This window comes from Corynebacterium sp. HMSC14B06, from assembly GCF_001807075.1.
Lineage (GTDB): Bacteria > Actinomycetota > Actinomycetes > Mycobacteriales > Mycobacteriaceae > Corynebacterium > Corynebacterium jeikeium_D.
This window is the reverse complement of sequence record NZ_KV787396.1, coordinates 1-50,912: the sequence shown is the minus strand read 5'-3', so window position 1 is coordinate 50,912 and position 50,912 is coordinate 1. Positions and strand designations below refer to the sequence as shown.

General features: G+C 58.2%; 42 protein-coding genes, 2 tRNA genes and 1 pseudogene. 32 read left to right on the top strand and 13 right to left on the bottom strand.

Going from position 1 to position 50,912, the window contains the following annotated elements; all coding sequences use genetic code 11:
* Positions 1–423: pseudogene (locus tag HMPREF3130_RS11540) on the bottom strand (hydrolase); the annotation flags it as partial.
* Between the two features lie 139 nt (positions 424–562).
* Here HMPREF3130_RS11540 and HMPREF3130_RS08835 point away from each other — a divergent pair.
* Entirely contained in the window at positions 563–1,636 is a 1,074-nt protein-coding gene (locus HMPREF3130_RS08835; protein ID WP_048733327.1) for a YlbL family protein, read from the top strand.
* Between the two features lie 38 nt (positions 1,637–1,674).
* On the opposite strand, the gene HMPREF3130_RS08830 is transcribed toward HMPREF3130_RS08835, so the two are convergent.
* From HMPREF3130_RS08830 to HMPREF3130_RS08820, 3 genes are all read right to left on the bottom strand, one after another.
* Complete coding sequence (locus HMPREF3130_RS08830; protein ID WP_048733326.1) at positions 1,675–3,102, bottom strand: alanine/glycine:cation symporter family protein; 1,428 nt, start codon at positions 3,100–3,102, stop codon at positions 1,675–1,677.
* Positions 3,103–3,171: 69 nt separating this feature from the next.
* Complete coding sequence (locus HMPREF3130_RS08825) at positions 3,172–3,597, bottom strand: fluoride efflux transporter FluC (protein WP_049172850.1); 426 nt, start codon at positions 3,595–3,597, stop codon at positions 3,172–3,174.
* Positions 3,594–4,013, bottom strand: a complete 420-nt coding sequence (locus tag HMPREF3130_RS08820) for a fluoride efflux transporter FluC (RefSeq protein WP_224784093.1) — start codon at positions 4,011–4,013, stop codon at positions 3,594–3,596. The genes HMPREF3130_RS08825 and HMPREF3130_RS08820 overlap by 4 nt, the downstream gene beginning before the upstream one ends.
* Positions 4,014–4,295: 282 nt before the next feature.
* Here HMPREF3130_RS08820 and pgm point away from each other — a divergent pair, with 282 nt between their 5' ends.
* From pgm to HMPREF3130_RS08790, 6 genes are all read left to right on the top strand, one after another.
* A complete protein-coding gene (gene pgm / locus HMPREF3130_RS08815) occupies positions 4,296–5,951 on the top strand; it encodes a phosphoglucomutase (alpha-D-glucose-1,6-bisphosphate-dependent) (RefSeq protein ID WP_048733320.1) in 1,656 nt (551 codons plus the stop codon).
* A gap of 54 nt (positions 5,952–6,005) precedes the next feature.
* Positions 6,006–6,446: a MauE/DoxX family redox-associated membrane protein gene (locus tag HMPREF3130_RS08810; protein WP_048733317.1), complete on the top strand. Its 441-nt coding sequence runs from the start codon at positions 6,006–6,008 to the stop codon at positions 6,444–6,446.
* Between the two features lie 144 nt (positions 6,447–6,590).
* The gene (locus HMPREF3130_RS08805) at positions 6,591–7,322 is read left to right on the top strand and encodes a DsbA family protein (RefSeq protein WP_070429782.1); all 732 of its coding nucleotides are present in this window, start codon (positions 6,591–6,593) and stop codon (positions 7,320–7,322) included.
* Between the two features lie 175 nt (positions 7,323–7,497).
* Positions 7,498–7,573: transfer RNA gene (locus tag HMPREF3130_RS08800), tRNA-Ala, on the top strand.
* Positions 7,574–7,707: 134 nt separating this feature from the next.
* Positions 7,708–8,142: a pyridoxamine 5'-phosphate oxidase family protein gene (locus tag HMPREF3130_RS08795; protein WP_070429781.1), complete on the top strand. Its 435-nt coding sequence runs from the start codon at positions 7,708–7,710 to the stop codon at positions 8,140–8,142.
* 179 nt (positions 8,143–8,321) lie between these two features.
* Positions 8,322–8,918 carry a TetR/AcrR family transcriptional regulator gene (locus tag HMPREF3130_RS08790; RefSeq protein ID WP_052317807.1) on the top strand — a complete coding sequence of 199 codons (597 nt, stop codon included), beginning with the start codon at positions 8,322–8,324 and terminating at the stop codon, positions 8,916–8,918.
* A 65-nt stretch (positions 8,919–8,983) separates the two neighbouring features.
* On the opposite strand, the gene nadE is transcribed toward HMPREF3130_RS08790, so the two are convergent.
* Positions 8,984–9,835 carry an ammonia-dependent NAD(+) synthetase gene (nadE, locus tag HMPREF3130_RS08785; protein WP_070429780.1) on the bottom strand — a complete coding sequence of 284 codons (852 nt, stop codon included), beginning with the start codon at positions 9,833–9,835 and terminating at the stop codon, positions 8,984–8,986.
* Positions 9,836–9,873: 38 nt separating this feature from the next.
* On the opposite strand from nadE, the gene HMPREF3130_RS08780 reads away from it, so the two are divergent.
* The 11 genes from HMPREF3130_RS08780 to HMPREF3130_RS08730 all read left to right on the top strand — a co-directional run bounded on the left by HMPREF3130_RS08780 (position 9,874) and on the right by HMPREF3130_RS08730 (position 23,755).
* Positions 9,874–11,355 (top strand): sugar porter family MFS transporter, encoded by a 1,482-nt coding sequence (locus HMPREF3130_RS08780; RefSeq protein ID WP_141737801.1) that lies wholly within the window; start codon positions 9,874–9,876, stop codon positions 11,353–11,355.
* A 251-nt stretch (positions 11,356–11,606) separates the two neighbouring features.
* Positions 11,607–11,729 carry a type B 50S ribosomal protein L36 gene (gene ykgO, locus HMPREF3130_RS08775; RefSeq protein WP_005511141.1) on the top strand — a complete coding sequence of 41 codons (123 nt, stop codon included), beginning with the start codon at positions 11,607–11,609 and terminating at the stop codon, positions 11,727–11,729.
* Between the two features lie 752 nt (positions 11,730–12,481).
* Entirely contained in the window at positions 12,482–12,706 is a 225-nt protein-coding gene (nrdH, locus tag HMPREF3130_RS08770) for a glutaredoxin-like protein NrdH (RefSeq protein WP_005511161.1), read from the top strand.
* Between the two features lie 85 nt (positions 12,707–12,791).
* Positions 12,792–13,214: a class Ib ribonucleoside-diphosphate reductase assembly flavoprotein NrdI gene (gene nrdI / locus HMPREF3130_RS08765; RefSeq protein ID WP_049181994.1), complete on the top strand. Its 423-nt coding sequence runs from the start codon at positions 12,792–12,794 to the stop codon at positions 13,212–13,214.
* 174 nt (positions 13,215–13,388) lie between these two features.
* Entirely contained in the window at positions 13,389–15,533 is a 2,145-nt protein-coding gene (nrdE, locus tag HMPREF3130_RS08760) for a class 1b ribonucleoside-diphosphate reductase subunit alpha (RefSeq protein WP_187405495.1), read from the top strand.
* Positions 15,534–15,768: 235 nt separating this feature from the next.
* The gene (gene deoD / locus HMPREF3130_RS08755) at positions 15,769–16,494 is read left to right on the top strand and encodes a purine-nucleoside phosphorylase (RefSeq protein WP_070429777.1); all 726 of its coding nucleotides are present in this window, start codon (positions 15,769–15,771) and stop codon (positions 16,492–16,494) included.
* Positions 16,495–16,544: 50 nt separating this feature from the next.
* A complete protein-coding gene (locus HMPREF3130_RS08750) occupies positions 16,545–17,990 on the top strand; it encodes an MFS transporter (protein ID WP_083276371.1) in 1,446 nt (481 codons plus the stop codon).
* A 338-nt stretch (positions 17,991–18,328) separates the two neighbouring features.
* Positions 18,329–19,345 (top strand): class 1b ribonucleoside-diphosphate reductase subunit beta, encoded by a 1,017-nt coding sequence (gene nrdF / locus HMPREF3130_RS08745; protein ID WP_016422253.1) that lies wholly within the window; start codon positions 18,329–18,331, stop codon positions 19,343–19,345.
* 329 nt (positions 19,346–19,674) lie between these two features.
* A complete protein-coding gene (gene ctaD / locus HMPREF3130_RS08740) occupies positions 19,675–21,375 on the top strand; it encodes an aa3-type cytochrome oxidase subunit I (RefSeq protein WP_048732989.1) in 1,701 nt (566 codons plus the stop codon).
* A gap of 284 nt (positions 21,376–21,659) precedes the next feature.
* The gene (gene serB / locus HMPREF3130_RS08735; protein ID WP_049193346.1) at positions 21,660–22,952 is read left to right on the top strand and encodes a phosphoserine phosphatase SerB; all 1,293 of its coding nucleotides are present in this window, start codon (positions 21,660–21,662) and stop codon (positions 22,950–22,952) included.
* Positions 22,952–23,755: a peptidyl-tRNA hydrolase gene (locus HMPREF3130_RS08730; protein WP_049193344.1), complete on the top strand. Its 804-nt coding sequence runs from the start codon at positions 22,952–22,954 to the stop codon at positions 23,753–23,755. Before serB ends, HMPREF3130_RS08730 begins: the two co-directional genes overlap by 1 nt.
* Here the strand turns inward: HMPREF3130_RS08730 and HMPREF3130_RS08725 are convergent.
* From HMPREF3130_RS08725 to HMPREF3130_RS08715, 3 genes are all read right to left on the bottom strand, one after another.
* Positions 23,746–25,329, bottom strand: a complete 1,584-nt coding sequence (locus HMPREF3130_RS08725; RefSeq protein WP_070429776.1) for an AMP-binding protein — start codon at positions 25,327–25,329, stop codon at positions 23,746–23,748. The genes HMPREF3130_RS08730 and HMPREF3130_RS08725 overlap by 10 nt on opposite strands.
* A 184-nt stretch (positions 25,330–25,513) precedes the next feature.
* On the bottom strand, positions 25,514–27,493 hold the full coding sequence (locus tag HMPREF3130_RS08720) for an ATP-dependent DNA helicase (RefSeq protein WP_193390811.1): 1,980 nt from the start codon (positions 27,491–27,493) through the stop codon (positions 25,514–25,516).
* Positions 27,494–27,630: 137 nt separating this feature from the next.
* The gene (locus HMPREF3130_RS08715) at positions 27,631–28,941 is read right to left on the bottom strand and encodes a nicotinate phosphoribosyltransferase (protein WP_016422259.1); all 1,311 of its coding nucleotides are present in this window, start codon (positions 28,939–28,941) and stop codon (positions 27,631–27,633) included.
* Between the two features lie 81 nt (positions 28,942–29,022).
* On the opposite strand from HMPREF3130_RS08715, the gene clpS reads away from it, so the two are divergent.
* The 8 genes from clpS (at position 29,023) to HMPREF3130_RS08675 (ending at position 35,136) form a co-directional block, all read left to right on the top strand.
* Positions 29,023–29,316, top strand: coding sequence for an ATP-dependent Clp protease adapter ClpS (gene clpS, locus HMPREF3130_RS08710; protein ID WP_005511165.1), 294 nt, complete (start codon positions 29,023–29,025; stop codon positions 29,314–29,316).
* Between the two features lie 30 nt (positions 29,317–29,346).
* Positions 29,347–29,898 (top strand): DUF2017 domain-containing protein, encoded by a 552-nt coding sequence (locus HMPREF3130_RS08705; protein ID WP_049193339.1) that lies wholly within the window; start codon positions 29,347–29,349, stop codon positions 29,896–29,898.
* An 84-nt stretch (positions 29,899–29,982) separates the two neighbouring features.
* The gene (locus tag HMPREF3130_RS08700; protein ID WP_049193336.1) at positions 29,983–31,086 is read left to right on the top strand and encodes a P1 family peptidase; all 1,104 of its coding nucleotides are present in this window, start codon (positions 29,983–29,985) and stop codon (positions 31,084–31,086) included.
* Between the two features lie 16 nt (positions 31,087–31,102).
* A complete protein-coding gene (locus tag HMPREF3130_RS08695; RefSeq protein WP_016422263.1) occupies positions 31,103–31,777 on the top strand; it encodes a rhomboid family intramembrane serine protease in 675 nt (224 codons plus the stop codon).
* 144 nt (positions 31,778–31,921) lie between these two features.
* Positions 31,922–32,752 (top strand): glutamate racemase, encoded by an 831-nt coding sequence (gene murI, locus HMPREF3130_RS08690; RefSeq protein ID WP_042389205.1) that lies wholly within the window; start codon positions 31,922–31,924, stop codon positions 32,750–32,752.
* A gap of 73 nt (positions 32,753–32,825) precedes the next feature.
* Positions 32,826–33,608: an MBL fold metallo-hydrolase gene (locus HMPREF3130_RS08685; RefSeq protein ID WP_049193335.1), complete on the top strand. Its 783-nt coding sequence runs from the start codon at positions 32,826–32,828 to the stop codon at positions 33,606–33,608.
* A gap of 68 nt (positions 33,609–33,676) precedes the next feature.
* Positions 33,677–34,438 carry a ribonuclease PH gene (gene rph, locus HMPREF3130_RS08680; RefSeq protein WP_049193334.1) on the top strand — a complete coding sequence of 254 codons (762 nt, stop codon included), beginning with the start codon at positions 33,677–33,679 and terminating at the stop codon, positions 34,436–34,438.
* The gene (locus tag HMPREF3130_RS08675; RefSeq protein ID WP_016422267.1) at positions 34,435–35,136 is read left to right on the top strand and encodes a non-canonical purine NTP pyrophosphatase; all 702 of its coding nucleotides are present in this window, start codon (positions 34,435–34,437) and stop codon (positions 35,134–35,136) included. The genes rph and HMPREF3130_RS08675 overlap by 4 nt, the downstream gene beginning before the upstream one ends.
* A 22-nt stretch (positions 35,137–35,158) precedes the next feature.
* Here the strand turns inward: HMPREF3130_RS08675 and HMPREF3130_RS08670 are convergent, their stop codons facing one another.
* On the bottom strand, positions 35,159–35,512 hold the full coding sequence (locus HMPREF3130_RS08670) for a DUF3817 domain-containing protein (protein ID WP_005511118.1): 354 nt from the start codon (positions 35,510–35,512) through the stop codon (positions 35,159–35,161).
* Positions 35,513–35,545: 33 nt separating this feature from the next.
* Positions 35,546–35,941, bottom strand: coding sequence for a hypothetical protein (locus HMPREF3130_RS08665; RefSeq protein ID WP_016422268.1), 396 nt, complete (start codon positions 35,939–35,941; stop codon positions 35,546–35,548).
* A 222-nt stretch (positions 35,942–36,163) separates the two neighbouring features.
* On the opposite strand from HMPREF3130_RS08665, the gene HMPREF3130_RS08660 reads away from it, so the two are divergent.
* The 5 genes from HMPREF3130_RS08660 to HMPREF3130_RS08640 all read left to right on the top strand — a co-directional run bounded on the left by HMPREF3130_RS08660 (position 36,164) and on the right by HMPREF3130_RS08640 (position 47,092).
* A tRNA-Leu gene (locus HMPREF3130_RS08660) sits at positions 36,164–36,245 on the top strand.
* A gap of 162 nt (positions 36,246–36,407) precedes the next feature.
* A complete protein-coding gene (locus HMPREF3130_RS08655) occupies positions 36,408–36,821 on the top strand; it encodes a hypothetical protein (RefSeq protein ID WP_224783804.1) in 414 nt (137 codons plus the stop codon).
* A gap of 182 nt (positions 36,822–37,003) precedes the next feature.
* Positions 37,004–37,201, top strand: coding sequence for a hypothetical protein (locus tag HMPREF3130_RS08650; protein WP_016422270.1), 198 nt, complete (start codon positions 37,004–37,006; stop codon positions 37,199–37,201).
* 352 nt (positions 37,202–37,553) lie between these two features.
* A complete protein-coding gene (locus HMPREF3130_RS08645) occupies positions 37,554–46,691 on the top strand; it encodes a type I polyketide synthase (RefSeq protein ID WP_246815137.1) in 9,138 nt (3,045 codons plus the stop codon).
* Complete coding sequence (locus HMPREF3130_RS08640) at positions 46,688–47,092, top strand: holo-ACP synthase AcpS (protein WP_070429775.1); 405 nt, start codon at positions 46,688–46,690, stop codon at positions 47,090–47,092. Before HMPREF3130_RS08645 ends, HMPREF3130_RS08640 begins: the two co-directional genes overlap by 4 nt.
* Positions 47,093–47,104: 12 nt before the next feature.
* On the opposite strand, the gene HMPREF3130_RS08635 is transcribed toward HMPREF3130_RS08640, so the two are convergent.
* The 3 genes from HMPREF3130_RS08635 to bcp form a co-directional block, all read right to left on the bottom strand.
* Positions 47,105–48,853, bottom strand: coding sequence for a neocarzinostatin apoprotein domain-containing protein (locus HMPREF3130_RS08635; RefSeq protein WP_070429774.1), 1,749 nt, complete (start codon positions 48,851–48,853; stop codon positions 47,105–47,107).
* 160 nt (positions 48,854–49,013) lie between these two features.
* Complete coding sequence (locus HMPREF3130_RS08630; protein WP_070429773.1) at positions 49,014–49,673, bottom strand: TetR/AcrR family transcriptional regulator; 660 nt, start codon at positions 49,671–49,673, stop codon at positions 49,014–49,016.
* Between the two features lie 75 nt (positions 49,674–49,748).
* The gene (bcp, locus tag HMPREF3130_RS08625; RefSeq protein ID WP_070429772.1) at positions 49,749–50,276 is read right to left on the bottom strand and encodes a thioredoxin-dependent thiol peroxidase; all 528 of its coding nucleotides are present in this window, start codon (positions 50,274–50,276) and stop codon (positions 49,749–49,751) included.
* Between the two features lie 150 nt (positions 50,277–50,426).
* Between bcp and HMPREF3130_RS08620 the strand changes: the two genes are divergently transcribed.
* The gene (locus HMPREF3130_RS08620; protein ID WP_005511166.1) at positions 50,427–50,708 is read left to right on the top strand and encodes a DUF3618 domain-containing protein; all 282 of its coding nucleotides are present in this window, start codon (positions 50,427–50,429) and stop codon (positions 50,706–50,708) included.
* Positions 50,709–50,912: the final 204 nt, after the last annotated feature.

Below are 50,912 nucleotides of genomic sequence, written 5' to 3'. Positions count from 1 at the left end.
GACGTCATCTAGCCACAGTTCGGCCAGGCGCAGGGAATCAGTCAGCGCCTCGCGGGCCGAGTCCTTCACCGGAGCCGGGTTACCAAGACGGGTCCGCGCAACGCGCTCGGCCGCGTCGTAGTTGACAGGGCCAGAGTTAGACTCCTGGAATCGCTGCCCCATGCCGGAGAACATCTCGCCGAACTGGTTGAGAATATCGCCCAAGTTCGGCTGGTCCCCCTTGCCGGAGGCGCCGCTGCCGGGCTGCCCGGGGCCGCCGAAACCGAAGCCACCGGCGCCGCCCATGCCACCGAAGGGAAACCCGAAGAAACCGAAAGGACCGCCCTGGCCGCCCTGACCGCCCTGACCGGAGTCATTGTTGCCAGCGTCGTCGCGATCGTCATCATTGTCGTTCGGACCAAAGCCAAATCCGTTAGAACTCATGCTCCCACCGTACCGGGCAATGACCCGCGTGAGTACTTAAAAGCACCACTTTATTGGCAACTTCGCGCCCAGCGAACAGACACGGACAAGATTCATCAGGTGTCCAGTAGGCAGATAGCGAGAATGTAGGGTGTTATTTGTGAATCGTCGTACCCAAACTCTTGTTGCGGGCGCTGTGCCCATCGCCGCGTTGGCAACTGTGCTCTCGCTGCCAACGCTGACAGTGCCCTATGCCGCGCAGGGGCCTGGCCCGGTCTTCGATGTTCTCAGCGATGTCGAGGGCAAGAGCATTATCTCGGTCAGTGGCAGTGCTGCGGACTCCGAACTCTCTAAGGGCACGCTGGATATGACAACCGTCGCAGTCAGACATAACCTGACATTGCCGCAGGTCATTGGCCTGTGGTTCGATCGTGACAACGATATCGTCCCCATTGAGGCGGTCTTCCCTCCGGGCCAGAGTCAGGACGAGGTGGAAGAGGAGAACAAGGCTGCATTCACCGAGTCAGAGGCCAACGCCACCTCCGCTGCGCTGGCACATCTCGGGTTGCCGATGGAAGTCACCGTCGCCTACACAGTGCCGGATAGTCCCGTCGATGGGCGACTGCATGAAGACGATGTGATTCTCGCCGTGGATGGGGTGGCCGTAAGCAAGCCTGAGCAAGTCAAGGCGATTATTGCCGGACGCAACCCGGGCGATACTGTCACGTTGAGGGTCAAGTCTGCGACCGTCGACAAGCAGAAGACTGCTAAGGGCGAGGACTCTGACCCCGAGAAAGCCGTCGATATTTCTGTGACACTGGCGGAAAATCCGCATCAGAAGAATGCCGCGCTGCTCGGCGTTGGGATGGGGGCGCAATCCGCGGACGACACCAAGGTTGAGTACCAGCTCAGCGGCATTGGAGGTCCGTCTGCGGGTCTCATGATGACGCTCGGAGTGATTGACAAGCTGAGTCCAGGCGATTTGACCGAGGGGCAGCACCTCGCTGGCACCGGCACTATTGACGCTGCCGGCAACGTGGGCGAAATCGGTGGCATTACACACAAAATCTCGGCCGCCCGAGATGAGGGCGCCGAGATGTTCTTCGTGCCGGAAGGCAATTGCGCAGAGGCTGTGACTGCCGACCGAGGCGATATGAAGTTGGTAAAGGTCTCTGTGCTTGACGACGCGCTTGCGGCAATCGAAAAGCCGGAGACCGCGCAGACCTGCTCGTAGTTTTTGTCGTAGTCCCTACGAGCAGCTGCTAGTTTCAGCTAGTTCTTGCTGAAGGCCTCGAAGTTTTGCTGAGACTGCCATTTATCAATCTCTGCCGCCGTTGCGCGCAACTGCGGGTCAAATTTGAGGTAGGCCTTTGTCTCGCGCGCAATGAGCCCGGACAGGACAATCAGACCGATGAGGTTCGGTAGCGCCATCAGGCCGTTGAGAGCCGAGGCGACGGACCAGACGGTTTCCAGATGAGTAACAGCGCCGACGAAGACTACGCAGGTGAAGACCGCACGGTAGAGACCGGTGCCGCGGCGACCGACCAGGGACTCGAATGCGCGCTCACCGTAGTAGGACCAGCCCAGCATGGTGGAGAATGCGAAGAAGACAACCGACAGCGTGACGATTGTGCCTCCCCAGTGGCCAGGTAGACCGCGGGAGAATGCCTCAGCAGTCAGAGCGCCAGTGTCGACGTTGCCATCCTGCCAAACACCGGTGCTGATGATAACCAGGCCGGTGAAGGACACGACGATGATGGTGTCAATGAAGGTCTGAGTCATGGAGACCAGACCCTGACGAACCGGGTGAGTGGTCGATGCGGCGGCAGCGGCGATAGCACCGGAACCCAGGCCCGACTCGTTGGAGAACAGGCCGCGGGCAACACCCATCTGCAGGGCGAGAATGAGCGTGGAGCCTGCGAACCCACCAACGGCCGCGGTGCCGGTGAAAGCATCGGTGAAGATGAGCTTGAAGGTCTCGGGCAGCGCCGAGACATTGGCGACGAGCACCCACACGGCCGCACCGATGTAGAGCACAATCATCATCGGCACAAAGCCGGCGGTGATGCGGCCAATCGACTTAATGCCACCCATCAGCGCCGCACCTACCAGGATGAACATGATCATGCCGGAGAGCGTCGGATCGATGTCGAAGCTGTTTTCCAGGTTCGAGGCCACGGCATTGCCCTGGGTCAGGTTGCCGATACCAAACGCTGCCAGCGCAGCAAAGACGGCGAAGAGAATACCGAGCGTCTTACCAAAACCATTCGGGATGGCCTTGCGCAGGTAGTACTGCGGGCCACCGGACTGTTCGCCAGCTGCATCGACCTGACGGTACTTCACACCCAGGAATGCCTCGGAGTACTTCGATGCCATACCAAGCAGGCCGGTCACCCACATCCAGAACAGCGCACCGGGTCCACCCAGGCCGATCGCGGTAGCGACACCGACAATGTTGCCGACACCGACTGTTGCCGCGAGAGCCGTCGCAAGCGCCTGGTAGTTGGTGATATCTCCCTCGGCGTCTTCGTCGTTACGGTCGATGAGTCCGAGGCGCAGTGCCGGGCCGAGTTTGACCAGGTGAATTGCACCCAGGCGAATGGTCAAAATGATTCCGGTGCCGATCAGCGCGGGGATCAGGAGATACGGACTCCAAATAAAACTATCCGCCGCTGAGGCAAAATCGCTGAAGCTTTCCATGCTGTGGAACTTTACTGGTAGAAAGCCTAAATTCGATCATTAATTTCTCAGAAAATGATTATTGTGCTACTAATTCGCCACAAGTGGGGGTAAACACATTCCGACGAAAGCAAAAACTATTCCGCCAATCAGTGTGAGAGCAAGGTACCCACATGCCCTCCAAAAGTGTTGGTTCTTAAGGCGTACGATCTCTCCGGCGAGTGTGGACCACGTCGACAGGCCGCCGGCGAAGCCAATCATTACCGTCGCATAGGCCAGAGCAGGCGTCATGCCATTGCTTATCGACGTTCCCCGCGACCACACCACAGCAGCGACACCGGCGACGAAGCAGGCAATCATATTCGCGGTCCACGTTCCGGGTAGTTTGGAATCAGCCCACTTCACCGCAAGTTCGGCCAGCGCATAGCGCAGCGCTCCACCTACTGCCGCGCCAACTGCGATAGCGAGGATGGCAGAGAGTGCCGAGGAAAAAGAGCCGAGGAGATCGCCGGTCATTCCGCGACCTCCCGTGCGCACTTGGTGCCCAACCAGTAGGCGAGAGGGCAGCACAGCAGATGAATAAGTCCGACGCTCACAATCAGTACGACTGACGTGTCCGCTTGCACCAACAAGAGAATGACAAATGCGGAGAAAGTGGTGAAACCGCCACAAAAGCCAGTACCGCAGAAAGCGGAAAGCCGAGGATTAGCAAACGCGATACTGCTGACCAGGCCGAAGAGAAAGCAGCCCAACAAGTTGATGGCAGTGGTCGAAACTGCGCTAGTTCCCGAGCTCACAATCGCATCGATTGCCGCGCCGAGCAGAAAGCGACTTACCGCGCCAATAGCGGCACCGCCGGCGACAACCAGGGCCATGAGAACCTGCGCCCGTCCTGCTGATGGCAGTTTCGCAACGACAGATTCCTCATTCACGGTGAAAACGCTAGCACAGTGGCGAAAGGGGAGGTAGGCGCCGACAATTCGGAATCTTTCACCAGGAGGTGTTCCCGTCGGCACGCGACAATCTACCTACTGCACCCTATTGCAGGGGCGAGTTTGCCTTACCGAGTGGTTCTTGCCATGCGCGCTGACCCTAAAACGGGGACACTGGGGAAGAGGAAGCGCATTTAAGTCCGGTTTCCCCATTCCGGCCGGCTCGTCGGCGGTGAAATCGGTGGTTGCGCAGTTCGCCGATTCAGCAGGAGGATACCCACAATGGCTCATGAGCGCGCCGGGCAATTGGCCCAGCCATCCGACCTTATCGATGTCGCGGAACTGGTCACTGCTTACTACACAAAGCACCCGGACCCGAATAACCCCGACCAGAAGGTCGTCTTCGGTACTTCCGGTCACCGCGGTTCCTCCCTCGACGGCGCTTTCAACGAAGACCACATTCACGCCACTACTCAGGCAATCGTGGATTACCGCAAGGGCCAGGGCATTGAAGGTCCGCTCTACGTCGGTCGCGATACCCACGGCCTGTCCGAGCCGGCAATGATTTCCGCCCTCGAGGTGCTCACGGCCAACGGCATCACCGTGATGGTTGACGCTCAGGATCGCTACACGCCGACTCCGGCAGTCAGCCACGCGATTCTGACGTACAACCGCGACGTGGAGGGAGGTCCGACGGGGAGTAGCGCCGCGCGTGCCGACGGCATCGTGATTACCCCTTCCCACAATCCGCCACGGGATGGTGGTTTTAAGTACAACCCGCCGACCGGTGGTCCGGCGGACGCGGATGCGACGGACTGGATTGCAGCTCGTGCTAATGAATACTTGGCTAAGGGCCTGGATGGGGTTAAGCGCCAGCTGGTGGATAAGGCCGGAGACCTCGTCGTAAAGCACGACTACCTCAACGCATACGTGTCGGACCTGCCGAATGTTGTCAACCTCGACGCCATCCGTGATGCCGGCGTGCGTATCGGCGCCGACCCAATGGGTGGTGCGTCGGTGGATTACTGGGGCGCAATTGGCGATGCGCATAACCTAAACCTGACCGTGGTCAATCCGCTGGTTGATGCGACCTGGCGTTTTATGACGCTGGATACAGACGGCAAGATTCGTATGGACTGCTCCTCGCCGAATGCGATGGCGTCCCTGATTGGTAACCGCGATAAGTTCGACATCTCCACCGGCAATGACGCGGACTCCGATCGCCACGGAATTGTGACACCGGACGCGGGTTTGATGAACCCGAACCACTACCTGGCCGTTGCCATTGACTACCTCTTCGCGCACCGTCCGGGCTGGTCGCAGGAGACCGCGGTCGGTAAGACGCTGGTGTCTTCGTCGATGATTGACCGCGTCGTTGCCAATTTGGGCCGCAAGCTCGTGGAAGTTCCAGTCGGCTTCAAGTGGTTCGTCCCGGGTCTGCTCGGCGGCACCATCGGCTTCGGCGGTGAAGAATCCGCTGGTGCATCGTTCCTGCGTCACGACGGCACTGTGTGGTCTACCGATAAGGACGGCATCATCCTGGACCTCCTGGCCAGCGAGATCAAGGCTGTGACCGAGAAGACTCCATCGCAGCTCTACGCAGAACTCGCCGATAAGTACGGTGCCCCGGCTTACGCCCGCACCGATGCGGACGCAACCCGTGAGCAGAAGGCAATCCTGAAGAAGCTCTCGCCGGAGCAGGTCAAGGCCGACACCCTGGCAGGGGAGACCATTACAGCCAAACTGACTGAAGCACCGGGCAACGGCGCTGCGATTGGTGGCCTCAAGGTGGTTACGGAGAACGCTTGGTTCGCGGCGCGTCCGTCGGGCACTGAAGATAAGTACAAGATCTACGCGGAGTCCTTCAAAGGCGCGGATCACCTGGCACAGGTTCAGGCTGAGGCGCAGGACGTGGTCTCGGCAGTCCTGAACGGGTAATCGGTAACCATTGGGCTAGCTGTAAACAGTTAGCCTGTACTAACATTTCTGTGTATGAAGAATTTCGTAGGCGTGGTGGCACGATTCGGCCTGGCTGCAGTTTGGTTGTACTCGGGTCTTATCAAACTGCTGAACCCGCTGGAATCGCGTCAGGCAGTTCAAGCTTATGAGCTGCTGCCGAGCGATTTGGTGCCGATGGTAGCGGTTGCGCTGCCCGCTTTCGAAGTCATCCTTGGACTCCTGCTGGTATTGGGGCTTTTCCTGCGCCCGGTAGCGGTGTTGTCTGGCGCGCTCTTGCTGGTGTTTATCGGCGGCATTATCTCGGCGTGGGCGCGCGGCCTGCAGATTGACTGCGGTTGCTTTGGTGGCGGTGGCTACGACGAGAACGCTGACGCGGTTTCATATCTAAAGTCAATCGCCCGAGACATCGGTTTTCTGGCCTTGGCTGTATTTGTGTACGTGTGGCCGTGGAAGAAGTTTGCCATTTACGCCTAGTCCGCTGGCTAGAGGGGAAGCCTAGGGGATAGGCCAGGGGAATGGGGCAAGGTGATGGGGCCTAGCGATGCGGCCTAACAACCATTTCCGTTTTCTCAGGCGCAATTGTGTCATTGGCAAGAAAACACCGCTATCGTAAGCGGTGTGAGTCAGAAGATTAAGAATCCAAATGAAAAGGGCAGTGGCTTCGTCGTCGGCCTGATTGCTCTTCTTGCTGTCGTTGCAGTTGTTATTGGTGGCGTTATCTACATCGGCCGGTCGCAGCCGATTGAGGGACTGCCAGATGAGGACGTCGACTTCTCCGTCGCACTCGACGGCGATGTCATCCGACTGAGCAAGGACGGCGCCGAAGGGGCTAAAACAGCCACGATTTTTGAGGACTACTCGTGCCACTACTGTGCTCAGATGAGCGAAGAGGGCCACGATGATGAGCTCAAGGCGCTAAACGACGGCAAGCTTGTCGCTGAATACCGCACGCTGAACTTCCTGGATGGTCAGGAGAAGGAGCAGCGTGACGGTCACTCCACTCGCGTCTTCGCGGTTGCCCGCAAGATTGCTGAGACCGGTGATGCTCGCGCATATTGGAACTTCCGCACGATGATGATGGCTGACCAGCAGAACTCTGTCACGTGGAGCGATGATGAGTTGGCTGACCGTCTGGAGCAGCTCGGTGTTGCTGACGAAATTGTCAGCGAAGTCCGTTCCGGCATCGACACCACCGAGGCTAAGGCAAGCGCAAATGCCAACTTCGATGACCTTGAGAAGCGCTTGGGCAAGGTTTCCTCACCGCACGTCTTTGTCGACGGCAAGGATATTCTGGAGAACATTTCCGGTGATGGCGGACTGGGGCAGTGGGTCAAGGTAGCCCTGCGCTAGGATCCGTGCACGCTCACACGATTCATCTTCAGTTCATGTTCGGCAGATCCACTCTGGGGCACTCGGCGAATACGTAAAAGAGTGTTCTACATGCGGATTTGGTGATACATGACAGTGCCATGTAGCCTTTGAGGAGTCCACAGCGGAGGGGGAAAGCCACTTCGATGTTGATTCTGGGGCTATGGCGCAGCTGGTAGCGCACCACACTGGCAGTGTGGGGGTCACGGGTTCGAGTCCCGTTAGCTCCACCAGTATGAAATCCCTCGGTCGAAATGACCGGGGTTTTCTTGTATCTACCCCTGGGTAGTGTGCTCGCCGTTTACCTCAATGATTGGTAATCCGTATGGCTGTAGCAACTTTGTCTGAACGGTGGAATACTGGGGGTATGGCACACAACGACTCCGTTATTCAGAAACTGTCCACCGAAGAATCCCTTGAGCTGCTGGCTACGCAGACTTTTGGGCGACTGGTTGTTCGTCGTAAAGACGATATGGACCTTTTCCCGCTGAACTACGTCGTTCATGAGGGAAGCATTTACTTCCGCACTGCCGAGGGGTCGAAGCTCTTTACTGTTTCTCTGAACCACGATGTTCTTTTTGAGGCCGACTTTGTTGACAAGGATGCTCAGAAGGCATGGTCGGTCATCGTTAAGGGGGACGCAGAGGTTCTCACCTCCCGCGCGGATATTAACGCTGCAGATGAGCTGCCGCTGAAGCCCTGGCTGCCGACGTTGAAGTACAACTACGTGCGTATTACCCCGAACGATGTTTCGGGTCGCCATTTCCACCTCGGGGAGGAGCCGAATCGCTACGAAGCGTAGCGGCGGCATACGGCGCTTTTGCTTGACGACGGTGGGGGCTCCGTCGTGAAGCAGAGATAGCAGCGTGCAAAGGCAGCTTTTAGTGACTGAGCACCGCCGTTAGCTGTTTTTTAAAAAATTGTTGGGTTAAATTACCCAAAAGCGCCCTAAGTGAGATTCAACGCGTTACAGTCGCAAATGTGACGTGCACCATAGAATCGACCGATGGGGTGCCAGCGCAGCCCGATGTGCGCAGGCAGTCCCCACGTATGCAGAAGATCGTAGATGAAGCGCGCGCGATGCTGCGCGAATCGGGCTGGAGTGCTATCAGCATGCGCCGCCTAGCGGCGCGGCTCGATGTGAAGGCGCCATCGCTGTACAAGCACATCAGCGGCAAAGAAGAGCTCCTTCAGCTGCTGCTGACCGAGAGCCTCGAGAATCTGGGCAAGCGTATTCACGCTGCCATTGATGAGGAATGCACTTCGGCGTCTCTGCTGCAGGCGTACCGCCAGGCAGTTCTCGACGATCCGCATGGTTACCGGCTGATGAGTCGCACTAATTTCGTGAATGTCGTCTCGCCTTCGTCGTTGGATGCCTGGATTCGTGATGCATTCATTAAGGTTGCCGGCGATGAGCCTAAGGGATTGGCCATGTGGGCGTTCGCCCACGGTTTGGTGACCGCCGAGCTTGTCCAGGATGGTTCACCTGCGCTGGAACCCAGCGCCGAAGCCGGTGTGGCAGACAGCTTGGCCGCAGTTGGGGCTATTTGGGACGCTGGAGCGGAGGCCTTCTCTTAAGGGGTTTCTCTTAAGGGGTTTGCTGCTCTGTCCGGGACGCTGAATCGGTGGCCCGGGGCAGCAGCCTAGCGCCACCAGGAATCGGCCGGTCCGGGCGGGACGGCTCGCTTGTGCCGGGAAATGGAGTAGAGGTGCTCGATTCGCGCGGCATCCTCATCTGAGACAGACTTGCCTTCGAGGTAGTCGTCGATGGCGGTATAGGTCACCCCGAGCGCAACTTCGTCGGGAAGCGCAGGTCGATCTTCTTCCAGGTCGGCCGTCGGCACCTTCTCCCACGTACTGGCTGGTGCGCCGAGGTGGCGGAGTAAGGCCGCGCCCTGGCGCTTGCTCAGCCCCTGCAGCGGGACGAGGTCGCAGGCGCCGTCGCCGTGCTTGGTGTAGAAGCCGGTGACCGCCTCCGCGGCGTGATCTGCGCCGATGACCAAAGCGCCGTCAACACCCGCCACTGCGTACTGGGCAATCATTCGCATGCGGGCCTTAATATTTCCCTTGTTGAAATCGCTGATAGCGCTGCCGGCCAGGGCATCGGTGACCTGGGGGGTTATCGCGGCAGTGGCCGGTGCGATATCGATAGTTAGCCTTTGGTCAGGCTGAATGAATTGCAGTGCCACCTGTGCGTCGTCCTCATCGGCCTGCACGCCGTGGGGGAGGCGAATGGCAATGAAGGTGGCGTCCTCGCCGCCGTCGCGAAGCTTTTCGACGGCCAACTGCGCTAGACGTCCGGCTAGCGTGGAATCTTGACCGCCGGAAATTCCGAGCACGAATCCCTTGGCGTGCGCGGCGCGGAAATAATCGCAGAGAAAATCGACTCGGCGGCTGATTTCCTCGGCGGCATTGATGGTGGGCTGGACGTGGAGGTCGTTAATAATCTCCGACTGGAGGGGGTGTGGGAAATCCTGTGTGCCTACTGGTGTCATGAGCCTCACTCTACCGCTAGTTCAGGACGGGAAAAGGGATGATTTTCCTGCCAGAAGAGTGCCAAAACTCTCATCTTTATCGAGTAAGTGCTGTTCGGATAGGGGGTCTTTGGCCGGACGGTGGCAAGATTTCCAGCGTGAGTACAACCGAACAGAATAAGACTGGACCGAACCGGGAAACCACCACAACTCGGTCGATAGCCGTGGCTATCATCGCCGCTCTGGGCGGCCTCCTCTTTGGTTACGACACCGGTGTCATCTCGGGCGCGCTGCTGTATATCCAGCGCTCTTTTGAGCTGACTCCAGGACAGGAGTCCACTGTCACCGCCATGCTCTTGGTCGGTGCGGCTATCGGTGCGTTCCTGGGCGGTCGCGTAGCGGACTCCCTGGGGCGCCGTGGCACCATCCTGCTCGGAGCGGTCGGCTTCATCATCGGCAGTATCTGGTGTGCTTTCGCTACTAGTGCGTTTTCGCTGGGTGCTGCGCGTACTTTGCTCGGCGTCTGTATCGGTGGTGTTTCCATCGTCGTACCGATGTACATCTCCGAAATGGCACCACCGCATGTGCGTGGACGCCTGGTCAGCCTGAACTCGCTGATGATCGTGATTGGTCAGCTGGTGGCGTTCCTCACCAACTCCGCCCTAGCCTCCTCCGGTAACTGGCGACTCATGCTTGGACTCGGCGCTGTCCCCGGCATCGTGCTGCTCATCGGCATGCTGGTTCTGCCGGACACTCCGGCCTACCTCGTCCGTCGAGGACAGGAGGGCAAGGCGCTGGCCGTGCTGCGTCAGATGCAGGGAGATGAGGCGACCCTGGCTGAGGTTGCCGTTGATGAGGCGTCGTCAAGCGCCGATCAGCGTGCAGCCGAGCGCCTTGCCGTGAAAACCCCGTGGGTGCGACGCACCGTCATTATTGCGATGCTCATTGGTGTGACGCAACAGGTCACGGGCGCGAACGCGATTATGTATTTCGCGCCGACGATGATGAACAAGGTTGGCTTGTCGACGGAAAGCTCTGTCTATACCTCCATCATCATCGGTATCGCCTCGGTGATTTCGTGTGCAATTGGTATGAGCATCATTGACCGCGTTGGTCGTCGGCGAATGCTGATTATCGGTTTGGTGGGCTGTGCAAGCTCGCTGCTCGTGCTGGCGCCCGTCTATGGTTTGTCGAGTAACTCTTCGACGGGTGCCATGATGTCGCTTCTGCTGATGACCGTATTTATCGTGTTTCAGCAGGCGGCTGTGTCGGTGGCGACCTGGCTCCTGATTTCCGAGATCATCCCGACAGAGGCTCGTGGCCTGGGTATGGGGCTGGCAGGGCTCGCGCTATGGGTTGCGAATTGGTTTGTGGCGCAGGCTTTTCTTCCGATGGTGGATGCTGTCGGTGGTGCGTGGTCGTTCTTCTTCTTTGCCATTACGGGCGCAATTGCGCTGGTATTCACCATCAAGGCGGTGCCGGAGACCTCAGGTAAGACGCTTGCCGAGGTCCGCGAGCACATGATTGCCGCTGCCAAGTAGAGAAGTGGAAGCAGTTGCAACGTGGGGAGTCGCGATCTTGGGGTTGCCCGTCAAAGAACATGTTTCCCCCGGATTTTTGGAGTTATTCCGCTTATTAGGTAGTATGGCAACTCGTGTCGTAACGCATCCTCTTTGATATTTCTTCGGATTATCAGGAAGGGTGCGTTGCCAGGCAGTCACTGGGGTGATTGTCCGGGGAGAGTGCAGTGTGCACATTCCCGTTTCGGAGCCGAGTAGAAAGGAGCGCCCGAATGAAGGTCCGCAAGTCCCTTCGGTCGCTGAAGAACAAGCCGGGCGCTCAGGTCGTGCGCCGTCGTGGCAAGGTCTACGTGATCAACAAGAAGGAGCCGCGCTTCAAGGCCCGTCAGGGCTAAGCCTTATTTAGGCTAGCGCGAAGCAAATAGCTTCCTCATTTATTGCCAAAACCGCAATCTGAAGTCGCAGTTTTACTGTGGCCAAAGGTTGCGGTTTTTGGTTTTTGGAGGAGGTAGGTTCAGGCGGTGACAGCGTTTATGGCTGGGGGCGGTGGGGCGATGGAAGTTACTGACTGCGTTTATGTCAAAATTGGCCCGAAAATTGGCTTGAAAGTGTCATAAACTCGCACAGTTTCATATGTGCAGCCCGTGTTCATATGTGCAGCCCGCGATTTTTGAGATCGCTGCGGAATCCGAAGTTGGGTAGGGGAGGGACAAAGGCAGGGCGGGGACACTGCGGCGCCTGGAATCGGTGCGGTCGGCTGCGGGGCGTCATGCAGTAATTGGTTTAACCAAAATCCACCGATAGTTGTTTTTCTACGATTTTCTAGAATTTTTAGCGTGAAATTACAAGGTTGTGGTGCGTCTGTGTACAACATCTTGTGCGCCAGAGATCTCCGAACAGGGAATACCATGGTTGTGAGTACTACATCTAGTATGACTAGAGTTTTCTAGGCACCAAGTGTAGTGTTTTCGATGTCGAGCCAAGGAGAGCTAAAAGGACCTGTCTGCCACCCGTACTCGGTTTCTCATGAACCCTGGGAGCTTTCGGTCATTCAACCAATCCGCTGATTCCTCGGCCGCTTCCGTTGTTTGTACGAAGTCGATCCGATTCATTGGTCTTACCCAAAGCCAGAAAGTTTGTGAGAGTCATGGTTACCGTTTACAGCAAGCCTGCATGTGTCCAGTGCCGCGCTACCACTCGTGCCCTCGATAAGGCTGGAATTGCCTACGATATCGTCGACATCACCATGGACGATGAGGCTCGGGACTACGTCATGGCTCTCGGTCACCTCCAGGCGCCGGTCGTTGACACTGGCACTGAGACCTGGTCGGGTTTCCGTCCGGATCGCATCAAGGCTCTCCAGGCAGCGTAAGAATCACACACCTCTCCGCAGATTTCGTTGACCACCCGGGAAGCGAAGATTGCGGGGGTTTTGCGATGTAAAGGGTGAAGCTCTCATGCTGGTGGTGTATTTCTCCTCGGCGACGGGGAATACACACAAGTTTGTTGAAAAGCTAGGTATCAAAAATGCCCGCATTCCCATCCGTCGTAATGAGCCGGAGCTTATCGTCGATGAGCCCTATGTCCTCATTTGTCCGACTTATGGTGGTGGCGTTTCCATCAGCGGTGGTAACTCAAGGCCAGTTCCTCCGCAGGTCATCAAATTTCTTAATAATGAGCACAACCGCTCTTTCATCCGAGGTGTGATTGCTGCCGGCAATCTCAACTTCGGTGAGGACTTCTGTAAAGCAGGGGATGTCATCTCCTACAAGTGCAAGGTTCCATATCTATATCGCTTCGAGCTGATGGGAACCGACCACGATGTGCGGCGAGTCCGAGAAGGGCTAGAGGAATTCTTCCACGGTAGAGCCAGCGCCTAAGTTGGCAAGCCTCAGTGTCGAGGGAAGGGGCACTGAGGACAACCGAATGGATACGCTCGCGGAAGCCGTCGTAAAGCGGTGTGCGAGGAAAATAGCTAGATTGGATTGCTCTGGGCAGTGTTGGAACAGACCCTGTGCAGGCAAATGAATATTAAAGGAGTCAACGTGTCGGAAATGGGCAAGCAGGTCGCGGAGCCGGTGGGTGAGGACAAGCTGGATTACCACGCGCTCAATGCGCTGCTGAATCTGTACGGTGAAGACGGCAAGATTCAGTTCGATAAAGACCGCATGGCTGCGCGGCAGTTCTTCTTGCAGCATGTCAATCAGAACACTGTGTTCTTCCACAACTTGCGGGAGAAGCTCGATTATCTGGTAGAGAACCATTACTACGAGGCCGAGGTTCTGGAGAAGTACGAATTTGAGGACGTCAAGGCACTGTTTAAGCAGGCCTACGCCCACAAGTTCCGTTTTCAGACTTTCCTGGGTGCTTACAAGTACTACACCTCGTACACACTGAAGACCTTCGACGGCAAGCGTTACTTGGAGCGCTACGAAGACCGTGTCTGCATGGTTGCTCTCACGCTTGCCGACGGCGACTTGGGGCTCGCGCAGCACCTGGTTGATGAGATCATCACCGGACGTTTCCAGCCTGCTACTCCTACATTCCTCAACTCCGGTAAGGCCCAGCGCGGCGAGCCGGTGAGCTGCTTCCTGCTGCGTATCGAGGACAACATGGAGTCCATTGGTCGCGCCATTAACTCCTCGCTGCAGCTGTCCAAGCGCGGCGGTGGTGTGGCGCTGCTGCTGAGCAACCTGCGTGAACAGGGTGCTCCGATTAAGCACATCGAGAATCAGTCTTCCGGTGTCATCCCGGTTATGAAGCTGCTGGAGGACTCCTTCTCCTACGCTAACCAGCTGGGTGCTCGTCAGGGTGCTGGCGCTGTCTACCTGCACGCGCACCACCCGGACATCATGCGCTTCTTGGATACCAAGCGTGAGAACGCGGACGAGAAGATTCGCATCAAGTCGCTGTCGCTTGGCGTTGTCATTCCGGACATCACGTTTGAGCTGGCCAAGCGTAACGACGACATGTACCTCTTCAGCCCGTACGATGTCGAGCGTGTCTACGGTAAGCCGTTCGCGGACATTAATATCACTGAGAACTACGCGGATATGGTCGAGGACCCGCGTATTCGTAAGCAGAAGATCAACGCGCGTCAGTTCTTCCAGACCATCGCTGAGATTCAGTTTGAGTCCGGCTACCCGTACATCATGTTCGAGGACACGGTTAACCGCGCGAACCCGATTGAGGGCCGCATTAACATGTCGAACCTCTGCTCGGAGATTCTGCAGGTCAACACCCCGTCGACCTACAATGCGGACCTGTCCTACGAGCACGTGGGTGAGGACATTTCCTGTAACCTTGGCTCGCTGAACATTGCGATGACCATGGACTCGCCGGACTTCGGTCGCACTGTCGAGACAGCCATCCGTGGCCTGACTGCGGTCAGTGAGCAGACTTCTATTGACTCGGTGCCATCGATTCGCAAGGGCAACGACGGATCTCACGCGATCGGCCTGGGGCAGATGAACCTGCACGGCTACCTTGGCCGCGAGAAGATTATGTACGGCTCGGAAGAGGGCCTGGACTTCACCAACGCCTACTTCGCAGCAGTGCTCTACGCTGTCCTGCGCGCATCCAACAAGATTGCTCGCGAGCGCGGTCAGAAGTTCGTCAACTTTGAGAACTCCGACTACGCCAGCGGCAAGTACTTCGACAACTTCGATCCGGCAGAATTCCAGCCGAAGACTCAGCACGTCAAGGAGATCTTCGCGAACTCCACCGCGCACATTCCGGACGCTGAGGACTGGGCGCAGCTGAAGGCCGACGTCATGGAGTACGGCCTGTTCAACCGCAACCTGCAGGCAGTGCCGCCGACCGGTTCGATTTCCTACATCAACAACTCGACTTCGTCGATTCACCCGATTGCGTCTCAGATTGAGATCCGCAAGGAGGGCAAGATTGGCCGCGTTTACTACCCGGCTCCGCACTTGGACAATGACAACCGCGAATATTTCCAGGATGCCTACGAGATCGGCTACGAGAAGATTATTGACACTTACGCGGTCGCTACCAAGTATGTTGACCAGGGACTGTCGCTGACCTTGTTCTTCAAGGACTCGGTGAGCACTCGTGATCTCAACCGTGCGCAGATTTACGCATGGCGCAAGGGTATTAAGACTCTGTATTACATCCGCCTGCGTCAGGTTGCGCTGGAGGGTACTGAGGTCGAGGGCTGCGTATCCTGCATGCTTTAAGCAAGCGTGTTTGAAGGCTAGGCATCTAATGCTTTAGCTGTAGCACATTGAAGGCGCGAGAATTTCCCCGAGTTTTGTCGGGAGGTTCTCGCGCCTTTTTCGTCACTCCACCCAATTGGGAACAAATGTAAATATTACTATTGACGGTTGTAATGCAGGTAATTAACCTGGGCAGTGGTACACCAATGTTCGCATAATTTTCACCCACGGCTAGTGGGAGAAGGGGCTGGAAGCCATGTCCGATACCACTGGTAAGAGCACTCCACACATCAACCCAAAGGGTGCGCCGATTGCAGAAACTATTTTGTTGCCAGGTGACCCGCTGCGTGCGAAGTTCATTGCGGAGACCTATTTGGACGATGTCGTTCAGTTCAACGAAGTTCGCAACATGCTGGGCTTTACCGGCACCTACCAGGGGCAGGAAGTGTCTGTCATGGGGTCCGGTATGGGTATTCCGTCTATCTCGCTGTACTCCTGGGAACTTATCCATGTTTTCGGCTGCAAGAAGCTGATTCGCGTCGGTTCGTGCGGCGCGTTGCAGCCGGAGCTGGACCTGTATGACGTGGTTATCGGTCAGACGGCGTCGACTGACTCCAATTTTCTTTCGCAGTACAACTTGCCGGGAGCATTCGCCCCGTCCGCGTCTTTCCGCCTGATTGAAGATGTTCGCGATCGTGCCCGCGAGCAGGACATCACAACACACGTCGGCAACATCTTGTCCAGCGATATTTTCTACAACTTCCAGGATGATGTGAACGACCGTTGGGCCCGCATGGGGGTGCTGGCGGTGGAGATGGAATCTGCTGGCCTTTATGCCACCGCCGCCGAGGCTGGGGTGGAGGCCATGGGAATCTTCACTGTGTCGGACAACATCGTCACCGGTGGAAAGACCACTCCGGAAGAACGTGAGAAGGCCTTCACGACGATGATGGAGCTGGCATTGCCGCTGGCTCGGCTCTAGAGCCCTGGTCTGCAATCAATCGGCTTGAAGTGTGAAATAGGTACAGTGCGATGAGTAATCCCGCCAGCAATACCAGCGTAAATGTGAACCCCTCTCAAAGCGCAGCGTCCAACGCTGCCGCGCCAAACCCTAAGGCCGCAGTCCCGGTCTTGCTGTTTTCCTTTGTATTCTGTTTGGTCTTGGACAATGGCTTTAAGTTCATGACCAAGCCGATTGCGGAATCTCTGGATCTCAGTGTCTCCACGGCCAGTCTGCAGGCGACACTCGCCGGTATTTTGATTGGCATTGGCGCGGTGGTGTACGCCGCATTGGCGGACAGCATCAGTATCCGCAAATTGATGATTGTCGGTATCGGCTTTGTCGCAGTGGGCTCTCTACTGGGTTATTTCTTCCAGGGCGTATGGCCAGTGGTGCTTACTGCCCGCATTATTCAAACTGCCGGTCTGGCGGCGGCTGAGACACTCTACGTCATCTATGTCACCAAGTACCTAAGCCCAGAAGATCAGAAAACCTACCTCGGCTTTTCCACCGCGGCTTTCCAAGCTGCACTGCTGATTGGAACGTTGACCTCGGGAATCGTGGCTACCTACATTTCCTGGCCGGCTATGTTCCTGATTTCGCTCATTCTGATAGTTGCCATTCCGTTCCTGATCAAGACAGTTCCGGAGGAGCAACAGCAGAAGAGTCACCTGGATATCTTTGGCTTGTTCCTCATCGCGGTCATCGCCACTGCGGTGATGCTGTTCATGCAGCAGTTCCAATGGTGGTGGCTGGTGGCCGCTGCGCTGGGCGTCGCGCTCTTTGTCTCGCACATCCGGACACATGACAACGCCGTGGTCAGCCCGTCGTTCTTTACCAATGCCCGCTACGTTTGCGCGCTGATTGTTGTGCTCGTGGTTTACATGGTCCAGTTGGGGTATTCGGCCATTCTGTTGCCGTATATGGTCGACGAACTCTATGGCATCAACCTCGACGGTGCTGCCTATATTCTCGCGCCGGGCTATCTCTGCGCGGTCATCGTTGGTGTAATGTCCGGCAAGGTTGCCAAGTTCCTGACTTCGAGGCAGGCTATTGTCGCTGCCATCAGCATTATTATCGTCGCACTACTCATTCCTGCGGTGCTGCCGGGAGCCGGTGTTTCCACGGTTATCGTGTCTATGATTCTGTTCCCATCAGGGTTCGCGCTCATGTATGCGCCGTTGGTCGCGACCGCACTGCAGAACATTCCTGCGGCCAAGTCCGGTGTTGCAATCGGTTTCTACAATCTGACTATCAACATCGCCGTCCCGGTTGGCATTGCGTTAACGGCTATGCTTGTTGATTCTCGACCGGCCTTCTTCAGCGCCCTTTCCATCGCGCAGTCTGAAGCAGAAGGGGTCTCCGCTACCATCGCTTGGTTGCTGGCGCTCATGGCTGTCGTAGGTTTGCTGGTGTACGTCATCTCCGACCGCATCATCAACGACACCGCAGAGAACCGCGAGAGGGTCCAAGCCTAGGGTCGCGCAACATCTTGCGCTTGGTGCTTGACGACGGACATTGCGTCGTCAAGCACCTTTTTCTTTGTGTGACGTGGGCGCATGAGGGGAGAGGGTACAAATAAAAGGCGTTCATTGGAGAGATGAGCAAGAGCCGCGTGCTTAATAATGCGGGTGTGGGTAAGCTGCTAAGGGTAGTGGCTCCTTTCATCGGGAGCCTGGCGTTTCGTAGTGGGACAAGGCTGGAATAGCCACCGCTGCAGCCGCTGTTTTGAACTCACTAAGAGTGAAGGACGTTCCTTATATATAAGGTGCGTTCGAAAAACGGCAATTTCAATGAAAAAGGGAGAGGTTTCCACGTGAGTTTCGATGATTGCCCACCCTCGACTCCGGCCCACCGTGAGAAGAATCCAGAGTCGCGTGCATGCCCAGTTGCGGCTATTGACTGGAACACGATTCCTGATGACAAGGATCTCGAGGTTTGGGATCGTCTGACCGGTAACTTCTGGTTGCCGGAAAAGGTGCCGCTGTCGAATGACATCAAGAGCTGGAATACGCTCAACGCGCTGGAGCAGCGCACCACGATGCGCGTGTTCACTGGTCTGACCATGTTGGACACCATCCAGGGCACAGTTGGCGCAGTATCGCTGATCCCCGATGCGCTGACTCCGCACGAGGAAGCTGTGTACACCAATATCGCCTTTATGGAATCGGTGCACGCAAAGAGCTACTCGTCGATTTTCCAGACGCTGGCGTCGACTCCTGAAATCCAGGATGCGTTCCGTTGGGGCGAGGAAAATGAGTACCTGCAGAAGAAGGCCAAGATCATCCTCGACTACTACGAGGGCGATAACCCGCAGAAGAAGAAGGTCGCTTCCACTTTGCTGGAGTCCTTCCTGTTCTACTCGGGCTTCTACCTGCCGATGTACTGGTCCAGCCACGCCAAGCTGACCAACACCGCGGACATTATTCGCCTGATTATTCGTGATGAGGCAGTTCACGGTTACTACATCGGTTACAAGTACCAGCGCAACCTGGAGCGTCTGACCCAGGCTGAACGTGACGAGCTGAAGGATTACACCTTCGATCTCATGTTTGATCTCTACGACAACGAGATTCAGTACACCGAAGAGATGTACGACGAACTCGGTTGGACCGAGGATGTCAAGCGTTTCCTGCGTTACAACGGCAACAAGGCTCTGAACAACTTGGGCTATGAGGGTATGTTCCCGGCCGACGAGACTCGAGTTTCGCCGTCAATCCTGTCGGCTCTGTCGCCGAATGCTGACGAAAACCACGACTTCTTCTCAGGTTCCGGCTCTTCCTATGTCATGGGTAAGGCTGAAGTAACCGAGGATGAGGACTGGGACTTCTAAAAGCACAGGTGTAGGGAGCATTTCCGCACCGAGCCCTATTCTGGTGACAGCACACACGGGGGTAGTAGTCCTAGCCTCGACGGTTCCTGCTAAAAAGGCGTTAGCCCAGGTTAAGACAATTCTCAGGAAACTAATAGTGTGCTTAGCTGAGTGGGGAAGTTGGCCGGAAAATCCCTTGGCCTTAACTTTTTCCAAGGTTCAGACTAGAATCTGGCACATAGTGGTAGGTGGGTTCGCCGTCGCGTACTCACCTGCACTATTCTCACAAGGACAAAACTTCAAATCCCTGTAGTGAGTTACAGGAAATCTTCGCGTAGTAAGGAGGAAGAATGACTGCAGTAGCGCCTCGTCCAGATCATGGCGTTGTAGCGCCGGAACGGCCGCAGCCGTTCGGACATGAGCGTAAGGGCAGCTGGGCGTGGGAAATGCTGACCACGACCGACCACAAGAAGCTGGGCATTATGTACATCATTATGTCCTTCTCGTTCTTCTTTGTCGGCGGTCTGATGGCTCTGCTTATCCGTGCTGAGCTCTTCGCCCCAGGACTTCAGTTCCTTTCTAACGAGCAGTTCAACCAGATGTTCACCATGCACGGCACGGTGATGCTGCTTCTGTTCGGTACCCCGATTGTTTGGGGTTTTGCTAACTACATTCTGCCGCTTCAGATTGGTGCTCCGGACGTGGCTTTCCCGCGTCTGAACGCTTTCGGCTTCTGGCTGACCACTGTTGGTGGCATTCTGATGCTGTCGGGCTTCCTGACTCCGGGTGGTGCTGCTGACTTCGGTTGGACCATGTACTCTCCGCTGTCTGACCCGATTCACTCCCCGGGTGTCGGTTCTGACCTGTGGATTGTCGGTGTCGGTATCGGTGGTGTCGGTACCATCGCTTCCGCTATTAACATGACCACCACTGTCCTGTGCCTCCGCGCACCGGGCATGACCATGTTCCGTATGCCAATCTTCACCTGGAACATCCTGGTTACCTCGATTCTGGCTCTGCTGATTTTCCCGATTCTGACTGCAGCTGCTCTGGGTGTTCTGTACGACCGTAAGCTGGGCGGTCACATTTACGACCCGGCAAACGGTGGCGCCATGCTGTGGCAGCACCTGTTCTGGTTCTTCGGCCACCCAGAGGTCTACGTTCTGCTGTTGCCGTTCGTGGGCATCATTACTGAGGTTGTTCCGGTCTTCTCCCGTAAGCCGCTGTTCGGCTACGCAGGTATGGTCTTCGCAACCCTGTCTATTGCAGGTCTGTCCATGGCTGTGTGGGCGCACCACATGTTCGTGACCGGTGGCGTTCTGCTTCCGTTCTTCTCGTTCATGACCTTCCTGATTTCGGTCCCGACCGGTGTTAAGTTCATCAACTGGATGGGTACCATGTGGCGCGGCCACATGACCTTCGAGTCCCCGATGACCTTCGCTCTCGGCTTCATCGTGACCTTCCTGTTCGGTGGTCTGACCGGTATTATGCTGGCTTCCCCGCCGCTGGACTTCCACGTCTCCGACACCTACTTCGTCGTGGCACACTTCCACTACACCCTGTTCGGTACCTTGGTCTTCGCTTCCTACTCGGGCGTTTACTTCTGGTTCCCGAAGATGACTGGTCGTATGCTCGACGAGAAGCTGGCAAAGGTTCACTTCTGGCTGACTTTCATCGGCTTTAACCTGACCTTCCTGGTCCAGCACTGGCTGGGTAACGAGGGTATGCCGCGTCGTTACGCCGACTACCTCGAGACTGATGGTTTCACCACCCTGAACATGATCTCCACCGTTGGTGCGTTCATCCTGGGTCTGTCTGTTATCCCGTTTGTCTGGAACGTCTTCAAGTCCTGGCGCTACGGTGAGGTCGTCACTGTTGATGACCCGTGGGGTTACGGTAACTCTCTCGAGTGGGCTACCTCTTGCCCGCCGCCGCGCCACAACTTCACCTCGATGCCGCGCATCCGCTCGGAGCGCCCGGCGTTCGAGCTGCACTACCCGCACATGGTTGAGCGTCAGCGCGCAGAGGCCCACGTTGGTCGCCAGCTCTAAGAGCTAGTGGCTACATGGCTGATGCAACTCTGAGTTAATAACTACGCGAAGCTACGGCCCCATCACGGAGAACCGTGATGGGGCCGTAGTCTTGTCTTTGAAAGTCTTTCCTAGGGAAGGCGCAGTAAGGGGGGGGGGCGCAGGGAGCGCACCAAGGGAGCTGAAGGGGAGAGCAGCGGAGAGCAGGGGGGCGACAGCTAATGGCTGCGACTGGCCACCCACTGAAGTGCGGAATCCCACTATGCGATGAGCACTCTGCCGGGGCTTCATGCGATACTGGATTGGTGAATGAACAGGTAATTATCTCTCCCAGTCAGTCTGTAGATACCGATGCTCTATCGGTTTCGTTGGCACCGGGACTAGCTCCGGTGCTTATTACCGCTGTTGGCCGAGACCGCCCGGGTGTCTCCGCAGCTTTCTTCCGCGTGCTCGCGGCCCACGGAGTTCAAATTTTGGATGTGGAACAGTCGGTGTTCCGCTCTAATCTGAGCCTCGGTGCGCTTGTTGGTGTCACAGAAGAAAAGGTCGGTGTTCTCCGTGAGGGACTCATTGAAACACTGAAGCCTCACGGCATGACTGTCAGTTTCCAGCTGGATGCCCCGATTGAGCGCAGCGATGGCTCCACCCACGCACTTGTCGTGTTGGGCAATCCGGTCAACGCTGAGGATATTTCCCGTATCGGCCGCACTCTTGCTGATTACGGTGCAAACATCGATTCCATTCGCGGTATTGCTGACTACCCAGTCACTGGCCTGGAATTGCTGGTCTCTATTCCGGACCCGAAGCCGGGTGCGGGCATTCCGCTGCGTAAGGCACTGGCCGAGCTTGCACAGGACCAGGACATTGACATCGCAATTGAACGCGCTGGTTTGCAACGCCGCTCCAAGCGCTTGATTTGTTTCGATGTGGACTCGACCTTGATTACCGGTGAGGTCATTGAGATGCTGGCCGCCCATGCTGGTCGCGAGGCGGAGGTTGCAGCGGTTACAGAGCGCGCTATGCGCGGTGAGCTGGACTTCGCCGAGTCACTGCATGAGCGAGTTAAGGCTCTGGCTGGCCTGCCGGTCAGTGTCCTAGAGGAAGTCACTAACTCCATCGAGCTGACTCCAGGCGCCCGCACCACGATCCGCACGCTGAAGCGCCTCGGTTACAAGTGTGGTGCTGTCTCCGGTGGCTTTATCCAGATCTTGGAGCCGCTGGCAAAGGATCTCGGTCTGGACTTTTACAAGGCGAATACCCTCGAGGTCGAGGACGGAAAGCTGACTGGACGCGTGGTCGGCGATGTCGTCGATAGGCAGGAGAAGGCCCGCAGCCTCAAGACGTTCGCCGCAGAGTCGGGGCTTCAGATGCATCAGACCGTTGCGGTCGGCGATGGGGCCAATGACATCGATATGTTGTCGGTCGCAGGCCTTGGTATTGCTTTCAATGCCAAGCCGGCGCTGAAGGAAATCGCTGACACGTCCGTCAACGTTCCATTCATGGACTCGATTCTGTTCATGCTGGGCATTTCCCGCGATGAAATCGACGATGCCGACCGCGAAGATGGCACCTTCCGCCGCGTGCCGTTGGAGCAGTAGTGCAACGCGAGGATCACAAGGATCCAGCTGTCACGGACGCATCATCGGTACCGGAGTGGTTCCGTATCGCCCATAATCTCCTGCCGCAACCTGATAGGGAAGACCACGGCGAGGATGTGCCGTGGGCAATGGCTATTGTGCTTGAGGTTCCGAAGAAGGAACGCCCCTCGCGCACTGCGCTGCTCCGCGCTGCCGCGATGGCTGTTGTTGCTTGTTGCCTGGACGAACGCGCAGGCGATGACACTTCTGCCTATCAACAAGGTCTGGCGTCTTGGTACGGTGCGCGCATCCGCAAGCTCACACGTCGCGCTCGCAATATCGGCTGGCAACGCGCTCAGCTTGCACCGGGTGTCACCGTGGACGTCGACGGCGCGCAAGCTCGCGCACTAGTGCCAACGCCTGTCGACGAAACCTACCCGGAGATTGCCAAACTACAAATTTCCGGCACCGATTTGCCTTACGACGACCCGGAGAACACATCTCCCGGCGCCCCGGGCGACCATGAGAGCGCTGACACCTTTGCTCCGCCAGTGATTTGGGTGGACAAAAACCTGAATATGTCCGTAGGAAAGGTGGCCGCGCAAGTTGGACACGGCTCGATGCTCTATGCGGCCAGCCTGTCGGTCGAGGACGCTTGGGCGTGGGCGCAAAGTGGTTATGCGTTAGATGTGAAAGAAGTACCGCGGGAGCAGTGGCCAGCGCCAGAGCCCCGCGCGGTTGAGGTTCAGGATGCCGGGTTTACCGAGATTGCACCCGGTTCAGTCACCGTGGCGGTGACCCCTGGGGCAGTAACTCACGACTGAGCGCGTGCTGCCTCCATGGCCTTGAGATCCTTGCGCAGAATCTTGCCCGTCGCCGACTTCGGGATTTCATCCATGAACTCGACTGCTCGCACCTTCTTGTACGGTGCGACGCGGTCGGCGACGTAGTCCATAATCTCGTCTTCAGTCACCTGCTTGCCCGCCTTGAGGACAACGTAGGCCTTAGGAATCTCCTCGCCGTCGGAGCGAACGACACCACTGCAGGCGGCATCGGCAATATCCGGGTGGCTGAGCAGCACGGACTCGAGCTCGGCCGGCGGAACCTGGTAGCCCTTGTACTTAATCAGTTCCTTGAAGCGGTCGACGATGTACACATTCCCGTGTTCGTCGAGTTCCGCAACGTCGCCGGTACGCAGCCAACCGTCGACAAGCGTCTCTGCCGTCGCCTTCGGGTTGTTGAGGTAGCCCTTCATCACCTGTGGACCATGAATCCATAGCTCACCTGCCTCCGAGCGCCCCTCGGCGGGAACCGGGATTTCCTCAAAGCTGTCGGAGTCGAGGTTGACAATCTTGTACTGAGTGTTGGGGACTGCGCGACCGATCGAGTCCAGCGGACTATCGTGGCCGATGCGGATGTGGGCTGCTGGCGAGGACTCGGTCATGCCGAAGCCCTGTGCGACCACGCAGTCAAGGCGCTTTTCCACCTGTTCCGCGAGGTCAAGTTGGAGAGAAGCGGCACCCGAGAAGATTGTCTCCAGGCTGGACAGGTCAAAGGAATCGACAGCTGGGTGCTTGGCCAGGCCCACAGCTACAGGCGGTGCGATGAACGCGAACTTCACCTTGTGCTCGGCGATGATGGACAGGAAATCGACGAGGTCGAACTTGCCCATGGTGTACTGCGTCGTGCGGCGCCACAGGCACAGATTCAGCAGCGCAGTCAGGCCGTAGATGTGGAAAAACGGCAGGATAGTGACAGCCGGGGTGTCCTCGGTCAGCGCGTTGACTGTAGCTCCACCCGCCTGAGCGACGTTGGCCACCAAGTTGCGGTGAGTGAGCTGGACGCCCTTCGGTACACCGGTGGTTCCCGAGGAAAACGGAATCACGGCAACGTCATCGGGTGATACGTCGACGTCCGGGGCTGCGTGCCCCTCGGCAAGCAGCTCGCCCATGCCGTGGAGACCCGTCAGGCCGATAATCATCTCTTCCGGCAGACCAGCAGCCTCAGCGCCGTGGGCGCCAGCCCAACCGATTGAGGAGGTCGTCAGCATCATCTTGGCGTCAGAGATACGCAGCTGCTTTTCAACGTCCTCGGCAGTTGCCAGCGATGCAACGGTCGTGCAGACAGCGCCTGCGCGCAGGACACCGTGGAGAGCGACGGCGAAGGTTGTCGAGTTGGGGCAGTGGAGAGCCACAACGTCGCCCTTCTTAATCCCACGTGCTGCCAGCGCACCCGCGAACTTCTCGATGCTGGCCTTCAGATCGCTAAAGGTGACCTCGGAGCCTGAGTCAACGATTGCAAGCTTGTCCTGGTGACGTGGCTCAATCTCTCCGAAGAGGAACTCAAAGAGCGAGGTCTCCGGGATGTCGATGTCGGGGAGGTTGCTGGAAAGGGGCATGCAGGAAATCGCCTTTCTAATCTCGCGCACGGCTGCCACGTGCCCTGCTTCATTAGCCAGGTCACAGCAGCAGTGCTGTGTTCCACATCACAATAATGTATTGGATGGAAAAGCGTGGGATTTTTTCCAGAAACTATGCCTAATCCAGCATTACCTCGTGAGTCCAGACAGCTTCCCCTCTGAATCAACTTTGGGTCAGCCGCTGCAACGCTCCAGCCGCAATATCCAGGTTGGTCGTCCGCCAGAAGTCAGGCATCGACGCGGCGATCCAGGAACCATAGCGTGCAGTAGCCAACCGTGAATCCAGTACCGCAACAACCCCGCGGTCATCGACTTGGCGTAGCAGACGACCAGAACCCTGCGCCATCAGCAGCGCTGCATGTGTCGCTGAGACCTCCATAAAACCGTTTCGGCCAGCGGCATTAGCCGCATCGGAGCGCGCGGACAAAAGCGGGTCGTCGGGGCGGGGGAACGGGATGCGATCGATGATGACACACGATAGCGATGGGCCAGGAACATCGACGCCTTGCCACAGCGTCAGCGTGCCAAACAAGCATGTCTGCGGATTAGCTGCGAAGCGATCAACCAGAGCACCGATAGAGTCATCGCCTTGGCACAGCACGTCGTAAGGCAGGCGCTTGCGCATTTCCTCCGCCGCTGCCTCGGCGCCTCGGCGAGAAGAAAACAGCCCGAGCGTTCGCCCACCAGCGGCGCGGATGAGGCGCTCCATGATCGCGAACTGCTCTGGTGTGGCGCCGTCGCGTCCAGGTCGTGGCAGGTCGCGTGCGACGTAGAGGATGCCAGATTTCTGCGGGTCAAAGGGCGTGCCGACGTCCAAGCCATCCCACCCACCGGAGGGAAGCCCCCAAGCGGCGGCCATGGCATCGAACTTGCCGCCAAGAGCAAGTGTTGCTGAGGTCAAAACGACGGTGGATTCGCCGAAGAGGCGTTCGCGAAGCAGTGCTGCGATGGACAGGGGAGCGACATAAACTGTCTTGTTCTCGCCAAGCCATACGACATCGTCGCTACTGAACTCTAGAATTCGCACGACTGTGTCGTGCATATTCTCCACGGCAGCGCGGACGGTCTGGCGCTCAGTGTTGTCAGAGTCAGAACCCGAACCACCGGAGCCCGACCCGCCAGAGCTGCCTGAACTAGAGGTACCTAGCGTGGTCTGTAGTTGCCACAGGCTATCGCGGAGCGAAGCTAGCGCCGCTCCAAGCTCACCGGGAATTTCTTCGAGTGCGCCGCTGTAGGCGTCGGCAAGCAATGCGACGGTCTCGCCGAGTAAATCCGTGGCATCGGTGACATCATCCACCTGCTCTGCGGCGCCGAATTTGCGGGCGCGCCGGGCCATCATGGTGATACCGGCAGGGGAGAGCTCGTCGGTGGCAACAGAGGTGATTCGACCGTCGAGCTCGTGAGCCTCGTCAATGACAACGCAGTCGTGCTGCGGCAAAATCATGGCGTCGGAGAGCGCATCGATGGCCAACAGTGCGTGATTGGTGACAACGATGTCGACGTTGGAGGCCTCGCGGCGGGCTTGTTCGGCGAAACACTCCTCGCCGAAAGGGCAGGAAATGGCACCGACGCATTCGCGAGCCGTGACGGAGACCTGCCGCCAGGCTTCGTTGGAAACGCCCTTGTCCAGGCTGTCGCGGTCGCCGGTGTCGGTGTCATTGGCCCACTCGCGTAGCCGCATGACCTCGGCAGCGGTTCGGCTGAGCTGCGCTTCGCTGAGTAGAGCAGTGGGGCCGCCCATAGCGGTCGGCTCGGATTCATCACCGTCCATGACGGGATCTTTGATGACATTTCCGACCTTGGACTTGCACAGGTAGTTCGAGCGGCCCTTGAGGATTGCGAAGGTTGGCGTACGGGACAAGTGTGGCTCTAGCGAACTGACTAGCCGCGGCAAGTCGCGTTCGACCAGCTGGCGTTGCAGCGCAATGGTCGCCGTGGAAACGATTACAGACTCGTCGGACTCCATTGCTTGCACAATGGCAGGCACCAGGTAGGCCAGCGACTTACCCGTACCGGTACCTGCCTGTACCGCTAGGTGCCGCTCGCGCGCAAAGGCGGAGGCCACCGACCGGGACATTTTGACCTGATTCGGTCGAGTCGTTCCGCCGAGTTCCTTCACTGCCGCATCGAGAAGAGCTTCGATGCTATCCGCGTTATGGACGCTGGCTCTCGGTGAAGCTAGCTCGTCAACATCGTCAACATCGTCAAAGTCCTCAAAGTCGTCCGATAGCTCAGCAAAATTTGCGTGCTCGGTACTGTCCGACACAGTTCCCCCGCCGCCTAAACGCCGTGAAAACGGACGGACAGTACCGGCTCGTCACGGGAAAGTGCGAGCCCCTCCCAAGGGAGGCTGACCAGCGCCTTAACCAAGTGATCGCGGGACTCCTCCAAGGTCGGTAGACCATCGACGACCTCGCCATCGCGCATCATCGGAATGGTCAGATCGCGGTAGTGCAGGTTGCCCACATCCGGGATTTCCGAGCCGAGCGGGAAAGCGATTTCCTCTACGGCGGTACCGGAACGGCGACAGGTACGAATCGCCGCCTTCACGCCACCATGGCTCCGCTTATCCAGAGAACGCTTGGCGACGGGCACCCCATCAACTTCGACCATCTTGTAGACCAGGCCCGCAGTCGGTGCGCCGGAGCCAGTGACTACAGAGGTGCCCACGCCGTAGACATCGACCGGCTCTGCCCTCAGCGCCGCAATGGCGAACTCGTCGAGGTCAGAGGACACTACGATGTTGGTGTTGTGCGCCCCCAGCGAGTCGAGCTGCTGACGCACCTGGCGAGCGAGAACTCCGAGGTCGCCGGAGTCAATACGTACACCGCCGAGTTCCGGACCCGCGACCTCAATAGCCGTATTGACGCCCTCGGTGATGTCGTAGGTATCCACCAACAAAGTGGTGTCGGTTCCCAGTGTGTCAATCTGAGCCTTGAAGGCCGCAGCCTCGTTCGTCGTGCCATCTGGGTTGGTGTGCAACAGAGTCCACGCGTGCGCAGCGGTACCGGAGGCTGGGATGTTGTACCGTGCCGCTGCCTCCAAGTTGGAGGTGGCGCTAAAACCTGCCAGGTAAGCGGCGCGGGCAGCAGTCACAGCTGCTTCTTCATGAGTGCGACGCGAACCCATTTCAATAATCGGGCGCCCACCGGCAGCCGTGACCATTCGGGTTGCTGCCGAGGCGATGGCGGAGTCTGCATTGAGAATGGAGAGAATAACAGTCTCCAAAATGACGCACTCGGCGAAAGTGCCTCGCACCGTCAAAATGGGCGAGGCGGGGAAGTAGAGCTCTCCCTCGCGGTAGCCGTCGACTTGGCCACTGAAGGAATAGTTACGCAGGTAATCCAGCGTCCTGTCATCGAGGAAGTCCAGCGAAGCCAGCTGTTCCTCGGTGAAGCGGAAGTTGCGGATAGCATCCAACACACGCGCTGTACCAGCGACAACGCCATAGCGGCGCTCATTCGGTAGACGACGGCCAAACACCTCGAAGGCGACCTGGCGCTCGCCGGATCCGTCGGCAAGCGATGCCTGCAGCATCGTCAGCTCGTACTTATCGGTGAGAAGGGCGGTGGAGGAATGCTTATCAATCACGGTCAATAGTCTAGTCGGCTGAAGCGGGCCGGGGCAGTCGGTTCCGGCGAGCGCGCGCCACTCCGTACTATCCTGGTGCCTATGAGCATGCCAGCAGCAACACCGATGCCCACTATGGATGCCGATGTCGTGACGGAATCGAACCGACCCTGGCAGTGCATTGTGTGGGATGACCAGGTTAATTCGATGAGTTATGTCACCTACGTGTTTCAGATGCTCTTCGGCATGGACCGAAAGAAGGCGCACGCGCTGATGATGACGGTTCACACGGAGGGCAAGGCAATCGTGTCTTCCGGTGAGCGTGACAAGGTGGAGGCCGATGTGAAGAAGCTCCACAAGGCAGGCTTGTGGGCAACAATGGAGCAGGCTGACTAAGCCGATATTCGACAGCGGGAGAGAATTTACATGCGTCCTTGGAAGCGCAAGCGATCCCTTCTCGGCGGTGGCGTCAAGTACGTCACGGCTTTTGAAGGCGCGGAGCGGGATTTGCTGCTGAATCTGGCTGCTACTGTGGCGGACTCGCTGATGGAGCGAGCCCGGTCGGCGCCGAAGGATGAGCTCGCGGAAATGACGGGAATGCCTGTCGGGCACTCCGAGGCCCCATCCGATCCGAAGCTTGCGCGACTGTTGCCGGACTTCACCAAGCCGGGTGAGGAGAGCGTGGAGGGGGAAAACGCCCTCATGCGCCAGCTGCATGAATCGGAGATTGTAGAGAGCAAGCTCCATTCCCTGCGTGCGATTATCGACGCCCTGGAGCCCGCCGAGTCGGGGCAGGTATCCATTTCGGAAAGTGATGCCCATGCCTGGGTGGCGGGTATCAATGACCTACGTATTTACCTGCATGTTTCCATGGAGAACCTCAATGGCTCCATCGAACAGATTGAGCAGACCGACGCGATGTACCAGTGGCTGTCCTACAACCAAGAGTCACTGTTGGACCAGTTCATGGGTGAGTAGCGAATCCGAGCAAAACCCCGAAAGATGCAGTAATCAACTGAGGCTAGCTGCCATGAACTGTGGTGAAAGGTGCCGTGGTCGACAATGAATTCTGAGATCTTCGCAATCAGCCCCACCGACATTCGACACCAAGCCAGCAGTGCTGCGCTGGGCACGAGCATCGACATCGGCGCAGGCTGTCTCGACTCCATCGACGGCATCTCCATCGGCCATGCTGCTGAGGGGGATACCGGAGTCACCGTCATCGCCGCTCCAGGCGGCGCTGTCGGCGCTGTCGATGTCCGCGGCGGCGGTCCGGGCACCCGCGAGACCGACCTGCTCGCACCGGAGAATACCGTCGAACGCGCCCACGCTGTCGTTTTGGCTGGCGGCTCCGCGTACGGCCTCGCAGCTGCCGACGGAGTTATGCGCGAACTGCGCGACCGCGGCATTGGCTTTGAGGTCACCCCAACTCGTCCGGATATCCTCGTGCCCATCGTTCCCGGTGCTGTCATCTTCGACTTGCTGTTGGGGGAGCCGACGCTGCCCACCGCTGCACTCGGGCGCGAGGCGTTGTCGCACGCGCTTGACGACGTCCCGGAGGGCACTCCCTCCGGCACAATAGGTGCCGGTGTTGGCGCTATGGCCGGGGCAATCAAGGGTGGTTTTGGACAAGCCCGTGTGACCTCCGCCGATGGTAAGTACTTTGTGGCTGCCGCAATGGTGGTCAACTCCTTTGGTGCGGTCATTGACCCGGAGGGACACCTTTACGGAATGCCCGCGGCTGCCGGTGCCAGCAAGGAGGCATTGGCCCAGCTGGACCAGGTTTTCGTCGGTAGGACCAAGATTCTCGCCGATGAGGCTGGACACGGGGAATCGTCGGCAAGCACGCGAAACACAACGATTGGCACATTGATAACCAATGCGCCGGTGACAACTGCGCAGTTGAAGCGGTTGGCGATGTGCGGTCATGATGGGCTGGCACGAGCGATTCGGCCGGCCCATGCGCCGATGGACGGTGACACGCTGTTTGCCCTCAGCTCGGCCGATGCGGCGGATAGCGGAAACGCTGAACCCGTGGGCTCGGATGTGGTGGCCCTGTTGGCTGCGATGGCGGCCGATGCGGTGCAGATGGCTATTGTCGATGCCGTGATGAGTGCAACGGGACGCGCGGGAGTGGCCGCGCTGTCAGAGATGCTGGATAAGTAGTGAGGGAAGTGCGCCAATGAATCCGCAATGGAGCTCGGGACAACAGCAGAATTACCAGAACTATGCGCAGTACCCGATGGGCGGTCCCGTGCAGACGCGGCGGAATAATCAGATTGTTCCACAGGATCGCGACGGCGGGCTCGGGGCGGCCATCAGTACGGCTATTGGGTACCTGGCACTTATCTGGACGGTCTTTCTTGTCAACGAATTCATCTTTGGTGGGGCGCTGAACAACTTCGGTGTGCGCCCACGCGAAACCTCGACGCTGTGGGGAATTTTGACCGCACCGCTGCTGCACGCAGATTACGGGCACATTGTGGCGAACTCTCTGCCCGGGGCGTTGTTCGCCGGTTTGATTGCAATGTCGTCGAAGCGGCTATTTTGGCAGGTCACACTCTTGATTACGGTCGTTGGTGGCGGTCTGACCTGGCTGGTCGGCGGTGTAAATACCGTCCACATCGGTGCGTCCGGCCTGATTTACGGCTGGCTGGCGTTTTTGGTCGTACGCGGTTTCGTGAATCGTCGGGTGATGCAGATTATTTTGGGCGTGATTCTGGCATCGATGTATTCGGGTCTTATCTGGGGAGTGCTGCCAACACAGATGGCTGTTAGTTGGCAGATGCACCTCTTCGGTGGGCTTGCGGGCATCTGGGCTGCGGTGATGTTTAAGCGCGGTCGTGCACGTGGCTAAGAGTGCACGTCGCTAAGAGCCCGAGGTACGTGGCATCAGCTCCTGACGAAATCGGCCTAGAATAGGAGCTTCGGTGTTTGACCAACGATATGAGGAGTCCAGATAGCGGTGGGAGCAGGAGCAGAAACTCAGGCAGTCAATCAGCTGACAGCGCAGGATAGTGGCTTCCCCGACCGAACAGCGCCGATTGGCATCTTTGACTCCGGCGTCGGTGGGCTGACAGTGGCACGTGCCATCATGGATCAGCTGCCGCACGAGTCGATTATGTACATCGGCGATACTGCCAACGGCCCTTACGGGCCGCTGCGCATCGCCGAGGTTCGTCAGCACGCTGAAGCGATTGCCGATGAACTGGTTGCACGCGGCTGCAAGATGATTGTCATTGCCTGCAACACGGCTTCGGCCGCATTTTTGCGTGATGCCCGCGAGCGCTACCCAGTCCCAGTAGTCGAGGTCATTCTGCCCGCTGTGCGCCGTGCGGTCTCGACCACCAGGAACGGAAAAGTCGGCGTAATCGGTACCGCCGCCACAATTCGCTCCCGTGCCTACCAAGATCTCTTTGATGCAGTGCCCGGCGTGGATGTCTCCGCGGTCGACTGCCCGCGATTCGTGGACTTTGTCGAGCGAGGAATTACCTCCGGTCGCCAGATTCTGGGACTTGCAGAGGGCTACCTCGCGCCATTGCAGGCCGATGGTGTGGACACCCTCGTGCTGGGCTGCACCCACTATCCGCTGCTGTCTGGTGTGATTCAGCTGGCTATGGGGGAGGACGTCGCCCTAGTGTCGTCGGCGGAGGAGACGTCGAAGGATGTTCTGCGCATCCTCACAAAGACCGACATGCTCGCTGACCCGGAGAGTAATCCGAACCCTGTGCGCACATTCGAATCCACTGGAGATCCGCAAGTTTTTGCATCCCTGGCAAAGCGCTTCCTTGGGCCGGGTATTAGCCAGGTCACTATGCATTCCCAAATGTGACCTTTCTTATTAAATCCAGACACTCCATTGGTTTTTTGCTCGTTTTTGATCAATTACATGGCAAGCTTGAAGTATGCGATTGAAGGTTCTGGGATGTACAGGCAGCATGGGTGGCCCATCGGCGCCAGCATCTGGCTACCTCATTGAGCTGGATAACGGTCGAACCTTTGTCATTGATTTGGGTCCCGGTGTCCTCGCCGAATTGCAGAAGATCTCTGATCCTGCAGCTTGTGATTTGTTACTAACTCATGTGCACCCAGACCACACTGCAGACATTCCAGGGCTGCTCGTCTGGCGTCGCTTCCACCCGACAGCCCCGGCGAGTTCCCGGAATCTCCTGGTTGGCCCCGGAGACATTCACGACCGGATAGGCACCATGTGCAAAGCACTGGGAAGTGAAGAAGATGCCAACCTGGAAGACACTTTTGATCAGGTTGTGAGTAACCCCGGTGAGCCACTGTTAGTCGGTGGGGACGAAGCGGACGGAGGCGCCGTCGTCACGCCGTATAACATGGTCCACCCGGTGCCAGCTGTTGGATATCGCATTGAAGCAGATGGTCTGACCATTGCGTACACCGGAGATACTGCGTGGACCGATGAATTGGTGGAGCTGGCGCGGGATGCGGATATCTTCATCTGCGAAGCCACATGGTGCAGCAACGAAGAGGGCACCCCACCGGACATGCACCTGACAGGCTTTGAGGCCGGAAAGGCAGCGACGCTGGCGGGGGTTAAGAAGCTGGTGCTGACTCACATTCCGCCATACGCCGACGGTGAAGAAGCACTACGTGCTGCGAAGAGTACCTTTGCCGGTGACGTTGAATTGGCCTACCTGGGCATGGAGCTAGGCGGCTAGTCACAGCGACTATCGGGTTTCCGTACAGCTGTCGCACCGCTTCCGCGCCGGGCGGTAGGGTAGTTGGCATGACTACAGCTAATTCCGATTTTCGCCGTGCCGATGGACGCGCGGTTGATGAAATGCGCAAGGTGACCATCACTCGCGGCTTCACCGACAATCCGGCCGGTTCTGTGCTGGTTACTTTCGGTAATACGCGTGTAATGTGCACCGCTTCCGTCGAACAGTCGGTGCCACGATTCAAGCGTGACTCCGGCGAGGGCTGGTTGACCGCTGAGTACTCCATGCTGCCGGCCTCTACCCACGAGCGCATGCCCCGCGAGTCAATGCGCGGCAAGGTCAAGGGTCGCACTCACGAGATTTCCCGTCTGATCGGTCGCTCCTTGCGAGCTGCTATCGACTTGAAGGAACTCGGTGAGAACACCATCAACATCGACTGTGATGTTCTGCAGGCGGATGGTGGTACCCGAACCGCTTCCATCACCGGTGCGTACGTCGCGCTGGCTGATGCCCTGACCTACCTGCATGCAGCGGGTGCAGTTCCGGGCACCCCGCTGAAGGCACCAGTCGCAGCTGTTTCGGTTGGCATTATTGATGGCCGTGTCTGCCTGGATCTGCCTTACGAGGAGGACTCTCGCGCTGAGGTCGACCTCAACGTGGTGATGACCGCAGAGGGTAAGTTCGTCGAAATCCAGGGCACTGGCGAGGAAGGCACCTTTGACCGAGGTCAGCTGAATGACATGCTCGACTCGGCGGAAAAGGGTCTGCGTGAGCTCGTTGCCCTGCAGCAGGAAGTTCTGCGTGCGCCGTACCCGGGTGAGCTGCCGTGAAGCTCCTCGTCGCTACCCGAAATTCTAAAAAACTAGTCGAGCTCGACCGCATCCTGCGTGCGGCGGGTATTGATTCGGTGGAACTTCTTTCGCTTAGCGACGTCCCGGAGTACCCAGAGCGCCCCGAAACCGGTCGCACTTTTGCGGACAACGCCTACATCAAGGCTTTCGATGGTGCGACACACACCGGCTACGCGTGCTTGGCAGACGATTCGGGGCTCAGCGTCGATGAGCTAAACGGCATGCCGGGTGTGCTCTCGGCGCGCTGGTCCGGCACTCACGGCGACGATGTCGCTAACTACGAGCTGCTGCTCGCCCAGATGGGGGACTGCCCAGATGAGCGTCGTACGGCGTCCTTCCGTACCGCCTGCGCGTTGGTCGTCCCCGGTGTCAAGGAGGTGCCGTCCGCGCTTGCCGACGGCGGTTTCCCAGCCGTCCTCGATGAAGCCGGTAATCTGCTGCTGGTTGTAGAGGGCCGCTGGCCTGGCGCCATTCTGCGCGAGCCTGTTGGGGACAATGGGTTCGGCTACGATCCGGTGTTCGCGCCCGCAGTTGGGGAGGGCAACGAAGCTGAGGGGGCCTTGTCTGCGGCACAAATGAGCGCCGAAGACAAGGACGCTTTTAGCCACAGGGGGCGTGCACTGCGTGCCTTGACTCCGGCGCTGAAAATTCTGGCTGAGGTTGAGGCTAAGGGGTAGCCCTCGGGCTGCCGAGAGCCCGCTACTTCAGCTGGAAAGCGGTCTCGACTTCCTCACGACGCTTCTTCTCGACGAAGAAGGAGAGGAACGGGACCACGCCACCGAGCGCGGTGATAATCCACTTTGCTGGTTCCCAGCGGGCCTTGGTACCCAGGTTTACGGTGGCAATGAGGAATGCCATGTAGCCGAAGCCGTGAATCTGGGCGGTGTAGAAGAACCACCGCGGCGCGTCGGCGGAGTTGTCGAGGATGAGGTACTTGTAAATCATCTCGGCACACAGCAAGAGCAGCATCACACCCGTGAAGTAGGCGGTGACGGAGAAGTACGTCAGTGCCTTCCTTACGCGCTCTTGACGATCTGGATTGATGTTGGTCACTAAAAGTCCTTTTCTCGAATAAGCAGTTATCGCCTAGGCGTTGGTGCCAGAATCCGTCGATTGTGTCTCATCCACACGCTGCACCTTTCGCGAGCCATCTGGGTTGGTCGGCAGGAATTCGTCTGGAATTTCCGTCATGACATCGTCTTTAGCCTCAAATGCGGCCTCGCTATTGCCGCTCAGGCGTTCGCGTTCGTACTCCATGTATTTGCGGTAGGCCCAAATAAAGAACAGGCCGAAAGCTGGCCACTGCAGTGCGTAGCCCAGGTTTTGGAATGAGCTGGTTGTGTTCCACCTGCTGAGCTGCCAGTAGGCGAGTGCAAGAGTGGCGCCGACTGCAAGAGCCAAGAAGATTAGTTGCACCACGCGGGTACGAGTGGGAATCTTCGCTGGCTTGTCAGTGGTATTGGAATGCTGTGAAGTGGACACATAACCACCATAGCTAGTCCGTGCCCTGCCAAGCTAGCGCGCTCGCTGGATAGGCAGGGGATGGGACATTAGGAATTCAGCTAGGACATTAGGAAATCTGCGGCAAACCCGTTAAAGTGTGTACAGTCCAAATGAGCTGTGAAAGTTCGTTGCGCCTGTAGGTGGCTTATCAGTAGTCCATGCTTACGGGGACTGTACGTAACTGTCACGGATTCGCGACGGGCGCCTGTGGCGGAATTGGCAGACGCGCTGGATTTAGGTTCCAGTGCCTTAGGGCGTGGGAGTTCAAGTCTCCCCAGGCGCACACATAAATACCCCGTGACTATGCAGGTCACGGGGTATCTTCGTTCTCCACCCCGTCAGATTTTCCGCCCTCATTAGGCCGCGTGCCCAAAATCTGGCCCATTTCCCGCCCGAAGCTATTCCAAGGTCGCTAATCTCCCGTGCACGGTGTAGAACCATGACTATGAAAATTGTTGTCTGCGTCGTTTATCCCCGCTACCCAGATAACACTGAACCTCTCGGCGGGTTCGTCGAGTCTGAAGAAACCGCCCTCGCGATTGACAACTGGTGGCGCGCACAACCCGGCGACATGATTGGCACCTGGGAAGACTTCGAAGTCGAGGTTGAAAGCCGCGACCAGCTCCTCTACGGAGTGTTTAGTGGTACCCCCACTCTTGAAATCACCGATAGCAATTTCTGGGACCCCATCTGTCACGGGGTGTACACCGACCGCAAGGTGGCTGAACACGCGGCAAAACCCAAGACAATGTGGGAGGCCAACAACTGCCCGCCAAAGTTCGTGCTCCCCTTCCGTCTGGGCTGGAAATTTGACCGGTATTTCCCCGATGGAAAACCCTGGCCGCCAGACCAGTTGTAGACCTGCGACAGTCCTGCCTCTTTTAGCGGGAACGCAAGACGGGGCAGTCGCACAGCGCGCGTGAGTGCCATTCTGGGAAACCTTTGTTCGCTCATTCCACTGCGTAGGGCAATCGAATCTGTCGATACAATGACGCTGATCGAATCGTATCTTGAATCGTAAGGTGGAAGCAGGGAGGCAACATGAGCATCTCGATGCATCTGGATGAGTACATGGCGCGTCGTGGCATAGTTCCCGACGACACTGTGGTCAACGATGATCCCTGCGCAATCTTCGACGGCAAGGTCGAGCGCGATGGTAAGTCGCAGCAGGATCTTGAAGAGTCAGAGCGGCGCTTAGAAGAAGCGGAGTCCACAATTCTGGATATGCTAGGCGATTAATCGAGGAAAGATTGAGCGTTCTCGGCGCCCATTGACACGCATTCCGGGTGTGATGTTCATCACCGATTGGGCATAAATTGGCTCGGTCTTCCGCGTTTTATTTTCCACCGCCGGCGCTGCCAGGGTGGTGAAGCGCAAGCAACTTTTCGACAGGGGAACACTGTTTCCTACCTGCGAAGTTCTTGCGCTTTCGAAGCGTTGTACTCGCTGATTTCGCAGCCGTGTTCAGCCTCTCGTTTTGGGGCTGCAAATTATCTTCGCGTTGATGGCGCCGCGAAACTGCGCGAGAAAAACATGATGGATTCCTCATGATTTATGGCATAGTGTCCTGGCAAGGATTTGGAAACAAAAGATGTTTTCATTTCGTACTCCACAAGACAAGGACCTCAGCCACGTGAAATACGAAAAACTCGCCACTTTGCAGACCAACGTCGTAACTGCTCCAGACCTGGGCACTTTTGCAGTCACTTTCGCCGGTCAATCGCAACCATGGCTGGACACTCTCTCCAGCGTCATGGCCAGTGGCAACTCAAAGAAACTACGGGAAGTTTTCACTCGCGCTGAGGAACTGCTCACACCGCTTGACGACGATCTCATCGGCCAGCTTCCCGCAGGTTTCGACCCCTTTGGCTGGGCAATCTCACTCGTTACAGACGAGCCATTTACCGGAGATACAACCAACCCTGCGGTCAGCGTCCCGGGCATCGTCTTGGCACAGTTGGGCATTGTCGAGTTGCTGGAAAAGCAGGGAATTAATATCACCGAAGCGGTAGCGGTAACCGGTCATTCGCAAGGTGTTCTTGCCGCTGAGATTGTCGCTCGCCCAGAGAAGGCAGCAGAGCTTCTGGCGCTAGCTCGCCTCATCGGTGTGGCGTGTGCGCGCGGAAGCCGAGTAGCCGGATTTGGGCACGCGCCGATGATGAGTATCTCTGGCCTGACGGTCGAGGAGTTGGAGCCTTTCCTCCCCCAGGGCTGTGTCATCGGTCTGAAGAATACGCAGACTACCAGCGTAGTTATCGGCAAGCAGGATGAACTAGACCAGCTGGCAGAGCAGCTCACAACGCAGCAGCCGAAGGGTCGGAGAGTCGAATGTACAGTTCTGCCAGTTAGTGGCGCATTCCATCACCCAGCGCTGGTACCTGCTGTGGCATGGGTAGTGGAGCGAGCTGAGCGCATTGGGCTAGATGCGGAAACGGCGGACCGGCTTGCGCGTGCAATCTTGGTTGACCCCAGTGACTGGAGCGCCGAGGTACGGGGGCTCATCGACCAAGGAGCAACCACCATTTTGGATCTGGGGCCGAACACAGGCGTCGTCAAGCTGACAGAACGCAACGCTGAAGGCTATGGCGTGGCGGTGATTCCTGCGGCGACAGCTGCGGGGAGGGGCGTCCTGTCTGAGAGCGACATTGAGCACCCGACATCGTGGCTGGAGTTTGCGCCGCGTCTGGTCACTGGAGACAAGCCCCGTGTCGAGACGAAGTTCACCAAGTTGACCGGGCGCTCGCCAATTCTGCTCGGCGGTATGACCCCGACAACCGTTGACCCTGAGATCGTGGCGGCTGCTGCGAATGCGGGGTTCTGGGCGGAGCTGGCCGGTGGCGGCCAAGTCACGCCGGAAATCTTCGAGGCTAATGTGGCGCGACTCTCCGATCTGCTCGAGGAGGGGCGCAGTGCACAGTTCAACACCATGTTTTTGGATCCGTACCTGTGGGGTTTGCACATTGGAAGCCGCCGTTTGCTCCCGCGCGCAGTGGCAGCGGGGCGACCGATTGATGGCGTCACCATCTCCGCGGGAATCCCCGAGGTGGACGAGGCAGTTGAGCTAGTAAAGCAGCTGCGTGAGGGCGGGATTCCGCATATCTCCTTCAAACCGGGCACAATCGCTCAAATCGAGTCGGTGCTCGAAATTGCAGACACCTTGGCGCAGCAGGGCACGCCGTATCCAATCATCATGCAGGTTGAAGGTGGGCGTGCCGGTGGCCACCACTCCTGGGAAGATCTCGATGACCTGCTAATTAACACCTACGCAAAGATCCGCAAGCGAGATGTGGTGCTTGCTGTTGGCGGCGGTATCGGCAAGCCAGAGCAGGCCCGTGATTATCTGATGGGCACGTGGTCGACACGGTGCGGATTGGCGCCGATGCCGGTAGATGCTGTCATCATCGGCACAGCTGCGATGGCAGCAAAGGAGTCGACCGCCTCCGAGTCCGTGAAACAAATGTTGGTCGACACCGTCGGCACTGACAACTGGATTCCCGCTGGTAGCGCCATGGATGGCATGGCGTCGGGGCGCAGCCAGTTGGGTGCTGATATCCACGAAATTGATAACGCCGCAGCACGCGCAGGCAGATTGCTTGACGAAGTCGCAGGTGACCTCACTAAGGTGACTGAACGACGCGCAGAGATCATCGAGGCGATTAACGCCACCGCGAAGCCGTACTTCGGAGATGTCAGCACCATGACGTATGCCGAGGTGCTGAACCGCTATCTCGAACTGTGTGCGCCCGAAGGGACGTTCCTCGATCCAACGTGGTCGACGCGCTTCGTCGCACTCGTCGACCGCGTAGAGGCACGACTGAATGCAGTCGACGCGGGCACGTTTGACGCGCTTGCCGACGGCGACAGCTTGCACACCCAGCCGCAGAACGAAATCTCGCGACTGTCCGGCCTGCTGGATCTGGATACCCAGCTCCACCCAGCAGATGTCACCTTCTTTATCTCTGAGCTCTGCCGCACACCTGGCAAACCTGTGCCATTCGTTCCGGTTATCGATGATGAGGTTCGTCGCTGGTGGCGATCGGACTCCCTATGGCAGGCGCATGACTCTCGCTACGATGCGGATCAAGTCTGCATCATCCCAGGGCCGCAGGCTGTTTCGGGCATTACCCGCGCGAATGAGCCAGTAGCGGAAATTCTGGGTCGGTTTGAAAAAGCTACTGCACAGGCATTGACGGATACCGGCTACCTGCCGGAGGCACCTGTTGACGCCCTCAGCCGGATGCTCGCAGCACCTGTGATTTGGTGGGCTGGTCGACAGCAGCCGAATCCGGCGCTGGCACTTGGCGCGGAACATGAGTGGGTATGTGTATCTGACGCAAGTGATGTCTCTCGTTCACAACGCCTGGAGCACCCAGGTACTGGTGCCATTTTGGAGACCATTGGAGCTGATGGCAGCAATGATGAGGGCGGGGAGGAGCTCGTCTGGGCACAGCTGACCGTTCCGCTGCCCGATGCTGCGGGGGAGAATACGCAACTGCGAATTCGCCTGTGCCAGAGTGCAGCGGTGGGCGCAGTGCCCGTCGTCAAGCATGAGGATGCGGCAGCCGCGATGCGGGAGCTGACGCGAATCGCGGCTGGCGGTGAGCTTGCAAACATCGTCGATGGGGTCGCGGAGTGGGAATCCGTGTGGGATCCGATGGCGATGGCTGACTACGATGCGGTCACTATTGCAGCTGCCGGCGATGAGTCACAGGCGACGGTGCCGGACGCGTTGGTCGGGCATGCTTGGCCAGCGATTTTTGCGGCAGTCGCGCAGGCGCGTACTGAGACCGGCATTGATGTTGTTGAGGGCATGCTCGCGCTTGTTCACCTTGAGCATCACATTCGTATGATTGGAGCTCTGCCGCAGGAAACCACAACGTTGCGGATTAGTGCGCGTGTCGACGAGGCCGTTGATACGGACTTAGGGCGACTAGTTGTGGTGCGCGCGGAGGTTCGTGATGGCGATACGCTGCTCGCCACCTTGAGTGAACGCTTTGCCATTCGTGGCCGAAACGGCGGCGAGACAGCGCGGACCAATACTGTGCCATTTCCAACGGTCACGGATACGCCACGGAGTTTCCGCGGTGCCTTGACCGTGGAAGCGCCTAAGGCGATGGAGCCATTTAGCTGTGTCACGGGCGATCGCAATCCTATCCACGTCGATTCCCGGGCAGCAGCGCTAGCTGGTCTACCAGGGGTTATTGTCCATGGAATGTGGCTGTCGGCGATGGCCGAGCATGCGGCTGTTGCCACGTCGGATGCCGGCATTGGCAATCGGGTGATTGAGTTCACTGCGACTATGCTGAGTCCGGTTCTACCTGGTCAGGAAGTGAAATTCTCTGTCGAACGCCGTGGTTTTGATGACCGTCCAGGCGCCGGTGAAGTCCGTGAAGTCACGGCCACAGTAGAGGGCGAGCTGGTACTGACTGCCACTGCTGTAATTGCCGCACCGACGACTGCATATGTCTTCCCTGGCCAGGGGATTCAATCACAGGGGATGGGGCTGTCTGCCCGGACTCGCAGCGTAGCGGCCCGCCGCGTGTGGGACCAGGCGGATGCGATGACCCGAGAGAAGCTTGGCTTTTCCGTACTGGCTATTGTTCGGGACAACCCGGTAGAGGTGGTTGTGGATGGTGTGCGCTATTTCCACCCAGAAGGTGTCCTGAATCTGACTCAGTTCACCCAGGTTGCGATGGCGACGTTGGGGCTGGCGCAGGTTGCGGAGCTCCGTGAAGCAGGGCTGCTGGATGAAACAGCTCACTTTGCGGGACACTCTGTCGGTGAGTACAACGCGCTGGCGGCTTTCGCTGGTGCGCTTGACGCAGATGCCGTGTTGGAGGTTGTCTACCGCCGCGGTTTGACCATGCATGAACTGGTCGAACGTGATGAGCAGGGGAGGTCCAACTATGGTTTGTGCGCCCTGCGTCCGGACAAGATCGGCGTACGCGAGGACGAGGTCACTGAGTTTGTTAATCGGTTGTCGCAGGAAACCGGTGAGTTCCTCGAAGTCGTAAATCTCAACCTGGCAGGCAAGCAGTACGCCGTCGCCGGCACCGTCGCGGGCCTTGCGGCACTGGCTGAACAGTGCGAGCGCCGCAGCTCGGACGGCAAGGGATACGTGCGTATCCCAGGTATTGATGTGCCATTCCACTCCAGTGTCCTACGCGACGGTGTGGATTCCTTCCGTAAACACCTGGAGCGGCTGCTGCCAGCGGAAATCGCTCCAGAACGCCTGGTGGGACGCTATATCCCGAATCTCACCGCGACCTCTTTTGAGCTGACCGAGAAGTTCGTCCGCCAGATGGCTGCAGTCGTCGACTCAGACATTCTGGAAAACATCCTTGCCGACTTTGATACTGCTGCTGAAAACCCGGCGCGCCTGGCCCGCATGTTGCTGGTCGAGTTGCTGGCCTGGCAATTCTGCTCACCGGTGAGGTGGGTCGAAACTCAGGATCTGTTGCTTGAGGATCTCGGTGTCAGCCGCATTATTGAAGTCGGTGTAGGTACAGCGCCCACACTGGCAAACCTGGCTGCCCGTACCTGCCAGTTGCCCCGCCACCGAAGCCGTGACATTCGAGTGCTCAATCTCGAGCGTGATGCTGATGCAGCGTTTATGCGCGACCAAATTCAGCCGGAAAAGACTGAGCCCGAGTCGGAGGTGACACCAGAGCAGGACGCGGCGCAGACCCTATCTGGAGCAGCAGGAGCATCGGGAGAAGCAGGATCAGCGGCGCCGGCGGTATCCGCAGACCAATCCGCGGCGACCGAACAGGCAACCACGATCACGAGTGCTGCCACTCCGGCTGCCGAAGTTGCTGATATCGCAGTCAGCCCGGCAGAAGCGCTGGAAGTTCTTATTTGCCAATGGACGAAGGTGCGCCCCGACCAGCTCGGCGCCGCCGACTCCATTGAGACTCTGGTCGATGGAGTCTCATCTCGACGCAATCAACTGCTGCTCGATCTCGGAGTGGAATTCGACCTCGGTTCAATCGAAGGGGCCGCAGATGCGGAACTGGCTGATCTAAAGGACAAGATTGATAGCTTGGCCAGTGGGTATTCGGCATTCGGTCCGATTCTCTCCGAAGCCATTGCCGACGGTATTCGCCGGATTACCGGTCCTGCCGGTGCAGGCGCGAATTACATCGATGACTATGTGGTCGATGAATGCCAGCTCGGCAAGGGGTGGGCAACCGCAGTTAGCGCCGAGATGATGCTCGGTACTCGCGAGGGCGCATCCCTGCGCGGCGGTGATCTTGCGCATCTGGCACCGGCCGCCCCAACCAGTACTGCTGAACTCAACCAGCTGATCGATGAAGCAATCCTCGCGGTCGCCTCGCAGCGAGGTGTATCTGTCGCTAAGCCGTCGGCAAGCGACAGTAGTGCTGGGATGGTCGACTCGGCTGCACTCACTGAGTTTGCAGATAAACTGACTGGTCAACGAGGAATTCTTGCCACCGCTGCACGCACGATTCTGGAGCAACTCGGCCACGAGATTACCGGTGCCATTGACTTCGATGCCGAAGACGCCGACAGCAACCTGGTAAATCTCGTCACTGCTGAACTCGGTGCGGACTGGCCGAAGCTGGTCACCCCGACGTTTACGCCCACCAAGGCAGTGCTGCTCGACGACCGCTGGGCCACCTCCCGCGATGACCTAGCACGCCTCTGGGCAGCCGCTGATGAAGACGTGGCTGACACCGCGCCGGGCAGTATCCACGAAACCGCAGTCGAGCAGGCACAGTGGTGGGCTGCCAAGGCAGACGCGGCAGGGCGAACACAGTTGGCGAGTATCTACCGACAGCTGGCGGATGAGTCCATCACGAATGTGGACGAACTATCGATGAATGCCGACATCGCAGTTGTTACCGGTGCATCGCCAAATTCGATTGGCTCCGCTGTGACTGCACAGTTGCTGTCTCAGGGAGCAACCGTTGTTGTCACTACCTCACGCCTGGGACATGAGCGCCTGAGCTTCTACAAGCAGCTCTACCGCATGCATGCGCAGGGCGAGGCGAAGCTGTGGGTGGTACCGGCGAACCTGTCCAGCTTCCAGGACCTGGATTCCCTTATCGACTGGATCGGAACCGAGCAGACTACGACGATTGGTGCGGAAGTGGTTGTGACCAAGCCTGCACTGTCACCGACGTTGCTATTCCCGTTCGCGGCGCCTACGGTTTCGGGTTCGCTTGCCGACGCCGGTCCTGCGTCCGAGACCCAAATGCGTCTGCTTCTGTGGTCGGTGGAACGACTCATCGCAGGGATGTCAGCACTTGGCGGGGACAATAATCTGGACCATCGTTTGCATGTGGTGCTGCCGGGTTCACCGAACCGTGGTCGCTTCGGCGGTGATGGTGCCTATGGTGAAGCCAAGGCCGCACTCGATGCAGTGGTGGCGCGCTGGAATGTGGAGGACGCTTGGCGCACCCGCACCACTCTGGCTCATGCACAGATTGGTTGGGTTCGAGGCACCAACCTGATGGGTGGAAACGACCCATTGGTTGCTGCAGTGGAAGCAAAGGGAGTACGCACCTTCTCCACCGAAGAAATGGCAGCTGAACTCATTGAGCTCGCGAGCTCGGAGGCTCGGAAGAAGGCACAAACCCGCCCGATTCAGGCCGATCTCACCGGCGGATTGGGTGACGTCGACCTCAACATTGCGCAAATGGCGCAGGAGGCTGCACAGGCGGCTGCCCCAGCAGCTCAAAACTCTGAGATCTCTAGCGGGGCGAGCTCGCAGGAGCCGTCGTCAAGCCGTGTTTTGAGCGGCCTGCCAAGCCCTCGCCGACCAATTGCGCAGACAACACCGACCTTTGGTGACATCGCAGCGGCTCTGGAGGACATGGTGGTCATCGTGGGCGCCGGTGAGCTTGGGCCGTACGGTTCTTCCCGGACGCGCTTTGAGGCTGAAGTCGATGATATTTCTGCAGCAGGAATTGTGGAATTAGCCTGGTCAATGGGGTTGATTTCCTATGAGGGTGGCTGGCGCGACGCCGACGGGCAACCGTTGGCAGAAAGCGACATTGCTTCGCGTTACCGCGATGAAGTGCTGGCGCGAGTTGGTGTGCGTCGTTACGCCGATGATGGCGATTTGGTTGATAATACGATGACTGAGCTGACCACGGTCTACCTGGATCGTGCGTTGAGCTTTGCTGTGCGTGACCGCGCGGCAGCGGAGACTTTTGTCAGTTCCAACCCGGACAACACCACTGCGAGCTTCGATGCCGAGACAGGGCAGTGGCTTGTGACACGGGCCGCTGGCACGCCGGTTCAGGTACCGCGCCGAATGGCGATGAGCCGTTATGTTGGCGGTCAAATTCCGCAGGGCTTTGACCCGGCACGATACGGTATTCCGGCAGACATGATGGACAATCTGGACCGCGTGAGCTTGTGGAACATTGTCTGTACTGTCGATGCCTTCTTGTCATCGGGCTTTAGCCCAGCGCAGCTGCTGGAAGCGGTCAACCCGGCGCGAGTGTCGTCGACACAGGGCACAGGTATTGGTGCGATGGAGTCGCTGCGCAGTCTTTACATCGACGGTCTGCTGGGGAAACCGCGCGCCAATGACGTCCTGCAGGAGGCATTGCCAAATGTTATTGCCGCCCACGTTATGCAGTCGTATGTCGGTGGCTACGGGCAGATGATTCACCCTGTGGCAGCCTGTGCGACGGCAGCGGTGTCGGTGGAGGAGGGTGTCGACAAGATTGCCCTGGGTAAGGCAGATTTTGTTGTCGCGGGTGGCTTTGATGACCTATCCACAGAGGGAATCACAGGTTTCGGCGACATGGCCGCCACAGCTGACTCCGCCACCATGGAAAACAAAGGCATCGACCATGAGTACTTCTCCAGGCCGAATGATCGTCGACGCGGAGGCTTCGTGGAATCACAAGGCGGTGGCACGGTGCTGTTGGCTCGCGGAGACATCGCCCGTGACATGGGGCTCCCCGTGCTCGGTGTCGTCGCATACGCCCAGTCCTTCGCCGACGGCGCGCACACATCCATTCCGGCGCCGGGTTTGGGCGCGCTAGCGGCCGCTCAGGGCGGCGAGAAGTCTCGATTGGCTCGCGCACTTGCAGTACTCGATGTCACTGCGGATCAGGTCGCGGTGTTGTCCAAGCACGACACCTCGACCAATGCCAACGACCCAAATGAGTCCGAACTGCATGAACGCATTGCAGATGAACTCGGTCGCGAGCGCTCTAACCCGCTGTTGGTGGTCTCTCAGAAATCGCTGACGGGACACGCTAAGGGTGGTGCTGCAGCGTTCCAGATCATTGGTCTGACCCAGGTGTTGCGCAGCGGCATTGTGCCAGGTAATCGATCGCTGGACTGCGTCGATCCCGCATTGGCTGAGCATTCGCGTCTGGTATGGCCAACGAAGGCAGTCAATTTCGGCAATACGTTGCCGCTGAAGGCTGGCTTTGTTACCTCGCTCGGGTTCGGACATGTCTCGGCACTGGTGGCAGTCGTCCACCCGGAAGCTTTCTACCAAGCGATAGTGCAGCACGATGGCGCTGAGGTTGCGGAGCGTTGGCGGTCCGCGGCGCACAACCGCGAAGCGGCTGGTCTGCGTCGCATTGATGAGGCGATTTACGGTGGGGAAGCTCTCTACGAGCGTCCACGCGAGCGAAACCTGGCGGACGGTGGTCGGTTCGGTTCACCCGCTGCATTGGAAAAGGCAGTTCTGCTTTCCGACGGCGCCCGTCTGATCGATGGTGTCCTCCAGCCATGATTGGCGTAGACCTCGTCTATATTCCGGGCTTCGAAGAGCAGCTGAATATGCCAGGCAGTCAGTTCGCGCAGGCGGTTTTCACACCTGCGGAGCTACTGGTAGCTAGGCGCCGCGGAGCAGTCGGCGGCGCGCTGGCGCGTCACTTAGCGGGCCGCTGGGCTGCGAAGGAAGCCTTCATCAAGGCCTGGTCGCAGACTCTCTTTGGCAGCCAACCGCCGATTGCGCGCGATCAGATGGACTGGCGGGAAATAGAGGTGCAGCCGGATGCCTACGGTCGCGTGAGCATCAGTCTCCACGGTGCTGTGAGCCGCCATTTCCACGATCAGGAGTGGCAGCTGGGGCCGTCGTTAAGCATCTCGCACGACGGCGACTACGCAATCGCCGTCGTACGCCTGGACTAGTCCGGCACCGCGCTAATCGACGGACTTTTGACGGCGACCGACCAAGATGCCGGCACCGAAGATTAGCGCGCCCAGGATTGCGCCGGTTCCGGCGACTGCGGCGGTTTGGAGCGGGGAGTTGGTCGCGGCCTGCTGAGTCTGCACATCAACTTCGTCGAGGCCATTGCCGGAAGCGTTGGACTTTGCGGAAGCCTTGCCAGATGCCTTGGATGAGCCGCTGGCCTTGGACTCTCCGGTCTTGGAGGCACCGGCCTTCACAGCTTCTTCGCGTTCCTTGGCGGAGCCGCCGACGCTGAGGTCCGTGGCCGTGTCCTGGCTGCGGTCGGAGGAACCGTGAGCAGCAAAGGTGTAGAGTGCGCAGTCATTTTCGACGCAGTTGGCGGCCGAGGTGACGGCCTCGACATTGAGCGTTGTAGAGAAGCTGCCGTCGGAGGACATCTGGGAGGTGCGGACAAACTCAGCGGCGGAGAAAGCATCAGCGTTGGTGGTGGAGAACTTGTTCTTCTCAGCCACTGCGACGTAGATGCCGTTGCCGCTGGTCTTGAATCCGGTGCCGGAGACGGTAATTGCGGTGCTGCCCGACGGGTTCAGTTCCGTGGTGGACAGGCTTACCGACGGGGTGCCGGTCGAGGAGCTGCTGCCGTTGGAGCTGCTAGAGCCGCTGGAACCGGTGGTGCTACTCGTTCCACTAGACCCAGTGCTGCCACTGGTGCCGGAGCTTGCGCTGCCTGCGGACTGTGAGGAGCCACCGCCGGAGGGCAGGGTAGCGTCCTGCTTGGCAGCTCCGCCGGCAAACGATACCGCGGTCGCCGTGTCCTGGCTGCGGTCGGAGGAACCGTGAGCAGCAATGGTGTAGACCGAGCAAGCGTTCTGCATGCAGTCTGCCGTGCCGAACTTCGCGCTGACCGGAAGGTCCACGCTGAAGCTGCCGTCGGACTTCAGGTTGCCGCGGGAGGTAGACACAAACTTGGTATCCGGGCCGAAGGAATCGGCGTTGGTCACATCCATCTGGTCATTTTGCGCGATACCGACGTAGATGCCCGGTCCAGAGGTCTTGAATCCCTTGCCTTCGACTCGAATGGTGTCGCCGCTCGGGTTCAAGTCTGAGGTCTTGGACAGGCTCACCGATGCGTTACCCCGTGACTGCGAGCCCGACTGTGACTGGGAGCCCGAACCAGCGCTCTGGCCACCGCTCGGTGCCGCGCTGGTGGAACCCTGTGATTGAGCAGCCTGGGAAGTAGCACCCGCCTTGAAGGTGATGGGGACCCACTGGTCATTGCTGCGGTCAGAAAGATTAGGGAACGCAGTAAAGGAGGCTACGTAGCACTGGGTGGAGGTGCAGTCGACATCGCCAAAGCTGGTCGCGACCTTCATCTCCTGCGTAAAACTTCCGTCAGCGCCGACTGTCACCTTGGCCGCTTCGCCGTAGGTCGAAGGGTAGCCCGACTTTGGCTTCTCGATTGTCTGGGCCAGGTAAATATTTGCGTTAGCGGGGTAGCCGACTCCCTTGATGGTCACGGTGGCGCCGTCGGACAGATCGGTGGCAGGGGTCACAGAGAGCTGGCGCTCAGACTGATCGGTGCTGCCGCCGAGAAGGTCGCCGATGCCGGGGAGCGAACCGCCGAGCTGTCCAATCGATGGCAGTGACTGTGCCGATGCGGGGACTGCGGGTAAAAATCCCGTACTCACTACGATTGCCGAAGCTAGAACAATAGAGCGGGGAAGCAGGCTCCGTCGGAAAGCGCCCTGCGTCGTGGACATGTGAACCTCTGATTCTGTTTGGGAGTTCCGGCGCAGGCGCGGCGAAAAACAGGGAACCCCACCGCGCTGACCAGAGTAAAGCGTAAACTAAGGCAAGCCTACCCTCCGCGTATTGATAAGGGCAATAAATGCCCCTGCCGAGGTGGGCGAGGGGCGCTCTCTAGTCTGCGGCCTCCGCGACGCTCATGAGATAAGAGATTGTCATGCGTTTGATTTCCTGCACCGTCAGCTCGTAATGAGCTTCCCGCTCAGCATCGCTTCCCGGATGGTCCACCGCATAATTCAGCAGGGCGTACGTGGCGTTAATCATGAGGTCGGAGATGAAGTTCAGTTCCGCATCGCTTGACGACGGCACCAGCGGGCGCAGCACCTTTGAAATCTCGTTGACCAGGCGTGACTTCGTATCTTCTGCAGTTGCGCGTGTGGCGGGCGTTGATTGAACAGCCAACCATACGGCTCTTCTAGAAACGTCCTCGCGCCAGAGCTTTGCCAGGTGATCGATGAACTCCGAGAGAAACTCCGGCCATTTCAAGGTGGGGACTGTTTCTCCGAAACGTGAGACTTCCTCGATGACGGCCTCAGTGTCCTGACGGTCGAGCTCGCAGATCATCACATACTTGTTTGCGAAGAATTGGTAGAGCGTGCCAATGGGGATATCTGCGATGCGAGCGACTTCGTCGAAAGTGAAAGACTCAAACCCGTGCTCGATGAGCACTGTGCGTGCCGAGCTGAGCATGCGTGCGTACCGCTCTCGGCTGCGTTGCTGAGCCGGAGTGCGACGGGGACGAAGAATATTCGGTGCGTCCTGGGATTGAGTCACTACTACGAAACCGTCTAATCGGGATGATGTGGGAGGAGAGTTTGGGGCCAGGGTCAGAGTAGGCCTTGCGGCTAGTTAGCTTTCGGAAGCCTGTGATTCCACACCCAAGTCACGCAGTACGCGCTGGACGTGCCCCTTGGCGCGAACGTTGTACCAGGCCTTTTCAATTTCTCCATCGGCATTGACCAGGAAAGTCGAGCGGATGACGCCCTGGACAATCTTGCCGTAGTTCTTCTTCTCGCCGAAAGCGCCGAACGCGGTCATGGTTTCCTTGTCCGGATCGGACAGGAGGGTGAAGTTCAAGCCGTGGTCCTCACGGAACTTTGCGAGTTTCGCCGGCTTGTCCGGAGAAATACCTACGACAGGAATGCCGGCATCATTCAGGGCTGCGGATTCATCGCGGAAGTCGCATGCCTCAGTGGTGCAGCCTGGAGTGTTGGCCCGCGGGTAGAAGTAAATCAGCACGGGCTTGCCCGCGTAGTCCGACAGAGAAACCTGCTCTTCGGCGTCGTTGAGAAGAGTAAACGCTGGGGCGGGATTGCCAGGTTCCAGTCGGATGTTGTTCTGGCCGTATTCTTTGTCGCTGGAGGAAGAAGTAGTCATGGCTTAATCGTATCGACTCTGGAGCGGTGCGTGGCGACTCTGAAGCAATGCGTTGAGTTTTTCCCCGTGCTCGCCCACGTTGCTGTAGTGGAAGTGTTAGTCTTTTAGGCGAACAATCACTTTAGATATTCAACTTTTTAGGGAGTTTACGTGGCTCGCAGCATTGAAGATATCCAGCGCGATATTGAGCGTAACCGTAACCAGCTCGCCCGTACTCTGGATGAGCTAACCGTGCGAACGAATCCGAAGAACGTTGCGGATGACGCAAAGACCCGCGTTCTCGATGCTCTGAATGAGCCGAAGGTGCAGGCAGCACTGGGTGTCGTTGCCGCACTTGTTGTTGGCGGCATCGCAATGGGCATTCGTCGCAACCGTAACCGCAGCAAGGAAATCGACCGCATTCGCGAGATGATTGAGACTGCTGCTAAGTAGTTTTTCGGTAGTTAGCGCACGCGCTTCGGGTAGTTACCTGGGGCCGTGCGCTTTTGCGTATCTAACCCTTGTTTGAGTCAGGCGTGGGGTGCGAGCGAGGGCTGCAAGTTGGCGCCTACGCTTGTTATGCAACAAAAAGACCGGGAGGGTATTTCTACCTTCCCGGTCTGTATTGTGCGCCATCAGGGACTCGAACCCCGAACC

Bases quoted from the DNA above. Each gene is read 5' to 3' on its own strand.
- HMPREF3130_RS08830 (WP_048733326.1), bottom strand. From the start codon at position 3,102: ATGGAAAGCTTCAGCGATTTTGCCTCAGCGGCGGATAGTTTTATTTGG.
- HMPREF3130_RS08825 (WP_049172850.1), bottom strand. From the start codon at position 3,597: ATGACCGGCGATCTCCTCGGCTCTTTTTCCTCGGCACTCTCTGCCATC.
- pgm (WP_048733320.1), top strand. From the start codon at position 4,296: ATGGCTCATGAGCGCGCCGGGCAATTGGCCCAGCCATCCGACCTTATC.
- HMPREF3130_RS08810 (WP_048733317.1), top strand. From the start codon at position 6,006: ATGAAGAATTTCGTAGGCGTGGTGGCACGATTCGGCCTGGCTGCAGTT.
- HMPREF3130_RS08795 (WP_070429781.1), top strand. From the start codon at position 7,708: ATGGCACACAACGACTCCGTTATTCAGAAACTGTCCACCGAAGAATCC.
- nadE (WP_070429780.1), bottom strand. From the start codon at position 9,835: ATGACACCAGTAGGCACACAGGATTTCCCACACCCCCTCCAGTCGGAG.
- HMPREF3130_RS08780 (WP_141737801.1), top strand. From the start codon at position 9,874: ATGATTTTCCTGCCAGAAGAGTGCCAAAACTCTCATCTTTATCGAGTA.
- ykgO (WP_005511141.1), top strand. From the start codon at position 11,607: ATGAAGGTCCGCAAGTCCCTTCGGTCGCTGAAGAACAAGCCGGGCGCT.
- nrdH (WP_005511161.1), top strand. From the start codon at position 12,482: ATGGTTACCGTTTACAGCAAGCCTGCATGTGTCCAGTGCCGCGCTACC.
- nrdI (WP_049181994.1), top strand. From the start codon at position 12,792: ATGCTGGTGGTGTATTTCTCCTCGGCGACGGGGAATACACACAAGTTT.
- nrdE (WP_187405495.1), top strand. From the start codon at position 13,389: ATGGGCAAGCAGGTCGCGGAGCCGGTGGGTGAGGACAAGCTGGATTAC.
- deoD (WP_070429777.1), top strand. From the start codon at position 15,769: ATGTCCGATACCACTGGTAAGAGCACTCCACACATCAACCCAAAGGGT.
- HMPREF3130_RS08750 (WP_083276371.1), top strand. From the start codon at position 16,545: ATGAGTAATCCCGCCAGCAATACCAGCGTAAATGTGAACCCCTCTCAA.
- ctaD (WP_048732989.1), top strand. From the start codon at position 19,675: ATGACTGCAGTAGCGCCTCGTCCAGATCATGGCGTTGTAGCGCCGGAA.
- HMPREF3130_RS08725 (WP_070429776.1), bottom strand. From the start codon at position 25,329: ATGCCCCTTTCCAGCAACCTCCCCGACATCGACATCCCGGAGACCTCG.
- clpS (WP_005511165.1), top strand. From the start codon at position 29,023: ATGAGCATGCCAGCAGCAACACCGATGCCCACTATGGATGCCGATGTC.
- HMPREF3130_RS08705 (WP_049193339.1), top strand. From the start codon at position 29,347: ATGCGTCCTTGGAAGCGCAAGCGATCCCTTCTCGGCGGTGGCGTCAAG.
- HMPREF3130_RS08700 (WP_049193336.1), top strand. From the start codon at position 29,983: ATGAATTCTGAGATCTTCGCAATCAGCCCCACCGACATTCGACACCAA.
- HMPREF3130_RS08695 (WP_016422263.1), top strand. From the start codon at position 31,103: ATGAATCCGCAATGGAGCTCGGGACAACAGCAGAATTACCAGAACTAT.
- HMPREF3130_RS08685 (WP_049193335.1), top strand. From the start codon at position 32,826: ATGCGATTGAAGGTTCTGGGATGTACAGGCAGCATGGGTGGCCCATCG.
- rph (WP_049193334.1), top strand. From the start codon at position 33,677: ATGACTACAGCTAATTCCGATTTTCGCCGTGCCGATGGACGCGCGGTT.
- HMPREF3130_RS08655 (WP_224783804.1), top strand. From the start codon at position 36,408: ATGAAAATTGTTGTCTGCGTCGTTTATCCCCGCTACCCAGATAACACT.
- HMPREF3130_RS08650 (WP_016422270.1), top strand. From the start codon at position 37,004: ATGAGCATCTCGATGCATCTGGATGAGTACATGGCGCGTCGTGGCATA.
- HMPREF3130_RS08645 (WP_246815137.1), top strand. From the start codon at position 37,554: ATGTTTTCATTTCGTACTCCACAAGACAAGGACCTCAGCCACGTGAAA.
- HMPREF3130_RS08640 (WP_070429775.1), top strand. From the start codon at position 46,688: ATGATTGGCGTAGACCTCGTCTATATTCCGGGCTTCGAAGAGCAGCTG.
- HMPREF3130_RS08635 (WP_070429774.1), bottom strand. From the start codon at position 48,853: ATGTCCACGACGCAGGGCGCTTTCCGACGGAGCCTGCTTCCCCGCTCT.
- bcp (WP_070429772.1), bottom strand. From the start codon at position 50,276: ATGACTACTTCTTCCTCCAGCGACAAAGAATACGGCCAGAACAACATC.